Source organism: Pseudoalteromonas shioyasakiensis (assembly GCA_013391845.1).
GTDB classification, from domain to species: Bacteria; Pseudomonadota; Gammaproteobacteria; order Enterobacterales; family Alteromonadaceae; genus Pseudoalteromonas; species Pseudoalteromonas apostichopi.
Map to the genome: position 1 here is coordinate 2,140,586 of CP058414.1, position 57,671 is coordinate 2,198,256.

54 protein-coding genes and 3 tRNA genes (2 of these 57 running past the window's edge) are annotated in these 57,671 nt (G+C 40.6%); 33 read left to right on the top strand and 24 right to left on the bottom strand.

Annotated elements, in window-relative coordinates; translation table 11 throughout:
• Positions 1-57: the 5' end (the start) of an efflux RND transporter periplasmic adaptor subunit gene (locus HYD28_09780; GenBank protein QLE09212.1), read on the bottom strand. It extends 1,149 nt beyond the left edge of the window; only the first 57 of its 1,206 coding nucleotides appear in the window; it begins with the start codon at positions 55-57; its stop codon lies beyond the left edge, outside the window.
• 437 nt (positions 58-494) lie between these two features.
• On the opposite strand from HYD28_09780, the gene HYD28_09785 reads away from it, so the two are divergent.
• The 3 genes from HYD28_09785 to HYD28_09795 are packed head-to-tail and all read left to right on the top strand — an operon-like array spanning position 495 to position 5,154.
• Entirely contained in the window at positions 495-1,055 is a 561-nt protein-coding gene (locus HYD28_09785) for an RNA polymerase sigma factor (protein ID QLE09213.1), read from the top strand.
• Positions 1,052-2,122: a FecR domain-containing protein gene (locus HYD28_09790; protein ID QLE09214.1), complete on the top strand. Its 1,071-nt coding sequence runs from the start codon at positions 1,052-1,054 to the stop codon at positions 2,120-2,122. Before HYD28_09785 ends, HYD28_09790 begins: the two co-directional genes overlap by 4 nt.
• An 8-nt stretch (positions 2,123-2,130) precedes the next feature.
• Positions 2,131-5,154 carry a TonB-dependent receptor gene (locus tag HYD28_09795; GenBank protein ID QLE09215.1) on the top strand — a complete coding sequence of 1,008 codons (3,024 nt, stop codon included), beginning with the start codon at positions 2,131-2,133 and terminating at the stop codon, positions 5,152-5,154.
• A 59-nt stretch (positions 5,155-5,213) separates the two neighbouring features.
• Here the strand turns inward: HYD28_09795 and HYD28_09800 are convergent, their stop codons facing one another.
• A complete protein-coding gene (locus tag HYD28_09800) occupies positions 5,214-5,612 on the bottom strand; it encodes a biopolymer transporter ExbD (GenBank protein ID QLE09216.1) in 399 nt (132 codons plus the stop codon).
• 289 nt (positions 5,613-5,901) lie between these two features.
• Here HYD28_09800 and HYD28_09805 point away from each other — a divergent pair, with 289 nt between their 5' ends.
• Positions 5,902-6,879 (top strand): catalase family peroxidase, encoded by a 978-nt coding sequence (locus HYD28_09805; GenBank protein ID QLE09217.1) that lies wholly within the window; start codon positions 5,902-5,904, stop codon positions 6,877-6,879.
• Positions 6,880-7,033: 154 nt separating this feature from the next.
• Here the strand turns inward: HYD28_09805 and HYD28_09810 are convergent, their stop codons facing one another.
• From HYD28_09810 to HYD28_09830, 5 genes are all read right to left on the bottom strand, one after another.
• Complete coding sequence (locus HYD28_09810; protein ID QLE09218.1) at positions 7,034-7,552, bottom strand: hypothetical protein; 519 nt, start codon at positions 7,550-7,552, stop codon at positions 7,034-7,036.
• Positions 7,553-7,648: 96 nt separating this feature from the next.
• On the bottom strand, positions 7,649-8,491 hold the full coding sequence (locus tag HYD28_09815) for a DUF3626 domain-containing protein (GenBank protein QLE09219.1): 843 nt from the start codon (positions 8,489-8,491) through the stop codon (positions 7,649-7,651).
• A 144-nt stretch (positions 8,492-8,635) separates the two neighbouring features.
• Positions 8,636-9,061, bottom strand: a complete 426-nt coding sequence (locus tag HYD28_09820; protein ID QLE09220.1) for an N-acetyltransferase — start codon at positions 9,059-9,061, stop codon at positions 8,636-8,638.
• Between the two features lie 130 nt (positions 9,062-9,191).
• Positions 9,192-9,539, bottom strand: a complete 348-nt coding sequence (locus HYD28_09825; GenBank protein ID QLE09221.1) for a hypothetical protein — start codon at positions 9,537-9,539, stop codon at positions 9,192-9,194.
• Between the two features lie 259 nt (positions 9,540-9,798).
• Positions 9,799-10,575, bottom strand: coding sequence for a hypothetical protein (locus HYD28_09830; protein ID QLE09222.1), 777 nt, complete (start codon positions 10,573-10,575; stop codon positions 9,799-9,801).
• Positions 10,576-11,466: 891 nt separating this feature from the next.
• Here HYD28_09830 and ltrA point away from each other — a divergent pair.
• A complete protein-coding gene (ltrA, locus tag HYD28_09835; GenBank protein ID QLE09223.1) occupies positions 11,467-12,951 on the top strand; it encodes a group II intron reverse transcriptase/maturase in 1,485 nt (494 codons plus the stop codon).
• Positions 12,952-13,266: 315 nt separating this feature from the next.
• Here the strand turns inward: ltrA and HYD28_09840 are convergent, their stop codons facing one another.
• The 6 genes from HYD28_09840 to HYD28_09865 all read right to left on the bottom strand — a co-directional run bounded on the left by HYD28_09840 (position 13,267) and on the right by HYD28_09865 (position 19,102).
• The gene (locus tag HYD28_09840) at positions 13,267-13,710 is read right to left on the bottom strand and encodes a PA2169 family four-helix-bundle protein (protein QLE09224.1); all 444 of its coding nucleotides are present in this window, start codon (positions 13,708-13,710) and stop codon (positions 13,267-13,269) included.
• 186 nt (positions 13,711-13,896) lie between these two features.
• Positions 13,897-14,835, bottom strand: a complete 939-nt coding sequence (locus HYD28_09845; protein QLE09225.1) for a LysR family transcriptional regulator — start codon at positions 14,833-14,835, stop codon at positions 13,897-13,899.
• Between the two features lie 16 nt (positions 14,836-14,851).
• Positions 14,852-16,576 (bottom strand): bifunctional isocitrate dehydrogenase kinase/phosphatase, encoded by a 1,725-nt coding sequence (gene aceK, locus HYD28_09850; protein QLE09226.1) that lies wholly within the window; start codon positions 16,574-16,576, stop codon positions 14,852-14,854.
• A gap of 259 nt (positions 16,577-16,835) precedes the next feature.
• Positions 16,836-17,315: a DUF4124 domain-containing protein gene (locus HYD28_09855; protein ID QLE09227.1), complete on the bottom strand. Its 480-nt coding sequence runs from the start codon at positions 17,313-17,315 to the stop codon at positions 16,836-16,838.
• Positions 17,316-17,390: 75 nt separating this feature from the next.
• Entirely contained in the window at positions 17,391-18,884 is a 1,494-nt protein-coding gene (locus HYD28_09860) for a DUF3413 domain-containing protein (GenBank protein QLE09228.1), read from the bottom strand.
• 5 nt (positions 18,885-18,889) lie between these two features.
• Positions 18,890-19,102, bottom strand: coding sequence for a DUF1414 domain-containing protein (locus HYD28_09865; protein ID QLE09229.1), 213 nt, complete (start codon positions 19,100-19,102; stop codon positions 18,890-18,892).
• Between the two features lie 63 nt (positions 19,103-19,165).
• Between HYD28_09865 and yejK the strand changes: the two genes are divergently transcribed.
• The 5 genes from yejK (at position 19,166) to HYD28_09890 (ending at position 22,744) form a co-directional block, all read left to right on the top strand.
• On the top strand, positions 19,166-20,182 hold the full coding sequence (yejK, locus tag HYD28_09870) for a nucleoid-associated protein YejK (GenBank protein ID QLE09230.1): 1,017 nt from the start codon (positions 19,166-19,168) through the stop codon (positions 20,180-20,182).
• A gap of 184 nt (positions 20,183-20,366) precedes the next feature.
• A complete protein-coding gene (locus tag HYD28_09875; GenBank protein ID QLE09231.1) occupies positions 20,367-20,816 on the top strand; it encodes a DUF3291 domain-containing protein in 450 nt (149 codons plus the stop codon).
• The gene (locus HYD28_09880; protein QLE09232.1) at positions 20,817-21,338 is read left to right on the top strand and encodes a GNAT family N-acetyltransferase; all 522 of its coding nucleotides are present in this window, start codon (positions 20,817-20,819) and stop codon (positions 21,336-21,338) included.
• A gap of 2 nt (positions 21,339-21,340) precedes the next feature.
• Positions 21,341-21,706: a cupin domain-containing protein gene (locus HYD28_09885; protein ID QLE09233.1), complete on the top strand. Its 366-nt coding sequence runs from the start codon at positions 21,341-21,343 to the stop codon at positions 21,704-21,706.
• A 153-nt stretch (positions 21,707-21,859) separates the two neighbouring features.
• On the top strand, positions 21,860-22,744 hold the full coding sequence (locus HYD28_09890; protein ID QLE09234.1) for a PhzF family phenazine biosynthesis protein: 885 nt from the start codon (positions 21,860-21,862) through the stop codon (positions 22,742-22,744).
• Between the two features lie 205 nt (positions 22,745-22,949).
• Here HYD28_09890 and rne read toward each other — a convergent pair whose 3' ends face one another.
• The gene (rne, locus tag HYD28_09895) at positions 22,950-26,072 is read right to left on the bottom strand and encodes a ribonuclease E (protein ID QLE09235.1); all 3,123 of its coding nucleotides are present in this window, start codon (positions 26,070-26,072) and stop codon (positions 22,950-22,952) included.
• 619 nt (positions 26,073-26,691) lie between these two features.
• Here rne and rluC point away from each other — a divergent pair.
• Both rluC and HYD28_09905 read left to right on the top strand, forming a co-directional pair.
• The gene (gene rluC / locus HYD28_09900) at positions 26,692-27,660 is read left to right on the top strand and encodes a 23S rRNA pseudouridine(955/2504/2580) synthase RluC (protein QLE09236.1); all 969 of its coding nucleotides are present in this window, start codon (positions 26,692-26,694) and stop codon (positions 27,658-27,660) included.
• Complete coding sequence (locus HYD28_09905) at positions 27,647-28,339, top strand: HAD-IA family hydrolase (GenBank protein ID QLE09237.1); 693 nt, start codon at positions 27,647-27,649, stop codon at positions 28,337-28,339. The genes rluC and HYD28_09905 overlap by 14 nt, the downstream gene beginning before the upstream one ends.
• On the opposite strand, the gene maf is transcribed toward HYD28_09905, so the two are convergent.
• On the bottom strand, positions 28,287-28,883 hold the full coding sequence (gene maf, locus HYD28_09910) for a septum formation inhibitor Maf (GenBank protein QLE09238.1): 597 nt from the start codon (positions 28,881-28,883) through the stop codon (positions 28,287-28,289). The two genes, HYD28_09905 and maf, sit on opposite strands and share 53 nt — an antisense overlap.
• Before the next feature lie 141 nt (positions 28,884-29,024).
• Between maf and yceD the strand changes: the two genes are divergently transcribed.
• From yceD to HYD28_09980, 14 genes are all read left to right on the top strand, one after another.
• A complete protein-coding gene (gene yceD, locus HYD28_09915) occupies positions 29,025-29,549 on the top strand; it encodes a 23S rRNA accumulation protein YceD (GenBank protein QLE09239.1) in 525 nt (174 codons plus the stop codon).
• 10 nt (positions 29,550-29,559) lie between these two features.
• The gene (gene rpmF / locus HYD28_09920) at positions 29,560-29,730 is read left to right on the top strand and encodes a 50S ribosomal protein L32 (protein QLE09240.1); all 171 of its coding nucleotides are present in this window, start codon (positions 29,560-29,562) and stop codon (positions 29,728-29,730) included.
• Positions 29,731-29,741: 11 nt separating this feature from the next.
• Positions 29,742-30,770 (top strand): phosphate acyltransferase PlsX, encoded by a 1,029-nt coding sequence (plsX, locus tag HYD28_09925; GenBank protein ID QLE09241.1) that lies wholly within the window; start codon positions 29,742-29,744, stop codon positions 30,768-30,770.
• 70 nt (positions 30,771-30,840) lie between these two features.
• Positions 30,841-31,767 (top strand): ACP S-malonyltransferase, encoded by a 927-nt coding sequence (gene fabD / locus HYD28_09930; protein QLE09242.1) that lies wholly within the window; start codon positions 30,841-30,843, stop codon positions 31,765-31,767.
• Between the two features lie 11 nt (positions 31,768-31,778).
• Complete coding sequence (gene fabG / locus HYD28_09935) at positions 31,779-32,525, top strand: 3-oxoacyl-ACP reductase FabG (GenBank protein QLE09243.1); 747 nt, start codon at positions 31,779-31,781, stop codon at positions 32,523-32,525.
• Positions 32,526-32,763: 238 nt separating this feature from the next.
• Complete coding sequence (acpP, locus tag HYD28_09940) at positions 32,764-33,000, top strand: acyl carrier protein (protein QLE09244.1); 237 nt, start codon at positions 32,764-32,766, stop codon at positions 32,998-33,000.
• A gap of 117 nt (positions 33,001-33,117) precedes the next feature.
• Positions 33,118-34,356: a beta-ketoacyl-ACP synthase II gene (gene fabF / locus HYD28_09945; protein QLE09245.1), complete on the top strand. Its 1,239-nt coding sequence runs from the start codon at positions 33,118-33,120 to the stop codon at positions 34,354-34,356.
• 57 nt (positions 34,357-34,413) lie between these two features.
• Positions 34,414-35,226, top strand: a complete 813-nt coding sequence (pabC, locus tag HYD28_09950; GenBank protein ID QLE09246.1) for an aminodeoxychorismate lyase — start codon at positions 34,414-34,416, stop codon at positions 35,224-35,226.
• Positions 35,223-36,200: an endolytic transglycosylase MltG gene (gene mltG, locus HYD28_09955; GenBank protein ID QLE09247.1), complete on the top strand. Its 978-nt coding sequence runs from the start codon at positions 35,223-35,225 to the stop codon at positions 36,198-36,200. The genes pabC and mltG overlap by 4 nt, the downstream gene beginning before the upstream one ends.
• Before the next feature lie 18 nt (positions 36,201-36,218).
• Positions 36,219-36,845: a dTMP kinase gene (locus HYD28_09960; GenBank protein QLE09248.1), complete on the top strand. Its 627-nt coding sequence runs from the start codon at positions 36,219-36,221 to the stop codon at positions 36,843-36,845.
• 1 nt (position 36,846) lies between these two features.
• Positions 36,847-37,740 (top strand): DNA polymerase III subunit, encoded by an 894-nt coding sequence (locus HYD28_09965; GenBank protein ID QLE09249.1) that lies wholly within the window; start codon positions 36,847-36,849, stop codon positions 37,738-37,740.
• 8 nt (positions 37,741-37,748) lie between these two features.
• A complete protein-coding gene (locus HYD28_09970; protein ID QLE09250.1) occupies positions 37,749-38,075 on the top strand; it encodes a PilZ domain-containing protein in 327 nt (108 codons plus the stop codon).
• 13 nt (positions 38,076-38,088) lie between these two features.
• On the top strand, positions 38,089-38,868 hold the full coding sequence (locus HYD28_09975; protein QLE09251.1) for a YchF/TatD family DNA exonuclease: 780 nt from the start codon (positions 38,089-38,091) through the stop codon (positions 38,866-38,868).
• A 35-nt stretch (positions 38,869-38,903) separates the two neighbouring features.
• Positions 38,904-40,724 (top strand): metallophosphatase, encoded by a 1,821-nt coding sequence (locus HYD28_09980; protein ID QLE10529.1) that lies wholly within the window; start codon positions 38,904-38,906, stop codon positions 40,722-40,724.
• Here HYD28_09980 and HYD28_09985 read toward each other — a convergent pair.
• Positions 40,721-41,536, bottom strand: coding sequence for a polysaccharide deacetylase family protein (locus HYD28_09985; protein QLE09252.1), 816 nt, complete (start codon positions 41,534-41,536; stop codon positions 40,721-40,723). The genes HYD28_09980 and HYD28_09985 overlap by 4 nt on opposite strands.
• Before the next feature lie 310 nt (positions 41,537-41,846).
• The gene (gene rsmF / locus HYD28_09990; GenBank protein ID QLE09253.1) at positions 41,847-43,286 is read right to left on the bottom strand and encodes a 16S rRNA (cytosine(1407)-C(5))-methyltransferase RsmF; all 1,440 of its coding nucleotides are present in this window, start codon (positions 43,284-43,286) and stop codon (positions 41,847-41,849) included.
• A gap of 281 nt (positions 43,287-43,567) precedes the next feature.
• Between rsmF and HYD28_09995 the strand changes: the two genes are divergently transcribed.
• From HYD28_09995 to prpF, 5 genes are all read left to right on the top strand, one after another.
• Positions 43,568-44,272, top strand: a complete 705-nt coding sequence (locus HYD28_09995; GenBank protein QLE09254.1) for a GntR family transcriptional regulator — start codon at positions 43,568-43,570, stop codon at positions 44,270-44,272.
• Positions 44,273-44,356: 84 nt separating this feature from the next.
• Complete coding sequence (gene prpB, locus HYD28_10000; protein QLE09255.1) at positions 44,357-45,232, top strand: methylisocitrate lyase; 876 nt, start codon at positions 44,357-44,359, stop codon at positions 45,230-45,232.
• A gap of 24 nt (positions 45,233-45,256) precedes the next feature.
• Positions 45,257-46,381 carry a 2-methylcitrate synthase gene (prpC, locus tag HYD28_10005; protein QLE09256.1) on the top strand — a complete coding sequence of 375 codons (1,125 nt, stop codon included), beginning with the start codon at positions 45,257-45,259 and terminating at the stop codon, positions 46,379-46,381.
• Positions 46,382-46,498: 117 nt separating this feature from the next.
• Positions 46,499-49,090 (top strand): Fe/S-dependent 2-methylisocitrate dehydratase AcnD, encoded by a 2,592-nt coding sequence (gene acnD, locus HYD28_10010; GenBank protein ID QLE09257.1) that lies wholly within the window; start codon positions 46,499-46,501, stop codon positions 49,088-49,090.
• 3 nt (positions 49,091-49,093) lie between these two features.
• Entirely contained in the window at positions 49,094-50,263 is a 1,170-nt protein-coding gene (gene prpF / locus HYD28_10015; protein QLE09258.1) for a 2-methylaconitate cis-trans isomerase PrpF, read from the top strand.
• Between the two features lie 29 nt (positions 50,264-50,292).
• Here the strand turns inward: prpF and HYD28_10020 are convergent, their stop codons facing one another.
• Positions 50,293-51,201, bottom strand: a complete 909-nt coding sequence (locus HYD28_10020; protein QLE09259.1) for a transporter substrate-binding domain-containing protein — start codon at positions 51,199-51,201, stop codon at positions 50,293-50,295.
• A 195-nt stretch (positions 51,202-51,396) separates the two neighbouring features.
• On the opposite strand from HYD28_10020, the gene HYD28_10025 reads away from it, so the two are divergent.
• The gene (locus tag HYD28_10025) at positions 51,397-53,343 is read left to right on the top strand and encodes a glycoside hydrolase family 97 catalytic domain-containing protein (protein QLE09260.1); all 1,947 of its coding nucleotides are present in this window, start codon (positions 51,397-51,399) and stop codon (positions 53,341-53,343) included.
• Between the two features lie 273 nt (positions 53,344-53,616).
• On the opposite strand, the gene HYD28_10030 is transcribed toward HYD28_10025, so the two are convergent.
• The 5 genes from HYD28_10030 to HYD28_10050 form a co-directional block, all read right to left on the bottom strand.
• Positions 53,617-53,693, bottom strand: a tRNA-Val gene (locus tag HYD28_10030).
• A gap of 305 nt (positions 53,694-53,998) precedes the next feature.
• Positions 53,999-54,075 (bottom strand) — tRNA-Val (locus HYD28_10035).
• Between the two features lie 108 nt (positions 54,076-54,183).
• Positions 54,184-54,260, bottom strand: a tRNA-Val gene (locus tag HYD28_10040).
• A 113-nt stretch (positions 54,261-54,373) separates the two neighbouring features.
• Positions 54,374-55,267 (bottom strand): DUF3080 family protein, encoded by an 894-nt coding sequence (locus HYD28_10045; GenBank protein QLE09261.1) that lies wholly within the window; start codon positions 55,265-55,267, stop codon positions 54,374-54,376.
• A 100-nt stretch (positions 55,268-55,367) separates the two neighbouring features.
• Positions 55,368-56,726 carry an MATE family efflux transporter gene (locus HYD28_10050; protein ID QLE09262.1) on the bottom strand — a complete coding sequence of 453 codons (1,359 nt, stop codon included), beginning with the start codon at positions 56,724-56,726 and terminating at the stop codon, positions 55,368-55,370.
• Positions 56,727-56,820: 94 nt separating this feature from the next.
• Between HYD28_10050 and HYD28_10055 the strand changes: the two genes are divergently transcribed.
• Positions 56,821-57,447 (top strand): riboflavin synthase subunit alpha, encoded by a 627-nt coding sequence (locus HYD28_10055; GenBank protein ID QLE09263.1) that lies wholly within the window; start codon positions 56,821-56,823, stop codon positions 57,445-57,447.
• 24 nt (positions 57,448-57,471) lie between these two features.
• Here the strand turns inward: HYD28_10055 and HYD28_10060 are convergent, their stop codons facing one another.
• A protein-coding gene (locus HYD28_10060) for a CPXCG motif-containing cysteine-rich protein (protein ID QLE09264.1) crosses the window boundary here: on the bottom strand, positions 57,472-57,671 show its 3' portion. 4 nt of this gene lie beyond the right edge of the window; the window shows 200 of its 204 coding nt (coding positions 5-204); its start codon lies beyond the right edge, outside the window; its stop codon occupies positions 57,472-57,474.

Sequence of the window (57,671 nt, forward strand, 5' to 3'; positions counted from 1 at the left end):
AGACACAAGTAACAACGCAGATAATGATAATTTGGCAGGTGCGAAAGGCAGACGCATGTTTACTCCACAGTCCAATTGTTAAGTAGGTATGCATAGAAATAGTCAAACAAACACGAAAGACGAAATTATGCATATTCATTTGTCGTTTAGTTTATACCCAAAAGAGAAAAAGGTACACCCTGTAGTTTACTTTTTATTTAAAACCAAAAGATGACTTAATTTAGCCCGTCACTAAGTCGCTTAATGTATTCAAACTAAAAACCGATTTAGGAGGTGGAAGTTAATAAAAAATATAGCCAAATAGTGAGTCGAGGTGGATGAAGTAGCATGATTTTTGAAGCAGTAGAGCAAGCTTATGACGCTTAAAACAGAAGATTTTAATGAGTTTATAAAATCTTTGTTTACCAAGGGTACAAAAAATTAACAAATGGCTTGTAATTAAAATGAAATCTCGTACCCTAAAGCAATAAAAATATAATAAAGGTGAGTTAAGGATGACAGATCAAACTGGGGTTATCACCGCTTTTACTGAGATATCGAGCAAACTTAGGCGCTTTGTATCACGTATTGTCAGCCCTGATGATGTAGAAGATATTGTGCAAGAGACGTTTATAAAAAGTTATGAAGCTGATCTTAAACAAAATATCGAATATACTCACAGTTACATGCTGAAAACGGCTAAACATTTGGCACTAAATCACATTGCTAAATGGGACAATAAATACAAAGAATCGTTAGATGAACAACAACAGGTTGAGCATCACATGCGTTCAATGGCACTTGAAGATGAAGTGACCTCAAAAGAACGTTTTTTGTTTTTTTGCCGAGTGACTAACGAATTAAGCCCCCAAATTAAAAAATGTTTTATCTTAAAAAAAGTCTATGGCTTAAGCCAAAAGGAAATTGCAGCTAAAATGGAACTCAGCGAAAGTACTGTTGAAAAACATATAGCCAAAGGCTTATTACATGTTCACCGAGCAATGAAATCACACGACGTACAACCCCAGACATTTAACCCAACCACTGAGTTCACTGCAAAAGAGGTGAACAAATGAGTAATGTCCATCCATTTTCATCAAAAGAAATGATTCAAGAGCAGGCGAGTCAATGGATAAGTGCAATTGATCGCGGTTTATCTAAAGACGAAGTGAGACAATTGCACATGTGGGCTCATCAAAGCACAGCTCATCAAGAAGCATTGTTTGAACTTGCGACTTTATGGGATGAAATGAGCGTGCTCAATGAGTTAAGTAGTATGTTCCCTTATAAAGCACCGCAAAAACAACCTGCAGTGTTTGGTATGGCAACTGCTGCGAGCTTTTTAGTAGTGATGCTGCTTGGTTGTATTATGCTTATATATTCAAGCTACTGGCAAAGTGAAGAAAACGACTATGCTAAATTTACCAAAATTTATCGCACTAAAGTCGGCGAGCAAGCTGAATTTGTTCTGCCAGACAGCACTATTGTACAGCTCAATACCAATACTAAACTTGAAGTTGCTTACTCAGGCGATCGTCGTCAGTTGATTCTGAGCCGTGGTGAAGGGCGTTTTAATGTTGCTAAAGATCCTAGTCGTCCGTTTACCGTAATTGCTGGTGATAAATCTTTTACTGCACTTGGCACAGTATTTAATGTTCAGCGAAACTCTGCCTCAGACTTAGAGTTAGTTGTGACTGAGGGCAAAGTGATGATTACTGATCCGAGTACTCAGGTTGATGCCAGTGATTTTAATCGTTTAAAAGATGCTTCAGATAACAGCGCAGATATAAAAGCACTTAAAGCGAATGTGGTTGTATCAGGCGAGAAGGCACTAATAAAACAAAGTAAAACAGCGCCAATTAAGCAATTATCTGTTGATGACGTCCAACGCGACTTGGCATGGCAACAAGAAATGTTAATTTTTAATGGTGAGTCTCTAGACGAAGCTCTGCAAGAGGTGAGTCGTTATACAGCCACGCGTTTTGAGCTAAATGACCCAGAACTTGCCTCTTTGAAAGTAGCTGGGGTGTTTAAAACAGGCGACATTAAAGGTTTGCTTGACTCATTACAGGCCAACTTAGGTGTAGAACATCAACGTTTAGGTGAACATCGTGTTAGCTTAACGATCGCTGCAAAAGGTTAGTTCTGCCTATGAGAATACGCAATTATAATGATGTTAATTATGCGCCACCTTCTCGTCACAAAAAATTAATTAAAAAAAAGTTAAATTTACATAGCGGATTTTTCTTCCTCACTTGTTTGTTTAAATTGCGCAGTAAGCAATTGCGGTTGTTACCTGCCTCTTTTGTTATTTATGGCCTCACTACAGGCCAAGTAGCAATAGCGGCTGAAAAACAAATGCTGCAATTTGACATCAAAGCGCAACGAGCTGATTTGGCGTTAATCGAATTTGCAAAGCAAACAGATCAAACAGTCATTTTTTCTTTCGAACTAGCGAAGCAATATCAAGCGCAATCTGTGTTTGGTTTTTACACCAAACTTGATGCACTCAATGCGATGCTCGAAGGCACTGAGCTCGATGCGGTTGTTGATCATCAAGGCTTGCTGAGTATAAAACTCAAACAAGTAGATAGGATAGATAATAACATGATCAAAGTATCAGGGGTCAGCGCTGCAGTCGTGCCATTACTGCTTGCCGCCAATACGCAAGCGTTAGCAGAAGATCAATCAGCAGAAAAAAACATCGAAAAAATTGCCGTTGTCGGTAGCCGTGTAGCAGGACGCTCGGTTGAAGATTTACCGGTTCCGGTTGATATTTTAAGTGCCGAAGCACTAGAGAATACAGGCCAAACAGAAGTAGGCCGTATGCTTCAGGCTATTGCACCGTCTTTTAACTTTTCAAGCTCGTCTATCAGTGATGGTACTGATGCACTTCGCCCTGCAACATTACGCGGTTTAGGGCCCGATCAAACCTTAGTTCTTATCAATGGCAAGCGCCGCCACCAAGCAAGCCTTATTCACATTAATACCTCTGTGGGTCGTGGTACGGCAGGGACTGACATGAATGCTATCCCTGCGGCTTCTATTAAACGCATTGAAGTATTACGTGATGGTGCTGCTGCGCAATATGGTTCAGATGCCATTGCAGGTGTTATTAATATCGTATTAAAAGACGCTGAAGAGGGCGGTAAAGCGGCCATCAACTACGGTGAGTATTCAGAAGGTGATGGTGAAACAGTAAATGTTGATTTCAATAAAGGTTTTGCACTAGGTGATGATGGGTATTTAAATACCACAATTAACTACCGTGATCGTGCGCCAACAAACCGTGCAGGTCTTCATGGCTCATGTCAATTTTACGGCTGTACTGAACTTGATGACGGGACGCTATTAGCAGGCGACCCGCGTGAGTTAACCGCACCTCGTGATACGTTTAGAATTGGTGATGCAGATTCACAGCAATTTGCTTTAACTATCAACACTGGCTATGAACTTGCTGGTGGTGAGTTATATGGTTTTATCACCTATTCAAATCGTGAAAATGAATCAGCTGCGTTTTTCCGTCACAACGCAAATGCCAATGGTAACCCTGTATTACAAGATGGTGATGCAACCATTCCTATGGGATTCTTACCGAAAATTAATACCGTTATTGATGACGTGTCTTACAATGTTGGCTTTAAAAAGTCGTTCGATAATGATTCAAGCATTGATTTATCGTACACCTATGGCGAAAACAGCATTGATTACACAACAAGTGACACTATCAATGGCTCATACGCTAACTACCTTCGTTATAACCAAGGTTTAAGCGCGGCAGAAATTCGTGCCACTATTCCGCGTTCAGCATATGCATATGGCCTTGAATTATCACTTCAAACACTTAACCTTGATTACACCAAAGACTACGATAATTTCTCATTAGCACTGGGTGCAGAGCTTCGTACTGATGAGTTCCGTATTCTTGAAGGTAGCGAATACGCATACCGTGATTACGACACTGTTTATGGTATGAGCATCTACTCAGGTTTAAATGGTGGGGTAGGTAGTGTTGATGCTGCAAGTGGTACGCAAGGTTTTGGTGGTTCAGATCCGGCATCATCTGTTGATGAGTCACGCGATGTGATCTCATTCTATATGGATGCAGAAACCTATGTTATTGATGATGTGATTATCTCAGGTGCGGTACGTTACGATAACTACAAAGGCTTTGGTGATACCGTAAACTTTAAGTTAGCGGGTAACTGGTCTGTGACTGAAGATGTGTCGTTACGTGGTGCACTAAGCACAGGTTTTAGAGCGCCTTCTATGCAACAGCTTTACTTTAATAACGTAAGTACACAGTTTGTTGTAGGTGATGATGGCAGCTTAGTGGCTGAGCAAGTAGGTACATTCAGAAACGATAGTACCTTAGCGCAATCAATTGGTATTCCTAAGCTAAAAGAAGAGAAGTCACAAAACCGTAGTTTAGGTATTGTGTATAACGTAACTGACAATATCAATTTAACCATTGACTACTACTCGATTGATATCGACGACCGTATCGTTATTTCCAACCGTTTAGGTAAAGGCTTATCAGATACGCTTGATGCTGCACTTGTAAGTTCAGGCGCAGGTGCGGGTCAGTTCTTCTTAAATGGTGCAGACACTGAAACCGAAGGTGTTGATTTAGTTGCCACATGGAACACAGAAGGCCTTGGCGGCACGCTAGATTTCACCTTTGCTGCTAACTTCACTAAAACAGATGTGGTTGATTTATTTACGCCATCAGGCAGTGGTCTTGAGACTATTCCGGTAGAAGATGTATTTTCTGCACAAGAAACGTCAATTATCGAAGAATGGCAACCAGAAGACCGCATTAACTTAAGTGCGCTTTACCGTTTAGAAGATTGGACTGTAAACCTATCTCTAAATCGCTATGGCGAATACACAGTTGAAGATGGTGGTCGTCAAACATACGGTGCTGAAATCTTAACTGATGTAAAAGTTAACTACTTCTTTAACGAAAACCTGTCATTTAACATTGGTGCAAATAACTTATTTGATGTTTACCCAGATAAGAACACTATTGGTAATTCACGTTCGGGTACAATTGTTGATGCAAGTGGCAACACCATTGTTTCAAGTCCGGGTGTCTTCACTTATTCACGTCGTTCTGCACCATTTGGTTTTAACGGTGCGTACTACTACGTAGGTGCAGAGTACAAGTTCTAAACTCCCTTTAGATTCCTTTATTATTTAACTTTGCAAAGGGCCGTTAGGCCCTTTTTTAGTTATAAAGATGTGCTTATCGATATAGGAACATCTTGATATTGTTTTATTTTATCAAGCAAAGTAACCAAGGTTTTGTGGCTACTTTGCTCACTTGCTGTTACTTGTACATTCGTCATTTCAAACTGAGCGGCAAATAACGCAAGGTTAGCTATTATTTGCTCTGGTGTTATAAGTCTATTTGCAAAATAAATACTGTCGTTTTCAGTGATAGTAAATTGCGCTTGTTTTTTGGGATTATCAAGACTTGGTTTTGCTAAAGGGCGATTGACTTCGATAGCGCGCTCTTTAACAAACGAGGTTGTTACGATAAAAAATATTAGCAAGATAAACACAATATCAAGCATAGGGGTCATATCTACATCAGAGTTTTCAGTGGTTTTTTTATGTTGTTTCACCATAATTAGGTCCTTGTTGTTTTTGACCAAGCCACAAAATTTACAATTAAGTGGATTAGCCATAGTCGTGCTAAGAACACGGATTATTTTTAAAATGCTGGGCGCCACAGCAGTTTTTAGGATCCTAAATTTAAAGTTAGCAGCTTTTAAAAATACTGTAGTTAAATAAATATTCTAAGTTTATTAAATGTTTGTAACGTTTATGTAGGTAAAAATCTTTATTAACTTTGATGAAATCATTATGAAGTTAGTCAGGTCATCTGTGTTGGAACTAAGTTTAAAGGATGGATAAATGCTAAAAATTAAGTCTTTAGTTTGTGCTATGTGCCTTGTATTACCAACAGCAAGTTTTGCTGAGCAACCCGTAAACGGGCAAGATTTTATTAATTTATTTGAGAAGCTTTCAGGTAAGCAGCCTGGTATTAGGAAAGGTCACGCCAAAGGTGTGTGCGCTGTCGGCACATTTACACCTAATCAAGCAGCAAAACAGTATTCAATCAGCCCTTTATTTAACGCACCGTCAAAAGCGAATATTCGTTTTTCTATGGGCGGTGGTAACCCTCATGCTGATGAAACATCACGCTCGCCGCGAGGAATGGGGGTGCAGTTTGTACTAGAAAATGGTGATGTGCACAATATTGCAGGGCTAACTACGCCTGTATTTGCAGGTAATAGCCCAGAAGCATTTTTTGGTTTGCTAAGTACCTTATTACCTGACGAGAAAACAGGGAAAATCGATTTTGCGAAAGTGAAAGCATACAGAGAGCAAAACCCGAGTACGTTAGGGCAGTTTAATTGGCTACAAAGCCATAACCCGCCAGCGTCGTATGTGTCTTCGCGGTATTTTGGTGTGCATACCTTTTACATGGTTGATGAAAAGGGCGCTAAGCATGCCTTTAGATGGACTATGGTGCCAGAAGAGCCAGAACAGGTGCTAACAGAAGAGCAAATGAAAACCTTACCAAAATCATTTCTGGCTAAGCGACTTGAAGAGGATTTAGCGAAAGGCAAGGTTCATTATCGTTTTCAAGCTGAACTAGCCGAGCCCGGTGATGCGTTAACGGATCCTTCGGTTCGTTGGCCCGCTGATCGCAAAACAATTAATTTAGGAAAGCTCACCATAGAATCCACAGGTGAATCAGGTTGTGACCTCACTAATTATGACCCAAATCTTTTGTCTAAAGGCTTTATGCCAAGTGATGACAAAGTACTTAAATTACGCTCAACAGCTTATGCGATTTCATTTGCAAAGCGTTTGACGGGTCAATAAGTCTTAAGTGTATGTGTCAGGTTTGATTAAAAGGAATTAATAAACCTGACAGGTGTGTATGAGTCAATAGCAGACTGTCGGGTAAACTCGTTTTTGGACAAAAACACGTTAGAGTATTTATTACGGAGTCCTATTGAGCGCCTTGTTAGCTGATTTATGTAATGTGTTGACGAGCAATCTCCTCGTTTTCCCATGATACAAAGTATGAGTTCCTAGGAATATTCTCGTAGTTCATACTTCCTTGCGATCCGGCTAAAACACCCACTGCTTGAATAGGGTAAGCCATCTGCCATTTGTTACCCAGCTTTACGAACGTAATACCATTGGCATCTTGGTGGATTGCTCGTGTTTTTGATGAGTGTGGCCAAATCCACCAAATATACGGCAGGCTAGTTTTATCCATGGATAACTGAACAAACATCTCATCCACTAACCCACGGAGTGTCACGGACTTTTTATGACTGACAATCTCTTTGGCAAGTTTCATATTGTGCGGATTCAGCCAACTATCAAACACTTCTACGTTAGACATCATTTGAGTTGGCATAGCTGGTCCTGCCACCCCATTAACCCATGGTTCCGCTTTTTTAAATCTTGAACCTTTGCGAAGAACCGCACCTTTATTTGGCAAGTTGTCCTTGGCAAATATTTTCCATGCTTTTTCAGTATCCACTGCAATAGATTTCCATGTTGATTCAGCTAACGCCGCTTGCCTATACTTGAGCGAAGCGAAAACGGCAAGCGTTGCGAATCACTCTTAAATGCTTTGTTATGCTCGTGCTGACTGGTAGCCAAACCGAGCTAAGTAATGCCATACTTTTTTCACTTCTTGCTCATCATAGCCCTGCCTTGCAACCGCTAAACCCAGTATCTTTGCATTTATTCTTCCATTTCGAGCTAACTCTTTAGCTAGTTCAATATACTTCTGGCCTCGATAGTCAGGATAACGACTCATTTCTTCAAGACTAAGCTCGTAACCATTATGCCATTTGACCGGGACACCCAAGTTCGCAGCTTGTTCCTCAATTGGACCAGCACGAAAAATTGGATCAAGAACAAGACATTCGATGTCGTCTTTTACTGATATTTCACCGTGTATATGGGCTTCAATATAGTTGTCTAGCAAGTCTGAGTTTGAAGCTAGTGCTTTATCTACTAAGAGGCCAACTCGATTGAAAACAGCAAAGTCTTCAGGTTCAAAATAGCTGTCGGGATAACAAAACGTGGTTCGATAAGATACATTTGGTTTGAGTTGGAAGTATGATGACCCAAAGCGAGGAGATGCTCCTGTTTCGTAGTTTCTGTAATTTAGAGCACCATATTTTGGTCGAAGACTATTTGATGCATCATCGTATGCCCCATCAAAGACACTTTGCTCCCATAGCCAACGTTCACCGCCAATATAGGCAGTCAAGCCACCATTGCTAGTACCTGTTTCAAATTGAGATTTAAGATAGCCGTCTTCTGCGATTGCTTGGAGTATTGGCTTATTCTCAGCAGTAAAGCGATCAGGATGGAAGTTAATTGTAACAGGACTAGCTATCGAAGAATCAATACCTTGAGACTTGAGTCTGATGTTTTCGATTGCTTGCTCTACTACATTTTTAGCCATGAAATCTCCTATTTTCAACAAAGAGCATAACGCCCGCTTAAGTGGTGAGCAACACTACCACTACACCCAATTATTACACCGTAAACACAAAAGCCAAATCAAACCAAAACCGCCGAGCGTTGTGAATCCGTCTTAAAGCGTTTGTTATGTGCCCGAACGCATTGTGTACTCTAGGTGTCCCGTATGCTCATCCAATTGTTCACTGACAACTCTAAAACCTTGAGACAAATAGAACTGATAACTAGCCTTATTTTCTTTGTATACGGTAAGACTCAATATTGCCCTTTGCGCTTTAGCGTGGCTTAACAATTGCTTACCGATACCTTTACCCTGAAATGCAGGAAGCACGAATATAGCGGCCAAGTTATTTTCATACAGCGCATAAAAACCAACTATGTTCGACTCGATTTCGTAAACGAAAACTTCTGAAGCAGGAATATAAATATTACGCATGCTCTCAACTTGAGATTCCCAGAAGTCAGCCGAGACGAAATTATGAGCTTTAACGGAGGCTTCAAGCCAAATTTCAATAACCAAATCTAAGTCATTTGAATTGTACTTTCTTATCATTTTCGAACTCTAGATTGTCAATTTTATCGGGGCAACATAACGCCGCATTAAGGTGTGAGCGACGCTTGGATATACTTGAGCGAAGCGAAACTGCCAAGCGTTGCGAATAACTCTTAAATGCTTTGTTAGCTTAATTTTCCCACTCTCTATTAAGCTTACCGCCGTCTTCTAAGTATAGATCAATGGCTTTCTCACGCATTCTTAGCAAACGCTTGTCTGTATGCCTTTCTGGAAAGTCGTAAGAATCTAGATAAATCGCATGATACTTAAGTTGATCAACTATTGTATCTTCCCAAGCTTGATTCCAATCAGCTAACTCCAGTATCTGTTCGACAGCAAAGATGAGATTTGATACATAAAACTCATACTGAATGTATTCATCTCGATTGTCACAAAACTCGTAGTATCGAGGTGATGCCTCTGGGTAGCTAGCCAACGAGTACTTAGGGTTATCGAAAGCCAACTTTAAGTACTCCATATATTGACTCTGGGCATGTATCTCGTGAGCCTGAACTTTCGAGTTAGAATATTGCCGATATGCGACAATCAAAGCCCCACATGCTACAACCAACGTTGCAACTCCCGTAAAATCTGAAACAGATAATGACTGTAGCAAATTAAAAACTCCTATGATTTCCAATATTAAGCTAACGCCCTGTTAATGGGCAAAATTTAGTTGGCTAAAATGTTGAGGAACGAAAACAGCCAACTGTATTTTGTCCTTTTTAAACAGCTTGTTATGAGCCATTTTTATACACACCATAATAAGTAACACCTGCTTGCACAAGCCCTACAATAATTAATGCAAAAGTTACCCACTTTGTAGCGCTTGATTGTGCCAAATTATCTCTGTGCTTTTTTTGATCCTCTTCATATTCAGATATAGTTACCAGAGCTTTAGGTGACAATTTGAAGCCGTATTGAACAGAAGTTAACTCCCCACTCTCAGCAAGTGACTTTAGAAGTAAATCGTTGTACGCAAGTTGACGAGATTTGTCAGGGTGAAACACCCACTTTTGTGTATATAAAAGACCTGACAGAGAAACTGAACTTACGGTAAAGTCCCTATTCTCAATTGTTTCTTCAAGAATTAATTTAAGCGTCTCTATCCTTTCAGATCGCACCAACTCTTTACGATTAAATAAAAACTGTTGAACTTTGCCAAGAACAATTTTTAATTTATCCCAAGGTAATATACCTTCAAAAAAATACTGTAAAACTGAAGAGTAACGCAAGTCATATGTACCGTAAAAGTGCGTTATATCTAACTCATAATCAATTAACCAAGTCCAAGGAATCGAAAGTTCGCCATAATCTTTTTTATTAAGCCAATATTTACCAGTAACTCCTTTCGAGTTAATTTCATTACATAAAATAGTCCAAGATTCGTCTTTAGCTCTTATATAGACAACATTGCAATCAACACTGCCAGCCTTATCTCCAGATCTAGGAATTCTATCAGGGGCTGGCTTCTTGAGAAGTGACTTTATTATCCATCTTTTGAAGAAATTCACGAGGCTATCCAAATGGCTCATAACAATTTAATAGTGCGCAAATCGCGCATATTTCTACCACACAACTGCTCACTTTTCTGATTACTACGTTTTTATCAAATTAGCTAACCTTTTGCTAGTTAACAAAATAATTTAAATTGGTAAATTGGTAAATTGGTAAATTGGTAAATTGGTCTTATGACAAGAATGCGCAAATTGCTCATTTTCTTGAATATAGGGGAAAGTTGTAAATTTTGAATATAAAGACTGTATCAAAAGAAAATTTTCAATCTTCTTTTGATACAGAGCTCTAGAGAAGTTACGCTAACTCATTTTGGGGCGTGCGACGTGAAGTCGTATGAAGCGCTGTTCACCGCTTAATGAGTGAACCATCTGTATCACCAGATGATCCTAGGAGCCTGAATAAAGTAGCGGCTCTGACAATGTAACGAAGGTTGGTATGCGCCAATCGGGATCTTAATCGTGAGAGGACGATCCTCCTGATAACCACAAATCGGGTGAGTGCTAGGCAGTCAGTATGATGAACATAAGTGAATCCGCGTAAGGTGCGTTATACGATGAAACAGCGGAAGTGGTTAATACGCTGTAGCCAAAAGGCACGAGAGTCGGAAAGAGATTGCCCCATGCTCTTTCGTGATCACTGAACTCTCCGCACTATAGCGGGCATCTAACCTGACATTGCGCAACATACGGAACACGGTAAGCCTGTATCACTCCCTTTGGGAAAGCTTATATAGCCGATAGTGATGCAGGTAGAGGATGTTGGAGAAAGCAAAGGCTGGATTGTAATGATGCAGATACAGACGTCTGTCTGGCACGAAAGTGAGCTGACTTCCGACTGGTCTTCCGTTGCAAGAGAATTTGAAGAACTTTATTCAAGGAGAAACGCAAATGATGATTTCAAAAGAGATTAGTGCCTCCCCTGACAGTGCTCAATGGCAATCCATAAATTGGAAAACTGTTGAGTCGCACGTTTTAAAGCTTCAGATGCGTATTGCAAAAGCAACAAGAGAAGGTAAACACAGCAAAGCGAAAGCGTTGCAGTGGATACTGACTCACTCGCATTCGGCAAAACTTCTTGCTGTTAAGCGAGTATCACAAAACAAAGGCAGTAAAACGCCCGGAATAGACGGCGTCATCTGGAATACGGATACGCGCCGCATGAAAGCAGTCAATCAATTGAGCAGAAAGGCTTATCAAGCCAAACCGCTCAAGCGTATCTACATCCCTAAGAAAAACGGCAAGCTCAGACCTTTGGGTATCCCGTGCATGGTCGATAGAGCGCTACAAGCGCTTCACCTTCTTGCACTAGAGCCTGTGTCAGAAACACTTGCTGACCCAAATAGCTACGGATTTCGGCGCAATAGAAGCACTGCTGATGCTATTGCTCAGTGTTTTCTCTGTTTGAGTAAAAAGCAATCCGCGCAATGGGTTCTTGAGGGAGATATCAAAGCCTGTTTCGACAAGATTGGGCATCAATGGCTTATGAATAATATAGCTGTAGATAAACGAATGTTGGAACAATGGTTAAAGTCTGGTTTTATGGACAAAGGGCTGTTCTATCGCACTGACGAGGGAACACCACAAGGCGGGATCATATCTCCAACCTTGATGCTGATGACTCTTGCAGGTCTTGAGCAACGCATTAAGTCCACCGCACTTAAAAATGGGGCGAGAGCCAACTTTATAGGATACGCCGATGATTTCGTAGTCACATGCACTTCAAAGGACGTGCTGGAGAACGATATCAAACCGTTGATTGCTGACTTCTTAGCACATAGAGGCTTAACGCTCTCCGAAGAGAAAACGCACATTACCCACATTAGCCGTGGTTTTGACTTCCTAGGCTTTAACCATAGGAAGTACAAAGGAAAACTGCTCATTAAACCGAGCAAATCTAACACGTTAATATTTCTGAGTAACTTGCGCGAACTCATTAAAAAGCACGCAACTACCCCCGTTAACGATCTAATCAAGTTGATAAATCCGAAACTCAGGGGTTGGTCGAATTACTATCGCCATTGCGTTGCCAAACAAGTATTCGGATATGTGAGCCACAAACTATTTCTAGCGTTATGGCATTGGGCTAAAAGGCGTCATCCAACAAAATCAAAAACTTGGATCGCCATGAAGTACTTTATCAACCGTCGAGGCCAATGGCAATTTCACGGTTGGCAGAAGAGCATGAACATGAACATGAACATGGATTGTCAGTTTAATCTATTTCAAATAGCTAAGGTGCCAATAGAGAGACATGTGAAAATCAGGAGTGAAGCTACGCCTTTTGATCCTTTATACCAAGAATACTTGGCAAAGAGAAAAGCAAAGAGGCAATGCCGCAACTCTTGGAATGAGCCTAATCTCGCTGCTTTATAAGTTGCTGGGTACCAATTAGGTGCCTTCGTGAAGGCTTGAGCCGTATGCAGTGAAAGTTGCACGTACGGTTCTTAGGAGGGCGACACTTGGTAACAGGTGTCGTCTATCCGACATTAACGAGTCAAGCTTGATGGTCAGAAATTGGAACTTAGCGGAACTTAGGAAAAGCTCGCACTTCGGATGGTGAATTAAGCTGTTGCTGTCTCTCAATAGATGTTTAAACCTATCAGCTAAACTCTCAGGTGAGATACACACCGCTTATCTATATCTAAACAGATAAAAGCCCAGCTTAACTGGGCTTTGCACTCTCACAATTTAATGCTTTTTCATTTTACTCATTTCAGCATGACAACTTTGAATTGTCAGCAGGGTTTTTGATAATGCGGCTTCACAGTCATGTGGTTGTGGTTTTTTAAGCGCGTGTTTGATTTCAGCTAGTGTTTTATCTTCAACTTCTTCAAGCTCGCTAACGTACGTGGCGTTTTTGTCTGCACCAAGTTTAGTTATTAAAGATGTATAGGCTTTACGTGCTTCTACAGCAAAGTCAGAGCCATTTTCACGCTCGCCATTTTCGTTAATGGCATAAGGTTGTAAGCGCTCAACACTTACTTTACGCGCATCTATCATGCGTTGAAATAAGGCAATAATGCTTGGGTCGGTTACTTTTTCCTGTGCTTTTTCATAAAAATCGATACCGCTATTCATAACTTGAATGATATCTGCAATATGATGAACGTCTTGTCCTTGATGAGTATTCATAATGACCTCTTTTTGAATATTAAAAACAATGTAATTAGATACTTGCAAAGCATATTCCAGTTCATCACTTAAATATAAAGTTATTGTATTTCAGGTGGTTGTAGGTTTTTTACAGGAGGGGGATTGCTGATAAGTTAAGCTAACACGTTGCTTATCAGCAATAATTACAAATTCAGTGGTAAAATCTTACTTAAGCTCGTCGGCTACTTCTGCAACTTTTTGGCGTAACCAAATATGGCTTGCATCGCGGTGTAGCAGCGGGCTCCAAATCATATCTAGCTCAAATGGTGGAATAGGGAATGGCGGCTCTAGAATTGTAAGGCCCGGATCGTCTAAATAAATATTTGCCGCTTTAGATGGTAAAGTTGCTACTAAGTTTTGTTCTTTCGCTAAGTGAATGGCAACGTGGTAGTTACGAGTAAAGGTGGCAATATTTCGATGCTTACCAAAGTGAGCGAGCGCTTCATCTACCCAACCTAGCTTTTGCACATCTTTAGGGTCCATCCCAACACCTACACCAAAGCCTGTTTTACTTACCCAGATATGACGGGCTTTTAAATAGCTGTCGAGGCTGAAGTCTTTGATAATTGGGTTATCTGCTTTTACTAAGCAACAAAAGCTGTCTTTCCAAATTTGTTTATAGTGAAACGATTGCGGTAAGTTTTCGAAACGGTTGATAGCCATATCTACTTTACCGTTTTCAACATCGTGGAAGGTTACATCACTTGGAGTCAAAATATCGAGTGTGGTATCGGGCGCTTCTTCGTGTAATTTACTCAATAAGCGTGGTGCTAGGGTACTTGCTGCATAGTCACTGGCCATGATACGAAAAACACGCTTACTTTGTGATGCTTCAAATTCGCGGTTTGGTGCAAGTGTTTCTTCAAGAGTCATTAAAATGCCGCGGATCACCGGCTGTAATTCTTTTGCACGCTCAGTTGGTACCATACCTTCACTGGTACGCACTAAAATAGGGTCGTTAAATAAATTACGGAGTCTTTTTAGGCCATTACTCATGGCAGGTTGGGTAATGCTCAGCTGATTAGCAGCTTTAGTTACATTACACTCTCTTAGTAAGGTATCTAGGTAAACAAGTAAGTTTAAATCTATTTTACTTATATTCATTGTGTGTCCTTGGTGTTTACCAATAATGGATAAATCGTTGTGCAGCAGGGTATGGATAAATGTGGCTAACTACACCTTGCTTATAATTGTATTGTGCTTGTCGCCAATAGGCTGGATCTTCAAGCTCAGGGTGTGTACTTAATAAATATTGCTTATACACCGGGTTTGCCGTAACAAAGGTACATAATTGCTCTGGAAACACATCTTGTGGTGCCACAGAGTAGCTTTGCTCATTGGTTAAGTAATCATCGTACGACTTTGCTTTTGGTAAGGCGCGAAAGTTCATGTCTGTTAGGTACTGAACTTCATCATAGTCGTAAAAAATAATGCGATTATGTTTACTCACCCCAAAGTTTTTCAACAGCATGTCGCCTGGGAAAATATTTACGGCGATCATTTCTTTTAAAGCTTGACCATATTCTTCTATTGCTTCAAACGCTTGTTGTTCACTGGCATTTTCAAGATACAGGTTTAACGGTGTCATCCGTCTTTCAATATACAAATGCTTGATGATTAACCATTCGCCTTCAATTATCATCGAAGAACCAATGGTTTTATGTAACTCTTCAAGTAATTTACTATCAAATCGAGCCAGTGGAAATACGACGTTCGAATACTCTATGGTGTCGGCCATGCGGCCAACACGGTCATGGCTTTTTACTAATTGGTAGCGTTTTAGTACGGTATCGCGGCCAAAGGGCTTGCTTTCACCAAAGGTGTCTTTAATGACTTTAAATACATAACCAAACGAAGGCAGGGTAAATACCATCATCACCATTCCGGGTGTACCAGGGGCAATAACGAGCTGATCGTTTGAATGCTCTAAATGACTTAAAAACTCTCGGTAAAACTCAGTCTTACCTTGTTTATGAAAACCTATTGCATTGTAAAGCTCTGCCAGAGTTTTGTTCGGCATAAGCTGATTTAAAAAGCGTACTAACGCAGATGGCGCATGGGTTTCAACCATAAAATAAGCACGCGCAAAACCAAAAATAACCCTCATTTGCGATGATTTGGTAAGTAGGGCATCGAGGTATAGACCTTTGTCTTCATGATGCAACACCGCAATAATAAATGGCTGTACGCCACTTTCTGATACCACACGGCCAACAATATAAGCAGCTTTGTTTCGGTAAAACGGGGCTTGCAGTATATCAAAGCGCATTTGCCATGCTTGGTGATGTGTGTCGGGTGCTTGCTTATAAAAGGCCTTTACCAGCAAGCGGATATCGCGTTCTAAATCGACAAAGGGCGCTTTAAAATCAAACTGATTAATAATTTTGCGTATCGTGGGTCTTAGGCCATCAACAACAGGGTGGTAACTTCGGTACTCTACTTCCATCGGTAATGCTGGAGCATCCGCTAAAGTTGCTTTAACAAAGATAAAGTCATTATTAAAATAACGGCGATGAAATAAGCGGCAAAACACCGAGTTGTAAAAGGTTTCGGCGAGTTCTGCTTGAGGGTGGAAGCGCAAAAATTGTTGATAGAGTTGTTTAGTTTCAAGCCAGCAGGTTTGGTTTAAGGTAATAATTTGCTGTTCATTAAGCGATTTGAGCTTAGCAATGGTTTCGTTAACCCGATCATCGTAATGGCTAATTCTGAGTTTGCTTATCTCATTTATTTTTTGCCAATCGCGGTTTGCAAACGCGAGTGGCGCTTTGGCAGTGATCGCTTGAAAGAGTTTATAGTGATTGCGAAACCCAGATAAAATTAACTCTGCAATGTGTTGTGGCTGCATATAAACTCCTTCTAACAATCATACTAACCCGCAATAATACTTAATCATTTTGAAGGATTAAAGTTGTCGCTAACTGCGTTAAAAATCTCTAATTTAGAACAACTAAATAACGACATTTTTGCCTTGTTATCAACAAGGTTTTATTGCATCAAAATAGTTCACTTAATTAAGCGTGTTGGTCTTATACCAACATAGAGCAATAACTCTATAGGTGTTAAGAATATGTTATTTATTCTTTAAACCCAATAGTAAAGTGTATTTAATTATAGCGAGCTAGTTTTTTCTCAAGTTTTGCGAGTTTTTTATTAACACTTTTCACGTCACGCCCATATTGCTTGTTAATTGCTTTCAGTTGCTTTTTGATGTCTTTACTAATCTGCTTAGCTTCTTTATCAGACAAAATACGATTTAGGCGTTGTTCTTGTTGATACTGAGCTCTATCTCGGTTGCGGCTTAAAATATCTAAACGGTACTTATAACTGCGAATTTCAGCCTCAATATTCCTGATAATTTGCAGGCGTTCGAGCTCATTAAGCTCTTTAACAAAGTTTTTCGGAGCTTGTAAGTCTGGGTCGGTTACTTGGATCTTATGTTTTATTGCGCGGCTACCGCAGGGAAATTCACTAAATATTGTGCCTCTGTCTGTAACACATTTATAGTATTCAGTGGTGGCAGCCATTGAGTTGTATGAAAAACACAGTAGGGCTATTGATATAAGGTAAATGATTATGGCTTTCATGACATCCGTGTCTCCTAATCAAATAAGGTGTCTAATATCTAAAGCTAGTTCATATTATTGATTTATCAATAAGTTCTAAGGCGTATATCGCTTCAGTTTTTTAATACTTTGCACTAAGAATGGAATATCTAATCCTTGTTCAATTGCAAAGCCTTGTGCTGCTGAAATATTTTTAAAATTACCATCAGAATCAATCAGGGTGATTCGGTCTTTTTTAAATGCGATAAATACATTTTGCGAGTAGTTTACGCCAGTGTCATCATGACGTTTATATAGGTTACTACCTAACATGGTTTGTTTAGCTAATGTTTTGCAGCCAAGGTAGTGACCAACGCTGGTGGCGATAATATCGCTTGGTTGAATAAGCCCATCGGTTTGTACAACTTTTTTATCTGAGCTGTATAGACGTGAGGCTGTGACAATGCCATTGCTTTCTTTAGCAAGGCTAAAAGCAAATACGGCATTGGCAGATTCGCGAGTTTGTGTTGCAGCATCTGCACGTACTAAACGTACCGCAGGGTTTTGATCGTCGTTATTAATAAATTCGAATTGTTCAAAACCATTAATTTGAATTGAGCGATTATCAGTAAGCCACACAGGTAGTTGCTGCTTGTCTAGAATAGGTGCTTTGTAAAATGCTGGTAGGCCATACACTAAACTAAATAAAGTATCTTCGGCTTCAACAGGCTGTAAGAACAAATCGGTTTTACGCAGTGCCGGCTCAGTGGCAACATATTTCTCAAGTTCAGTATTGTTTTCAAATACTAAAATATCGATAGTAGCACTCGAATCAGCCTTACACTCGGCAAGTGGGGCCGGTGCTAAGTAATTAATATTATGTGGGTCTAGCCTAACATCGTGAGCTTCTTTATAGCTTTCGATATCAAGTAAATCATTTTTTGCTAATAAGCTTTTTGCTGTTGTTGGGTATGACAATGGCAATACATTATCTTGCTTAGTAATATCAAATTTTAAGTTAGCGTCAGCCCAAATATGAATACTGTGGCTTAATGCAAAGCACACTAAGATAGTGCTGGTTGCATAGCGCGGGAATTTATATTGCTTTAAACGCGCCAAATGGTGCCAAGTATAGTTACTGACTAATAATTGAAACGCTAAAATTAGCAGAACAATACCGCCTGCAAGAATCGTTGTTAATGCGGGTGAGCTTGTTAAACGGTGCCACAATAAAGAAACTATCTCTGGTAGGGCAGAAGTATTGAGGTGATAACCCAAGTTGAAATACACATAGGCATCAAGCGTTAAGAATGATGCCCCAAGTGTTGCGATAATTGCTGCCATCCCTCTAATATGCCGAGGGTATGGAAACACTAAGCTTAATGGAAATATCGTTAAAACAAAGGCAATAAAAGTAATAAAGCTCGTGTGACTTAACCAAGTCACGAGCATGTAAACATAGCCTATAAAAGTGGTTGGTGCACTGTCTGCGACTAAGTAGCTTAAGCTAATAAATAGCACTAAACCTATGTTAGCAAAAGTGAACCAATGGCCCCAACTTAAAAGCTGACTTACTTTTGAAGAAAACTGACTTTGTTGCGATAAATTCATAAATCTTATTTAACCGACTGTGCTAATGCTTTGGCAAAGTTGTCGGCAACAGCTTGTCTTTTCTCTGATGGTACATGCTCTTTTAAAATATGCGTGATAGAATTTCCTAAACACATAAGGCTTAAATCAACAGGCGCTTTGTGCTCTGTTAGTACATCAATCAGCTGATCAACGATTTGTTCTACTTGCTCATTAGAATATTTTGATATGATAGGCATCAGTTGGTTCGATAAAAAGAGTTATATTCCCGTATTTTAACACCAGAGGCGTGAAAAACAAAGATGACAATAGATGTTAAAAAATTAGTCGTTCATTATGTAGACAAAAAAGATGACGATACAGATATTCATTTACGCAATGATGAGATGGTTGTTAACGATAAAGTAGCCGTTTTTATTGAGCAGCTACACCATGCATATAATGGTAAGCCAGGTAAAGGCTACTGTGCATTCAGCGGCGAGAAAAACAGCATTGTTGCTTCAGCAATGCAAAGTTACCGTAACAATGAACTAGGCTTTTGGCACATGACAGAGCAAGCAACGAATGTGCTTAAAGAAGAGTTAAATAAGTATGCTTTTAACGAAACGGGTTATTTAGTTTTTTGCCATTATCAATATGTGGCAAGTGACTTCTTGTTAATTGCGATGATCAATATTAAAGAGCATTATTCAATTACTTCTGAGCTTGATCTAGCATCATCACGCCACTTAGACATTTCGCGTATGCAACTAGCTGCACGTGTAGATTTAACTGCGTGGGATACACAACCAGAGGATAACCGCTATGTGTCGTTTATTAAAGGGCGTGCGGGTCGTAAAGTTGCTGACTTCTTTTTAGACTTTTTAGGCTGCGAAGAAGGCATTGATCCTAAACAGCAAAGCCAAGTCATGTTAAATGCTGTAGAAGATTACTTATCTGAGCAACAATACGAAAAGTCAGAGAAAGACGAGCTACGCAAGCAAGTATTTGATTACTGTAATGATTGCGTGACAACAGGTGAAGATGCCAACGTTAAAGAACTTTCTGCAACCTTATCGAAAAATGAAGACAGTCCATTTGATAGCTTTTGCCAAGAGCAAAGTTACGACTTAGAAGAGTCTTTCCCTGTTGATAAGAAAACAGTCACTAGTATGGTGAAGTTCTCAGGCATGGGCGGTGGTGTCAGCGTGAGCTTTGAACGTAAACACTTAGGTGAGCGTGTAATGTACAACGAGGCTACGGATACACTTGTGATCAAAGGTATTCCACCTAACCTTAAAGACCAGCTACAGCGTTTTATGGAGCAGGAAGAGAGTTAATTTGACTCAACTTTAATATGAAGATAGATAACACTTTTTAGCCCAGCACTAGCTGGGCTTTTTATTTATGAACAAAAACATTAGATAAGTTAGGTTTGATTTTCAATAACTTTGTTATTGATATATAGCTTAATTTTAATACACTAAAGGTACAAACTTCCCTATGGCTATGGAGAGTCATAAGATGAAACTTGCTCAGCTAAATATAGCTCTTGCCAAATACCCATTGGATGCGCCAGAAATAAAAGATTTTGTAGACAATCTCGATTTAATAAATGGCGTTGCTGAAAACAGTGCTGGATTTGTATGGCGATTAAAAGACGAATCAGGTGATGCTACCAATATTAAGTTATTTGATGATCCGAATATGATTATCAATATGTCTGTGTGGGAAAGCGTTGAAGATCTTAAAAATTTTATGTTTCGCACTCATCACAGAGATTTCATGCGTAGAAAAGCTGAATGGTTTCATCGCTCAGCTGAAGATAGTTATGTTTTATGGTGGATTGAAGATAAGCATATTCCAACCCCTCAAGAAGCATTAGAAAAGTTGCAATATCTTCGTACAAACGGTGACACACCTTATGCTTTTACATTTAAAAGTAATTTTACAGCTGAAGATTTAAGAGATTAAATGAATCTTTCATTTAATACACAGAGACTAAACGTTATTGAATTAAACTCGAATGACACTAAGTCAGAGCGAACTACTTTAGTTAACGCTTTACCTGCGATATTAACACCTGCTGTAGTTGCAAACTTACCTAGTTATTTTCAGGGGGTAGATTCTATAGCTGCAGCAGAAAAGTGGCTGGTTAACATGCTTAACGAGTGCTGTCTATTAATGCTGCAATCTCAACATCAAGAAGTTATTGGGCTTTTATTTGTATATACCGAAAAGCATGATGCTCATATCGGTTATTTGTTAGCTGAGCAGTATTGGGGGCAGGGTCTTGCACTTGAGTTATTGCAGGGCTTTATAAACCTCGCTTGTACTCATTCATACTGGCGTAAGCTTATTGCTGGTGTTGATGAGTTAAATACACCATCGATTAAGCTTTTAAAAAAATTGGCTTTTGAAGAACAAGCTTCAAAGGAAAATGGAATGTTATTTTATGAATTTGACTTACACAAAGATCGTTTCGGAGATGAATAAATATGACTTACAAACCAGTTAACTTTAAAGACAAGTTTTCTAAATTCACAGAGCATTGGTCGCCAAGGGTCATTGCTGAAATGAATGACTATCAATTTAAACTCGCTAAAGTTGAAGGTGAATTTGTTTGGCATGATCACCCTGATACTGATGAAGTATTCATTGTTATTGAAGGCATGCTTGAAATTGAGTTTAGGGATGGCGTTGTGACTTTAGAAGCTGGTGAATTATTTGTAATTCCTAAGGGCGTTGAACATAAACCAAAGGCAGACACAGAATGTAAAATAATGCTTGTTGAACCTAAAGGGGTTGTAAATACAGGTAATGCAGGTGGGCAGTTGACCGCGGTTAATGATGTATGGGTGTAACGTCAGCTTAGGTGTTAGATTTAGAATCGTAAGAATTATATTCCTTGTATAAAACAGCCAATTTAGATCTCAACTTTTATAGCACTACAAACATATCGATATATTATGGCGCAAGTGCAATACCTAGTTTTTAACTTAAGTATGGAAAAAATAATGACAATAACTGCATTTTTAGTTAACTCATTTACAGCAGAGGGAGCAGGTGGTAACCCTGCAGGCGTGGTATTAAATGCTGACAATCTTTCAGATACAGAAAAATTGAAGATTGCAAAAGAAGTTGGCTTTTCAGAAACGGCTTTTGTAGAGCAAGATCATGAAGTTGACTTTGCTGTATCATTTTTTACTACAACCGAAGAAGTTGATTTTTGTGGACACGCAACAGTTGCGGTGTTTGCTATCTTATATGACCAAGGTATTTTAAACGCAGGTAATTACACTCAGCGAACAAAAGCGGGTTTGTTAGGTGTAACAATTGCCAAAGACGGGCAAATTACCATGGAGCAAGCCTTGCCAAATTATCTTGGCAACTTAGCTTATGGTGACTTTGTAAACTTACTAGGGCTTTGTGAAACAACATTCGCAGAAACAGGCTTGCCAATAGATGTAATAACTACAGGTTTACCGGATATTATTATCGCTGTGCCCAATGGCTACTTAGATAAAATCAATATCGATGAAGTTGCGCTTAGCGAGTTCTGCCAACAGCATAATGTAATTGGTGTTCATGCCTTTGAATTATGTGAAGAGCAAAGTGAGCTGACCGCAAGTTGCCGTAACTTTGCTCCTTTGGTTGGTATACCCGAAGAGTCAGCAACCGGTAGCGCCAGTGGTGCGCTTGCATGCTACTTATCAAAGCATGTATTTGTACAGCAAGAAAATCATTTTAAGTTTGAACAAGGCCGAGCAATGGGGTGCAGTTCACACATTTCAGCCAGTGTTTATTCGAACGAGCAGGGTGTTTATAAGGTTCTTGTGGGCGGCTATGCAACTCACCTAGGTACACAAGATATTGTTATACCAGTCAGCAATAATACTTAATCATTTTGAGGGATTAAACCTGTCGCTACCTGCGTTAAAAATTTCTGATTTAGAACAACTAAATAACGAAATTTTTGCCTTGCTATCAACGAGGTTTCCTTGCCTCAAAATAGATCACTTAACTAAGCGAATTGGTATTATTTAAAAACATTACACACAAAAAAGCCGCGTTAAAAAACGCGGCTTTTTTAGTTAAGCGACTAAATTAATCAGCCGCTAAGGTTTTTGCCATATCAGCACTGGCTCTGCCAGCAGGTTTAATTGAACCTGCACGAAGGCCGCTATCTGGAATAGCTACACGTTTGTCATGCGCCATAGCCGCTGGCGTTGGCTCTGGCTCACTGTCAGTTACAGGCGCAGGTTTTGCCATTGCAGCGCTTGCTGAACCTTTTACTAAAACTGTTTTCTCATTTTTAGCAGGTGCTTCAGCTTTTACTGGTTCTTCAGCTTGTACTGGCTCTTCAGCTTGTACTGGCTCTTCAGCTTGTACTGGCTCTTCAGTTTGTACTGGCTCTTGAGCTTGTACTGGCTCTTGAGCTTTTACTGGCTCTTCAGCTTGTACTGGCTCTTCAGCTTGTACTGGCTCTTCAGCTTGTACTGGCTCTTCAGCTTGTACTGGCTCTTCAGCTTGTACTGGCTCTTCAGCTTTTACTGGCTCTTCAGCTTGTATTGGTTCTTCAGCTTGTACTGGTTCTTCAGCTTTTACTGGTTCTTCAGCTTTTACTGGTTCTTCAGCTTTTGCTGGTTCTTCAGCTTTTACTGGTTCTTCAGCTTTTACTGGTTCTTCAGCTTTTACTGGTTCTTCAGCTTTTACTGGCTCTCCAGCTTGAGCTTGTTTAGCTTTTAGCTCAGCTTCATATTCAGCAGCAGCTTGATCAGCAACCGGAATGAATGCAGGAGCATCAGTTTTGTCATCACTCGACTTCTCGTCTTGCTCAGGGCGACGACGACGTTGACCAGCAGCACGTAAGTGACGTGGTGAACGACGAGAACGAGTGCGAGGTTGCGCTTGCTCTTCGTCTGTTGATGCTTCAACAGATTCAATTTGCTCTGTTTGTTTAGGTTCAGCTTCTGTTTTAACTGGTTTAGCTTGAACTTTCTTTTCAGAAACTGATTGTTCTGCTTGTTCAGTCTCAACAGCTACTGTTTCTTTTGCAGGCTTAGCTGGCTTTTCAGCTTTTGCAGTTTGCTCAACTGTTTCAGTTGTTTTTACTGTATTCGCATCATCTGCATTTTCATCTTGTACGCGAACTTTCTTGCGTAAGTTACGACGTTGACGACGAACCTTAGGTTTAGTTTCCTTTGGTTGCTCAGCTTGCGTTTCTTGTGCAGTATCTTTTGTCGTTTGCTCTACATCATCATTACGTTTTTCATTACGTTTTCTGTTGTTAGAATTACGACGACGTTTGTTGCGATTCTCGTTACCTTCTTTTTGCTCAGGCTTATTAGAAGTGTTTGTGTTTTCTTCTTTAGCTTGTGCATCATCAGGACGCTTATTGCGCGAATTACGACGACGTTGATTGTTGCTACGGCGACGGTTGTCGTTGTTGCGACGATTATTGCTACGTCTTTGTGCTGCCTTTTTCTCTTCTTGCTCTTTTTCAGCTTCCTCTTCGGCATTACTGAATAATGATTTGAAGAATTTACCAATTGCAGCAAATAAACCACCTTCAGACTTTTTAGCCGCAGGAGTGGCTTGTTCAACTTTAGGCGCAGCTTGAGGAGCAGGTGTTGTAGGCATTACTACACCTTTTAGAACCGGCTCTTCACGAACTGGTGCTGAAGGCGCTTTAGCCATTTCAAATGCTTCTGGCTCAGGAGCAACAACTTGCTCGTAGCTTACTGTTTCGATTGTTTCGTCTTTACGTAAGCGAACTACTTCGTAATGAGGTGTTTCCATGTGTTGATTAGGAATGATCACAACATCAACGTTATGACGCTTTTCGATGCGCTGAACACTACGACGTTTTTCGTTTAATAGGTAAGCGGCAACAGCAACAGGCACTTGTGCATTTACTTGAGATGTGTTGTCTTTGATTGCTTCTTCTTCGATTAAACGAAGGATAGACAATGCAATTGACTCGTTAGAACGAATCGTACCTTGACCATTACAACGAGGACATGGGCCTTGGCTTGCTTCACCTAATGAAGGGCGCAGACGTTGACGCGACATTTCAAGCAGGCCAAAGCGTGAGATCTTCCCAATCTGTACACGGGCACGGTCAGGGCGAGCAGCGTCTTTTAAACGGTTTTCAACTTCACGTTGATGGCGTGGTGGTGTCATATCGATAAAGTCGATAACAATAAGGCCACCTAAGTCACGTAAACGTAATTGACGGGCAATTTCGTCTGCAGCTTCTAAGTTGGTATTAAGTGCTGTTTCTTCAATATCACCGCCTTTAGTGGCTTTTGATGAGTTGATATCGATAGACGTTAGCGCTTCAGTTGGGTCGATTACAATTGAACCACCTGATGGTAAGCGAACTTCACGTTGGAAAGCAGACTCAATTTGGCTTTCAATTTGGTAGTGAGTGAATAGTGGTACATCGCCCTGATAAAGCTTAACACGGCTCATGAAATCTGGACGGAAACGCTCAATATGCGCTTTCGCTTCTTCAAATACACGTGCTTTATCAATTAAAATTTCACCAATATCACGACGTAAATAGTCACGGATTGCGCGGAAAATTACGTTACTTTCTTGGTGAATTAGGAACGGAGCAGGGCCGCTATCAGCTGCTTGCTGAATTGCTTGCCAATGCACTAATAGTGCTTTTAAGTCGTAATCCAGTTCTTCAAATGATTTACCAACACCTGCAGTACGAACAATTAAGCCCATGCCTTTAGGTAATTCTAAACGGCTTAGTGCTTCTTTAAGTTCAGTACGCTCGTCACCTTCAATACGGCGGGAAATACCACCCGCACGAGGGTTGTTAGGCATAAGTACTAAATAGCTACCTGCAACACTGATAAAAGTAGTTAACGCTGCGCCTTTTTGGCCACGTTCTTCTTTATCAACTTGCACGATTACTTCTTGGCCTTCTTTGATCACGTCACGGATATTTGGACGACCTTGGAATGTATAGCCTTGTGGGAAGTAGGTGCGAGCTATTTCTTTAAGAGGAAGGAAACCGTGTCTTTCAGCACCATAATCAACAAAGGCTGCTTCTAGTGACGGTTCGATACGGGTAATTTTACCCTTGTAAATATTTGCTTTTTTTTGTTCGTGACCTGGGCTCTCTATGTCTAAATCATACAGGCGCTGGCCATCAACCAGTGCAACGCGCATTTCTTCTTGCTGCGTCGCATTGATTAGCATACGTTTCATATTGTTACTCTACTAATTCTGTCGCTGACATGACGATATAAACTCGTCTGTTCAGTGGTTTCTGACGGTTGTTTTTGTGCAGTCTCACGACTGGTTAAAGTCAAAACCTGAGGTTGCTTGCTTACATTGAGCATCACTAAGTGTGGCTGACAATAACATGTTGTCACGTTATTAAATTCTTTTTGGTGTCAAAACTGCCGCCAATTCTGCGGTTTTAATTTACGAGTTCTGTCCCGAAGTCGACCATGTTCAAATTTTTATTCAATGTCTTGCTACAACAGCTGTATCTGAATGACGTTGCTACGTCGTCACTATCAGTCAATTTATCTTGTTCAATTGCTTTTTATGTTCATTAATCAACATTCGTGCTCAAATTATTCAGGCAATATATTACGCGCATCGCCGATAATTGAACGCTCGTGTTGGCTGGGTAATTATAAAAGCTTTGGAAAACTTAGCGCGGATCTGTATGATCGGCAACCCAGAATATGCTTCACGAATGTATTAATGTGATAAAAGCACCGTTGTTACTTGCAAACTTTATGTTCGCGACGGTGATTATCCCACTATTACCGTCGCGTTAGCAACTAAATTATTTACTTAAATCAGTGATTAGGCAATGTCAGAAAAAACCGGCTTACAAGTTTCGTTTGTTACCATAGGTGAAGACCATCTCGGTCAACGTATTGATAACTTTCTTATTACTCACCTAAAAGGTGTGCCTAAAAGTGCAGTTTATAAAATCCTTCGTAAGGGCGAAGTGCGAGTAAATAAAAAACGCATAAAACCTGTCTACAAACTACAACTAAATGATGTAGTTCGTATTCCACCTATTAAAGTGGCTGAAAAAGAAGAGTTTGTGCCAAAGAAACTCGATAAGGTAAAACAGCTTGAAGACGCCATTTTGTTTGAAGACAAGTATTTAATGGTGATCAACAAGCCTTCGGGCATGGCTGTGCATGGCGGCAGTGGCTTAAGTTATGGATTAATTGAAGCACTTCGTGTACTTCGTCCTGAGGAGCGTAGCTTAGAGCTTGTTCACCGTTTAGACCGTGACACATCAGGTTGCTTGCTAATATCAAAGCGTCGTTCTGTGTTGACTGATTTGCATAAGCAGTTACGTGAAAAAACCATGGAAAAGAACTATTGGGCGTTAGTCGATGGCCAATGGGACTCTAAAACAAAAAATGTTACCGAAGGACTTCGTAAAAACACGTTGAAGTCAGGTGAGCGTGTTGTACGCGTTGATAATAATGAAGGTAAACCATCACATACACGTTTTCGTGTGCTTGAGCGATATGCTGAGTGCTCACTAGTGCAAGCGTCGCCGGTAACAGGGCGTACTCACCAAATTCGTGTGCATACACAATGTAAAGGTCACCCGATTGCTTGTGATGATAAATACGGCGTTGCAGAGTTTGATCAATACGTGAACAAGCTAACTGGTTTAAATCGTTTGTTTTTACATGCTCATGATTTACGTTTTATGCATCCTAAAAACGAAACAACCATGCATGTTGAGGCACCACTAGATAATGCACTTAAAAACTGCATTAAAAAGCTACGTGCAGATAATGAACAAGTTTAAGCTGGTTATTTTCGATTGGGACGGCACAGTGATGGACTCTGTGCCAAAAATCGTTACTTGTTTGCAAAATACAGCAAGACAGCTCGGTATTGCTGTACCAACAGTTCAGCAAGCAAAAGATGTGATTGGTTTATCGCTAGCAAAGGCTACTGAGGCGCTTTTTCCTGCCCATTTACATTTAAACGATGAACTGGTTGCAGCCTACAAAGCGCAGTATCGTGAGTTAGATGTCACACCCACGCCTTTATTTGCTGATGTAGAAACTGTACTAAAGCAGCTAAGCGACGCAGGTATGCAATTGGCAGTGGCTACCGGTAAAGGTCGTGAAGGCATCGATAGACTACTTAACGAGTCAGGCCTTGGTAAGTACTTTGCCACTGTAAAATGCTCAGATGATGCTAAGTCTAAGCCATCACCGGATATGCTTGAGCAAATTTTACAAGAGCAGGGCATAGCTAAACGTGATGCTGTGATGGTTGGCGATAGCCAACTCGATATGGCAATGGCTAATGCCGCAGGTATTGCTTGTATTGGTGTGAGTTTTGGTGCTCATAGCCCGGCGCAGTTACTACAACACACGCCGTTATGTGTTGTTGATTCATATCAACAGCTATTGCAAGTTTTAACTACTTCCCTTGAAGCATCAATATATCAACACCAAACTCAGCCAGCACTTTAGTTAATGTGATCAGTGGCAGACCTATCAATGTATTAGGGTCATCGCCACTGAGCTTTTCAAATAAACAGATGCCTAACCCTTCACTTTTAAAGCTGCCTGCGCAGTTGTATGGCTGCTCTGCATCGCAATAAGCATTGATCTGCTCAAGTGTGAGTGTTTTAAATGTCACATCAAATGGCACCACAGTGGTAATTGCTTTATCGCTTTGTATGTCATATACACTTAAACCCGTTAAAAAGGTCACTGTGTGGCCACTGAACGATGATAGCTGCTTAACGGCATTCTCTTTAGTATGAGGTTTACCTAAAATTGTATCGTTGAATACCGCAACTTGATCAGAGCCGATCACCAAACCTTCACTAAAATGTTGTTTGGCAACTCGGGCTTTTTGCTCGCTTAAACGTGCAACTAATTGTTCTGGCGTTTCAGCTGCAATAGGGGATTCATCTATATCTGGTGAAAAACTTTGAAAAGGTAAGTTAAACTTAGTTAATAATTGCTGTCTAAAAGGTGAGCTGGACGCTAATATAAGTGTTGGTTTCATAATAAATTCTGGATAAAAATTGTATTTTGCCAAGGATAAGCCACAATGAATCCGAAAACAAAGCAGAAGATCGTTAAAAACCTATCAAAATTGGTTTTTTACTTTGACTAACTTACTAACTATCTATATGATGCAGCCCCTATGCAAAAGGTGAAAATTCCCATCACTCTTCATCCCAGCAAAGCAGCTCAACATCGTTTAACGTATGACGGTATTGTCCCGCTTGAAAAACTTTCTCGTTTAGAGCAAGTTGTGCAGGAAGAAGTAGGTGAAATAGCGGTAAAGATTCATTGCAAAATTGATGAGCAAGGTTTAGTGGTAATAAGTGGAAACTTATCAACACATGTAACTGTAACTTGTCAACGCTGTAATGGTGAATTAGGGTTGGATTTGGATCAAGACTTTGTGTATTCGCCAGTTGGTTTGGATGCAGAGTCAGATCATCTTCCTGAAGGCTACGATGAAGTAGAACTGGACGAAAACGGTGAAATCAACGTATTTGAGTTAATCGAAGACGAATTGATTTTAGCGATTCCAATAGTGCCTACACACAACGAAGCTTCGTGCAGTTATTCATCAGAGCCTACTAGCTTTGGTAAATTAGCAGCAAAAGATGACAAACCAAATCCATTTGATATTTTGAAACAACTTAAGAAAGATTCTTAGGAGAAGACTAATGGCTGTACAAAAAAGCAAAAAGTCTCGTGCAAGACGCGGCATGCGCCGTTCACACGATGCGATCAGTGGTCCAACTTTAACTGTAGATCAAGTTTCTGGTGAGACTCACCGTCGTCACCACGTAACTGCTGACGGTTACTACAAAGGCGTTAAAGTAATTTCTAACTAAGAGATTGCTATATGCTGACCAATCTAACCATAGCGTTAGATATGATGGGGGGCGATTACGGCCCCCGTTCATCTATCCCCGCTGCCGTGCAAGCGGTAAATGCTAATACCAACTTAAGACTCATCTTATGTGGTAATCAGCAAGTTATTCTAAAAGAACTCGAAGCACTCGATTCTGTTTCGCACCCTCGTTTAATTATTCGTCATTGTAGCGAAGTCGTGACAAATGCGTGTGAACCTGCTTCAGCGGTTCGTTCTAAAAAAGATTCATCAATGCGAGTTGCCCTCGATTTAGTCAAGTCGGGTGAAGCGCAAGCGTGTGTAAGTTCTGGAAATACAGGCGCGTTATTTTTTATGGCGCATTACGTATTAAAGATGCTTCCAGGCGTAAAACGTCCTGCATTAATCTCTGCCGTTCCAACCGAACGTAAAAACCCAGTCTATTTACTTGATTTAGGTGCTAATGTGCATTGTGATGCACAAACTCTTTATCAATTTGGCATTATGGGTTCTGTGGTAGCAGGGCAGGCTCTTGGCTGTGATAACCCAAGAGTTAGTTTATTGAATATTGGCTCTGAAGACATCAAAGGGCATGAAGGAATAAAACAAGCTGCACAGTTAATGCAGCAGTGTGAATATCTCAACTACACTGGTTACAGTGAAGGTAGTGATATTTTCAGCGGAAAAGCCGATGTTATTGTGTGCGAAGGATTTGTAGGTAATGTGGCATTAAAAACCTGTGAAGGTATTGCCAAGCTGATCATGCACAAACTCACCAAAGCCTTACACAAACATTTCTTATACAAAAGTTTAGCGTTTTTATTACGTCCGGTGATAAAAAAACTCTACAAGCGGGTGAACCCCGACCAGTATAACGGCGCAAGTCTGGTAGGATTGCGCGGTATTGTTGTTAAAAGCCATGGCAATGCCTCACCGAAGGCGTTTCATGCAGCTATTGATGAAGCCGCGCGGGAAGTCGAACGCCAACTCCCTGAAAAAATCGCTGCGATTTTTGAGCAAACACATCCAACAACAAAGTAGTGCAGCATATCTAAAACTTGTTATGCTGCCTGCTACAGAATATTTTTTTGTTTAATTATAAGAGCAAAGTATGGCACATAAAATTGCACTCGTATTTCCAGGTCAAGGCTCACAAACTGTGGGCATGTTATCTGAACTATTAGCTGATTCACAGATTGCTAAAGCAACATTCGCTGAAGCATCTGAAGCTCTTGGCTATGATCTAGCTGCACTTGTACTAAATGGTCCAGAAGAAGAATTAAATCAAACCCATCGTACACAACCAGCACTTTTAACTGCTAGTGTAGCTATTTACCGTCAATGGTTAGACGCAAACCCTGAAGCCGATGTTGTGATGGCCGGTCACAGTTTAGGTGAGTATTCAGCATTAGTTTGTGCTGGCGTTGTAAGCTTAAGCGAAGCCGTTAAACTAGTTGAAAATCGTGGTTTATACATGCAAGAAGCAGTACCTGCGGGTGTTGGTTCTATGGCTGCAATCATCGGCTTAGGTGACGACGAAATTAAAGCAGCGTGTGAAGCATCAGCAAATGGCGAAGTTGTTTCACCAGTAAACTACAACTCACCAGGCCAGGTTGTTATTGCCGGCCATAAAGCGGCAGTTGAGCGTGCATCAGAAGCATGTAAAGAAGCAGGTGCTAAACGTGCTTTACCACTTGCAGTAAGCGTACCTTCTCACTGTGAACTAATGAAACCAGCTGCTGAGAAATTAGCTGCTGATTTAGCTGCTTTAACATTTAATACACCTAAGTGTGATGTAATCAACAACGTTGATGTAAAAGCAGAGCAATCAAGTGAAGCAATTAAAGATGCATTAGTACGTCAACTATACAGCCCAGTTCGCTGGACTGAAACAGTACAAGCATTAGTTGCGCAAGGTATCACACAAAGCTATGAGTTTGGCCCTGGTAAAGTACTAACGGGTCTTGCAAAACGAATTGATAAAGCAATGGTATGTGCTGCGGTTAATACGCAAGCTGCTATTGATGAAGCGAAATAAGTAGGAATAGAATGACAAATTTATTTTCTCTTGAGGGCAAGGTTGTCCTAATCACTGGTGCAAGCCGTGGTATTGGTAAAGCGATTGCAAACACGCTAGTTGCACAAGGTGCAAAAGTAGCGGGTACAGCAACAAGTGAATCAGGTGCTGCTAAAATCAGTGAATACCTAGGTGACAACGGTAAAGGTTATGCTCTTAACGTTACAGATCCTGAATCGATTGAGGCGACACTTGCTGCGATCAAGGCTGATTTAGGTGATATCGATGTATTAGTTAACAATGCAGGTATCACTCGCGATAACTTATTAATGCGTATGAAAGACGGTGAGTGGGATGACATCATCGACACTAACCTAAGCTCAATTTTCCGTTTATCTAAGGCTGTTTTACGCCCTATGATGAAAAAGAAAAATGGCCGTATCATTAATATCGGTTCTGTAGTGGGCACTATGGGTAATGCGGGGCAAGCTAACTATGCTGCAGCGAAAGCGGGTGTAATTGGTTTTACTAAGTCATTAGCACGCGAAGTTGCATCACGTGGCATCACTGTAAACGTTGTTGCACCTGGTTTTATCCAAACAGATATGACAGATGAGCTGACTGAAGACCAAAAAGCGGCTACGCTTGCAAATGTACCAGCAGGACGTTTAGGTCAACCTGATGAAATTGCTGCTGCGGTATGTTATTTAGCATCTGACGCTGCTGCGTATGTTTCAGGCGAAACATTGCACGTAAATGGCGCGATGTACATGGTCTAATGAAAGTTGGCAGAAATTTGCTAACGAAAGATTATCGAAAATTGTTGAATTTTTTGTGATCTTGCTTTAAACATACTTGAATTCGCTATGAAAATAAGCGATAAATGAACAAATACTATTCGAGAGGTTTGACCAGATAAGTAATTATCAGCAAATCCTTGAATCACAGAATTATGCGGCGTAAACTACGCCGCAATCTGAAAATAACGCATTGGCGTTTTTAATAAAGGAAAGAAGAATGAGCGACATCCAAGAACGCGTAAAGAAAATTATCATTGAGCAACTAGGTGTTAAAGAAGAAGAAGTAAAACATGAAGCTTCTTTCGTTGATGACCTAGGTGCTGATTCACTTGACACAGTAGAACTAGTAATGGCTCTTGAAGAAGAATTCGACACTGAGATCCCAGACGAAGAAGCTGAAAAGATCACTACAGTTCAAGCTGCAATCGATTACGTTACAGCTCACGCTGAGTAATTTTACGCATTTTGATTTTAAGGGCAGCATTAAGCTGCCCTTAGTCTATCTGAAGAATGATACTAATAAATTTGGTATACACCCCACCTAAAATAATTTCCTTATTGGAGGCAACCCGTGGCTAAACGTCGAGTCGTCGTAACTGGCTTAGGAATGTTGACACCGCTAGGTAATGATGTTGAATCTACTTGGCAAGGTTTGTTAAACGGTAAAAGTGGTATTCAAACTATCACGCATTTCGATACCTCAAGTTTCGGCACCAAATTCGCAGGTTTGCTGAATGACTTTGATGCATCAGCATACATGTCACCGAAAGATGCAAAGAAAATGGATTTGTTTATCCAATATGGCATTGCAGCGGGTGTACAAGCACTACAAGATTCTGGTCTAGAGATCACTGAAGAAAACGCCACCCGTGTTGGTGTAGCAGTGGGTTCTGGCATCGGTGGTTTAACTTTAATTGAAGAAAACCACATTAAACTATTAAATAGCGGTCCGCGTAAGCTTTCTCCGTTCTATGTGCCTTCGACCATTATCAATATGATCTCTGGTCATTTATCGATTATGCACGGCTTACGTGGTCCAAATATTTCAATCGTTACAGCCTGTACTACAGGTCTACATAACATTGGTCATGCTGCGCGTATGATTGCATACGGCGATGCAGATGCAATGGTAGCCGGTGGTGCTGAAAAAGCATCGACACCAATTGGTATGGGTGGCTTTAATGCAGCACGTGCATTATCAACCCGTAACGATGATCCACAAGCAGCATCACGCCCTTGGGATAAAGACCGTGACGGTTTTGTTCTTGCTGATGGTGCAGGTGTTATCGTACTGGAAGAATATGAGCATGCTAAAGCACGTGGCGCGAAAATCTACGCTGAGCTCGTTGGTTTTGGTATGAGTGGTGATGCATATCACATGACATCTCCACCTGAAGACGGTGCAGGCGCAGCACTGGCGATGGAAAATGCCCTAAACGATGCACAAGTTAATGCAGACCAAGTTGGCTACATTAATGCTCACGGAACATCGACTAATGCAGGCGATAAGGCAGAAACATCGGCCGTTAAAACTATTTTTGGTGATGCGGCGAAAGATGTGATGGTAAGTTCATCGAAATCAATGATGGGTCACTTGTTAGGTGCTGCAGGCTCTGTAGAGTCGATCATTACTATCTTGTCACTTGTTGATCAGAAAGTAAGCCCTACAATCAACCTTGATAACCCAGATGAAGGCTGTGATTTAGACTATGTACCGCACACTGCACGTGACGCTAAATTGGATTACGCTCTATGTAATTCATTTGGTTTTGGTGGTACTAATGGCTCGTTGCTGTTTAAAAAGGTATAATTCTTTTTAACAACGGACTAAAAAGAAGAGCCCAGTTGTTTAACTGGGCTTTTTTGTATGAATAAATTAAAACAAACAATAAAAATAACCACACCAGATACCAGTATAAGCACGCAAGATCGTGGCTTAAATTATGGTGACGGCTTTTTTACCACAGCCTCTGTGGTGAATTCTGTCGTTGAGCACTGGGACTTACACAAAGCACGATTAGAAGAATGCGCGCAAAGGCTATTTTTCCCCGAGTTAGATTTACCTGCAATCGAGCGTAGGGTTAACCACGTAATCAGTGAAACGCAAGCGGGTATTTTAAAAGTAGTTATCACCCGAGGTGCAGGTGGGCGTGGTTATGGCTTACCAGATACACCAAGTATCCAAGTGCTGATCAGTGTAATGCCTGCAGTTTCACACTATAAAAGTTGGCAGCAGCAGGGCGTAAGCCTAGCAGTTAGCAACGTTAAACTTGCACATCAACCTTTACTTGCAGGCTTAAAAACATTGAACCGTTTAGAGCAAGTACTTATCAAAAGACAAATGAACCCCCTTGAGTGTGATGACGTTGTTGTACTTGATTATGATAACAATGTGATTGAGTGCTCGGCTGCAAATATTTTTGCCATTAAAGACGGTCAAGTTATGTCACCTAAGTTAAACCGCTGCGGTATCACTGGGGTTTATCTCAGCGCTTTATGTGATAAGTTAGCCATTGAATTTAAAGCAATCCAACTAGATGAGCTTTTAGCTATGGATGCCGTATTTATGTGTAATAGTTTAATGGGCGTGGTTCCCGTTGCACGGATTACTGATACAGAATTTGATATTGAACGCAGTAAAGCGCTATTAACGGCGCAGTTTGCCAAGGAGAATGTGTGATAAAAGTCATTGTTAGCGTGCTGTTATTAGCATTGCTATGCTGTGGTATTGGCTATCAACAGCTTCAATCAGCAATGAAAATGCCGTTAAAGGTTGAAAACAGTACTTTATTTAAAGTAGAACGTGGTACTGGGTTCAATCAACTTTGCCAAGCATGGCAAGCAAAACAGTGGGTTGATAGCTGCTTTAAATTTCAGGTGCTCGCTAAATTAGATCCTACGCTTACTGATCTAAAAGCGGGTCTTTATGAACTTGATACAAGCGCTGTGATTGATAATATCCGCCGCATTAATCAAGGTGCACAAGTAAGCTTTAGCTTCACAATTATTGAAGGACAGCCTCTTCGTGACGTCATTGCCAATATCCAAAAGCAAGTGCATTTAACACATGACTTAGATACAAAAAATTTAGCGACGCAGATAAGTAACACGCAAAAAAATTTAGAAGGCTGGTTGTTCCCTGATACCTATCACTACCACAGTGGAGATAGTGCCAGCGGCTTATTAAAACGTGCTTATAGTAAAATGCAGCAGGAACTAGAATCTGCGTGGCAAAATAGAGCATCAGATTTAGTGTTAAGCTCACCTTATGAAGCTCTAATACTTGCTTCTATAATTGAAAAAGAAACCGGTTTAGCCAGTGAACGGCCATTAATTTCTGCAGTTTTTACCAATCGTTTAAAAACAAATATGCGCTTACAAACAGATCCCACTGTTATCTATGGCATTGGTGCTGATTTTGATGGCGATATCAAACGCAAAGATTTAACGACGTATACACCGTATAACACTTATAAAATAAAAGGCTTGCCGCCAACACCGATTGCTATGCCTTCGAAAGCGGCGTTGCTTGCAGCGGTTAATCCACCACAGTCTGAATTTATATATTTTGTTGCGAAAGGGGATGGCAGCCATCAATTTTCGAAAACATTGCAAGAACATAATCGTGCGGTAAAGCAGTACCAATTAAACTAACAACCAGAATTGAGTCATATGACAGCAAAATTTATTGTGATTGAAGGCCTTGAAGGGGCCGGAAAATCAACGGCCATTGCCGTATGCCAAGCTTATTTAGAAAACAAGCAAGTCGATTTTATTAATGTGCGTGAGCCTGGCGGTACAGCTATGGCTGAAGAGCTGCGTAATATCGTAAAACAGGCTCACCAAGAAACGGTTACAGGCGAAACAGAGCTGTTAATCATGTATGCAGCACGCTCGCAATTAGTTGCTAATGTTATTAATCCGGCACTTGAAAAGGGCACTTGGGTGTTAGGTGATCGCCATGATCTTTCATCACAAGCATATCAAGGGGGTGGTCGTGGTATTGAACAAACTAAACTCTCTTTTTTAGCTGATATGGTGCTAAATGGTTTAAAGCCTGATTTAACCATTTATTTAGACATTGACCCTGCAGTTGGGCTTGCTCGTGCAAAAGGCCGTGGTGAACTTGATCGTATCGAACAAGAAGCATTAGGCTTTTTTGAGCGCACTCGCGCACGCTACCTTGAAATAGCTAAAACTGATAGCAGTATCAAAACAGTGGATGCAAACCAAACAATGCCTGAAGTGCATGCGGCAATTACAAAGGTGCTTGATAACTTTTTTGCAGGTTTAAGCTAATATGCATTTGCCATGGCTTGAAGGCCTTTATAAGCAGCTAGCGCAAAGCTTTGCACAGCAACGCTTTCATCATGCACAATTATTTAATGGTGATAAAGGTGTAGGCAAACAACGTTTAGTCGATTCGCTTGCCGATGGCTTACTATGTGCGTCACCTGTAAACTTAAAAGCCTGTGGTAATTGCAAAAGTTGTCAACTGAATCAAGCGGGTACCCATCCAGATAAACGTGTTGTTAAAGTAGAAGGGCAGACGATAGGGGTTGATGAAATTCGTTTAATAAGTGACTTTATCAATCATTCAGCCGCTCAAAACGGTAATAAAGTTGTGGTACTTGAACAATGTCACAAAATGACCACTGCAGCGGCTAACGCCTTATTAAAAACTCTTGAAGAGCCTAGTCTACGCCGCTATTTATTATTAACGTGTGAGCAAACGGCATTATTACCAGCAACTATTTTAAGTCGCTGTGCAGTTCATGAAATAAAAGTTAACCCAGAATATACAACACAATGGTTAGCTCTTTTAAATATCCCTAATTATTCATGGTTAGAATTATTCGCTAGGCAACCACTGCTTGTTGAGCAGTGGCAAAATGATAATCAACTTGAGGCAATCGATTCACTTTTTAAATTTGCAACTGAGATAAAAGACAGCCATAATTTCAGTGCGTTAGTCGACATCCTTAATAAAGACCATAGCTTGGTTAATGTATTTGCGTTGTTTTTAACAGAGCATCTCAAGACGCAATTGGTGTTAGGAATGGACTTTTTCAATTATCAGAAAGCACAATCTGCAATCTCAGAGTTTCTTTATAATAGCTCACATGTGCTTGGCTTGAATATGGAACTAGCCATTTCGCAACTAGCGTTTACTTTACGGGAAAGCCAAAATTAGGAAGTATCGTGCAAGAATTATTAGTAGATATTGAAGACTTAGAAGAATTATATCGCTGTTACATGCCTTATTTAAAAAATGGTGGTTTATTTGTTCGCACTAATATGCGTTTTGAAATGGGCCATTCATTAGCTCTAAAAGTCACCTTACCAGATGCACTAGAAGATGATGTAGTAACGGGGAAAGTTGCTTGGATAACACCACAAGGTGCACAAAGCTCAAACCCACCAGGTATCGGTGTTAACTTTATCGATGATAAAACCAATTTGAATGCTAAAATCGAAAAACTACTCGGTACTATGTTAAACTCAGGCAATCCGACCTATACCATGTAATAAAAGTAGTACCATGATTGTAGATTCTCATTGCCATTTAGATCGCCTAGATTTCGATAAACTCGACCTAAACTTAGACCAAGTACTTGATAACGCCCGCGCAAAGAAAGTTGAACACTTCTTGTGTGTCAGTGTGACCTTAGATCAATTCCCAAGTATGCTGGATAAAATACAAAACTATCCAGATGTTTCTGCATCATGTGGTGTTCATCCACTTGATCAAAAAGACGCACTGGATAAACAAAAGCTCATCGACCTAGCTAGTCACGACAAAGTAGTAGCAATTGGTGAAACTGGGCTTGATTACTATTACTCAAAAGACACACATATTGTTCAGCAAGAAAGTTTTGTTGGTCATATTGACGTTGCTAATGAGCTTAATAAGCCACTAATTATCCATACTCGTGATGCCAGAGAAGACACCATCAATTTAATGCGCGCTCACAATGCGGAAAACTGTGGTGGTGTATTGCATTGCTTTACAGAAAACTGGGAAATGGCCAAAAAAGCCATTGATATGGGCTTTTATATTTCGATTTCGGGCATTGTTACATTTAAAAATGCCGTAGAGTTAAAAGACGTTGTAAAGCAAATTCCGCTAGATCGCTTACTAATCGAAACAGACTCACCGTATTTAGCACCTGTGCCATATCGTGGTAAAACAAATCAACCAGCCTATGTTGAAGATGTCGCTTACTACATTGCCGAGTTAAAAGGGCTTACTTTTAACGAATTAGCTGAAGCAACAACCAACAACTTTTACTCGTTGTTCAATCAAGCTAAAAGGGCGTAATAGTGTACGGCGTATCGAATTTACCTCAGTTAGTAATGGGGCCAATGGTACGCCGAGCAGATGCAGGGCGAGTGTGCTTTCAATTTGTTACATCTAGGCCTTGCCAATACCGAATAGAGTTTAGCGGTGTTGAGACATTCTCGAATTTAGAGTCAATCCAATTAGGGCTCCATCTTCACTTAAATTTTATCAATGTAATGCCCGCCAGCGGCCAGTTTGCAGTTGATTCACTGATCTACTATTCGTTACATGATGAAGATAAAAGCCTTGATTTGTCGTCTTACTGCTATGAACGAGCAGAGTCTCCTGCATTTGTGATCCCAAATAGACTCGATAGAATTCTGCATGGCTCGTGTCGTAACCCTCATCACCCTGCAAAAGACAGCCTTGTTGCTGCAGATAATTGGCAAAATGATCAGCGCCAGTCACTTAATGCAGGTGCTGACCTATTATTGTTATCTGGCGACCAAATATATGCGGATGATGTAGCCGGGCCAATGCTGCTCGCGATCGAAAAAGTAATTAGCCTATTTGGTGTGTTTCAAGAGCCAGCGCTTGATTTAGATTTACCAGCAGGATTTGAGCAGCAACTTTACCAGCGCCATTTACACTTACCCAAAGTACCTTGGCAGAAACGGAGTAAATTTGGTGTTGGTTATTGGCTTAAAAAAGATGAGCCACACTTCTCAAGCTTAAAAGCTGAAAACCACTTAATTCATTTTCAAGAATTTATAGCGCTTTATTTATTAAACTTCAGCGCTGTTACTTGGCAGCTAATTGATTTTGAATCAATTGAATGCCCAGCATTAGCCCCTAAATACGCAAATCTTTTTAAACTCGAAAAGGACGCACTGGTTGGCTTTGCAAAGGGTCTTCAAAGCGTTGAAAGGTTATTCGCCAATGTGTCGACATTAATGATGTTTGACGATCATGATGTCACCGATGATTGGAACTTAACCGCGGGTTGGGAGCAAGCTATTTATCAGCACCCATCTAGCCGTCGCATTGTAAATAATGGCCTAATTAGTTATTGGTTAATGCAGGGGATTGGTAATGACGCAGGTGATAACTCGCTGTCATTATTACCCAGTTTTAAACAAAGCCTGCAGCAACAGAGCTGGAATTTTAAAGACTTTGATAAGCTAATACTCAATTTTAACCATTGGCATTACGAGCTTAATACCATTCCTAAAGTTGTAGTACTCGATACCCGAACGCACCGATGGCGTAATGAACAAAATTTCAATGAGCCATCAGGTTTACTTGATTGGGAAAGGCTCACTGAATTAGAAGAAAGCTTATTGTCTCACGATAAAGTGATTATCGTATCTCCAGCTCCGGTATTCGGTGTTAAATCGATTGAAGCAATCCAAGCGATTTTTAATTTTTGCGGACAGCCATTGTTGGTTGATGTTGAAAACTGGATGGCTCACGAAGGATCGGCAAAAAAATTGCTCGATACATTTCGCCGTGAAGATACACCAAAGGAAACCCTGATCCTCTCTGGTGATGTACATTACTCATTTTGCTTTTCAGTGCAAAAACGCTTTGGTAAACATAAAAACCGTATTTGGCAGTTGACTGCCAGTGGCATTAAAAATGAATTTCCTCGTAAGCTTATTAATATCCTCGATAAGCTAGACTCAATTTTGTATGCCCCGAAAAGCCCACTTAACTTTTTTACTAAACGTTGGCAGATGGAAGTTGATAAACATCAAACCATAGGAGAAGGGCAAAAGTATTTGGTCAGTAATGCGGCTATCAGCTTAATTGAGCTCAACGATGGTTTACTCGCTAAATATGAACTGATCCACGCTGACAACCAAATTACTGAATTCGATTTAAACGATAATTAATCGAATGCTTTGCGGTTCGCCTCAACATAGTCGGCAACATTACTTACCGTATCTAACCAAAAACCATTTTTAGGGTCTTGTAGATAAACAATAAGCTGCTCTAGTACTTTACTGTCGGTGGTGTACTGATCTCGCTTACCTATATTGTGGCCTGCAAGAATGATCCAGCTATTGTTGCTTCGGTGTTGCTCTATGGTTTTTTTGATCTCAGCGAATGTTTGCCCATCAATGGGTAAACTAGTTAACTGCGAAAAGTCAGTAAAGTTTGGATTATTCGCTGTTTCATCAAGCCAAGTTCTACCGGTTTTAAAATGCTTGGCTATTAATGGGACATAGCTTCTTGTATTGGCACCACGCCCAACAAAAGTATTTCCACAAGGGTACGCAAAAGCGGTTGGTGTCACGTTAAGTGTGGCTTTTATGTAATCCTGTCCTTTAAGGATATCTTGCTCCATTTCTTTTAATGTAACTTGTTCAAGTGATACGCCGAGTTCACGAAGCCATTCAAAGTTACCCGTACACAAATGGCTTGCCGTATGATTAGCAATTTCGTGACCTGTTTTAACTGCCATTTGCCACTTTTCAACACGTTCTTTTACGTTAAAAGGAGATACATAAAATGTCGCTTTTACTTGGTACTTGTTTAAAAGCGCTAAACCGGTATCGACTTGGCTATGTCTTGCATCATCAAAAGTGATACTGACGGCATTTTTAGCCTTATTAGGGTAGTCAAAGCCTAGGTAGTCATTGCTTTTTGCCAGAGTTTGGCTGCTTATTAAAAGTGGTAGTACGACGCACAGGGGTTTAAGCATAATCAATCCTTTATCATTGTTTTTACAATGAAATCAAAAAGGGTGATGCTTTACTATGCGACTTTTGAATAAAAAACGCCCAGAACGAATCCGCATTGTTCTGGGCTTAGGGGGTGGCTCGTGCGAGCCTGCGCTAACTATAAAAAAACACCTTCTAAATTCAGTAGGGAGAAGTAGAAAGTACTTTTAAGTGTAGTTAATCAGCAGGAAATTGCACGGTAAATGTACAAATTTTATACTAGTTTAAAATCAGTCTGTTACGGCTTTTTACCTAAATTAGTACCTTATTTATACAGTCATTATGCGCAACTTATACCCAAGTTATCAACTGAGCATTTTGGACTAAATCACGAGGTAGTGAGTTTTTAATTTTATTCTTTTGCCACTTGCCAAGGCCTACAGGGCATCCACATAACATTAAGATCACTTCACCATTATCTTGGGTTGGTTTTTCGAGTCGAATATCTTTACCGTTAAAGTAATCGTTTGCTTGTGCTTGTGTCATCTCAAAGGTGTTTTTATCGCATTTTTGTCCAAATACAGTGGCAAATTCATGAGCTAAGCGAACTCCGCCTTTGTGAATAACACCAAGCTGGATCCCTAATCGGGAGTATTTAATTTTATCTTGCAGTTCATTAAAGCGATCAGGGAATAACCAAAGCTCTTTATCACGTTGCATTAAATTCCCTGGTAGTGATTTTAGACCGAACTGTTTTTTAATTGTTTGCATAAACGCTTGGCTTTGCTTTTTATCAAACTCAGCAAACGGAAATGCGCCTTTTTTAACTTTTTGATTTGGGTTATCGCTTGACGCTATTTTCTTAAATTTAGCGATGAAGAAACCTTCACTGTCGTAAGTTTGCGGCCAAACATGCAAATAACCTTCGCTGGTTGTTGCTTTCTCTGCACCATCAAAAAGGCAATCAAGCGATTGTACTTCGATGCAATCAGGAAATTCTGCTAATAGATACTCGCACACTTGTTGGTTTTCAAGTGGTGTTAAAGTGCAGGTCGAATAAACTAATGTGCCGCCAGGTTTTAAGGCATAAAAGGCACTTTTGATAAGGGCTTTTTGTACTGCAGCGATATCAATATTAGACTCGATTGACCAATTCTTTAGGGCGTCTGCATCTTTACGAACCGTGCCTTCACCTGAACACGGGGCGTCTAGCAAAATACTGTCGAAGCACTCATACATGTAATCCCCGAATATCACACCGTCAAAATGTGATAAAGCACAATTACCTACGCCCATACGTTTGAGTGTTGCTGCCAATACCTTTAAGCGTGACGATGACAACTCATTGGCCACTAACACGCCATTATTATTCATCATGGCGGCGATTTGTGATGTTTTCGAGCCCGGAGCTGAAGCCATATCAAGTACAGCATCGCTTTGTTTAACTTCGGCTCTCAGTGCAACCGGCGGCAGCATTGAGCTGGCTTCTTGCACATACATAGCGCCACTTAAGTGTAAATCGGTATTACCGATTGCAAGGGCCGCTTCTTCGTCACTTGGACGTGTTAGCCAGAAGCCTTCTTCGCACCATGGGATCGCTGTTAACTCCCATCCTTTATTGGCACATTGATGCTGAAATTCTGCGACTGACATTTTTAATGTATTTACGCGAACAGATCGTCTAAGTGGGCGTCGACAGGCTGCAATAAAGTCGTCTAATGATAAATGTTCAGGAAGGTAGCTTTTAACATCATCAATAAATGAGTCAGGGATATAAGTATTAGCGTCCACTAAATGGCTCTCACGTCACGTAATAATTGGTAGATCATACCATTTATAGCGCTTTCATGGGATATTTTTAGCTTGTTCAGGTTAATATTGAAGTGTCGACAAATTGGCAATATAAATGTTGTTTATAGCCATTATTTTTGACAAATATCATTTTATGTCGACATTTTGGTGTTTTTTTAGTCTATTTTGCTGATCTCGAGGTTGACACTTTTCATGTTAGAGCGCATAGTGAACTTACAAATTGTCGACAATCCTAATTTAGTACTTTGATAGACTTATTTATGACAGAGCAAAAAGCCAACGATAACTACAACGATATCACGATCACAACTGCATCAGACCAAGTGTTTGTCGACATGCGTCGTGAAATTGTACAAGGCACCATTGAGCAGGGTAGCAAAATTTCTGAGCCAGAATTAGCGAAACGCTATGGTGTAAGTCGTGCCACCTTAAGAGAGGCATTAAATCGTTTAGAAAGCTGTTATTTGGTAGAGCGTAAAGCGAATGTCGGTTGTCGTGTTGTAGCACTGACTGCTGAGCGTTTAATCGAAGTATATCAGGTACGTAGTGCCCTAGAAGGGTTGGCTTGTCGGTTAGCTGCCGACAACATGGAACCTGAAGAAGTGCAGGGGTTAAAGCAGTTATTGAACCAGCATTTACAAACACAGCGTGTAAAAGAAGGTGAATCATACTACCAAGAAGCGGGCGACCTTGATTTTCATTATCGCATTATTAAAGGCTCTAAAAACGCGCACCTAATTCATCTTTTATGTAATGAGTTGTACCAGTTAATTCGTATGTACCGTGTACAAATGGGTATGGTTGGGCCACGTGTATCAAAAGCATTTGATGAACACTTGGCAATTATCAATGCTATTGAAAACCATGACGGGGAATTAGCAGAAATGCTTATGAAGCGCCACATAAGTGCGTCTCAGGCAAATATTCAGACTAAGTTTGACTTACTAGCAGCAAAAAAAACGTAGTGCAGTCGTTAAACAGTCATAATTTAGATTTAAAAATTAGATTCAGCCAAAGAGCTGAAACCGTTCAAAGATAGGAGTTATCCAATGTCAGCAGGATTAAAGTTCAAACAGGCAATCGCAAACAATAAGCCACTACAAGTGGTTGGCACTGTCAATGCGTACTGCGCAATGATGGCAGAAAAAACAGGTCACCAAGCACTTTACCTCTCAGGTGCAGGTGTTGCTAACGCATCATACGGCATGCCAGATTTAGGTATGACTAGCTTAGATAATGTACTTGAAGATATTCGTCGAATTACCAGCGCTACCGACTTACCACTTCTAGTTGATGCTGATACAGGCTGGGGTGGTGCATTTAATATTGCACGCACAGTGAAAGAAATGACTAAGGCAGGTGCTGCAGGTTTCCATATTGAAGACCAAGTTGCACAAAAACGTTGTGGTCATCGCCCTAATAAAGAAATCGTGTCAAAAGATGAAATGGTTGACCGTATTAAAGCTGCGGTAGATGCGAAAACAGATAGCGATTTTTACATCATGGCACGTACTGATGCATTCCAAAAAGAAGGTTTAAATGCAGCCATTGACCGCGCTGCCGCATGTGTTGAAGCAGGTGCCGACGCAATCTTTGCAGAAGCTGTGCATGATTTAGCCGACTACCAAGCATTTGCAAAAGCGTTAAATGTTCCAATTCTTGCGAACATCACTGAGTTTGGTCAGACACCGCTATATACAGCTGAGCAATTAAGCGAAGTGGGTGTTGAAATTGTACTTTATCCACTAAGTGCATTTAGAGCTATGAACAAAGCTGCACTTAATGTGTATTCGTCTATTCTTAGCGAGGGCTCTCAACAAAGCCAATTAGACAACATGCAAACACGTGCTGAATTATATGAGTTTTTAGACTATCACTCATATGAAAACACACTAGATAACCTTTTCTCAGCTAAAAAATCATAACGACAACATATAAGGAGAACACTCATGGTAGATAAAGCATTAGGCGGCGCAGGTTTACGTGGTCAAGTAGCAGGTGAAACAGCACTGTGTACAGTAGGTAAATCAGGTTCAGGTTTAACATATTGTGGTTATGATATTAGCGAATTAGCAGAGAAAGCACAGTTTGAAGAAGTATCTTTTTTACTGTCGCGCGGTGAATTACCAACAGAGTCTGAGCTTACAGAATATAAAGCAAAGCTAAAATCACTACGTGGTTTACCAGATGCACTAAAAACAGTGCTTGAGAACATTCCTAAAGACGCGCATCCAATGGATGTAATGCGCACCGGTTGTTCTATGCTGGGTAATTTAGAAATGGAGCATGATTTCTCTGAGGCGAATGATGCTATTGACCGCCTAGTTGCCGTATTCCCAAGTATTATTTGTTATTGGTATCGCTTTAGCCATGACGGCGTTCGGATTGAAACTGAGACTGATGATGATTCGGTAGGCGCACATTTCTTAAATTTATTGCACGATAAAGCGCCATCGGCATTATTTGAGCAAGTAATGAATGTCTCATTAATTCTATACGCAGAGCATGAGTTCAATGCATCGACATTTACTGCGCGTGTATGTGCATCAACATTGTCAGATATTCACTCTTGTGTAACGGGGGCTATTGGTAGCTTACGTGGTCCATTACATGGTGGTGCTAACGAAGCGGCTATGGATATGATTGAAGGCTTTACAAGTGCAGATCAAGCTGAAGAGGCGCTAATGGGTATGCTTGAACGTAAAGACAAGATTATGGGCTTTGGTCACGCTATTTACCGTGAATCAGATCCACGTAACGTGATCATCAAAAAATGGTCTGAAAAACTGGCTGCCGAAGTGGGTGATGATGTTCTCTATCCTGTCTCTGTTCGCTGTGAAGAAGTTATGTGGCGTGAAAAGAAATTATTCTGTAATGCTGATTTCTTCCATGCATCTGCGTATCACTTCATGGGTATTCCAACTAAGTTATTTACGCCAATTTTCGTGATGAGTCGTGTAACTGGTTGGACTGCACACGTGAAAGAGCAACGTGCTAATAACCGTATTATTCGCCCAAGTGCTGATTATACGGGACCAGAAGCGCGAAGCTATACGCCAATTTCAGAGCGCTAATCGTTAATTAAATCAGTGATAGGGGTAGCTTAGCTGCCCCTTTATGAAGGGGCGTAAGAATAATAAAAATAATCAGCCCACCTTTATTCACCGTCACCAAGTACAAGTAGAATCATCATGAATACAAATTTTAGAAAACCATTAGCAGGCACTGGGGTCGATTATTTTGATACTCGAGCTGCTGTTGATGCAATTAAACCGGGCAGCTATGCCACACTTCCTTATACATCACGTGTCCTTGCCGAAAACTTAGTGCGTCGTTGTGAACCTGAAATGCTTAATGATGCACTTTCGCAATTGATTGAAAGAAAACGTGATTTAGACTTTCCATGGTTTCCTGCACGCGTAGTATGTCACGATATCTTAGGTCAAACTGCGTTAGTTGATTTAGCCGGCCTTCGTGATGCGATTGCTGCAAAAGGGGGAGATCCTGCAAAAGTAAATCCTGTGGTACCAACTCAGTTAATTGTTGATCATTCATTAGCTGTTGAACACGCAGGTTTTGAGCCAGATGCCTTCGAAAAAAATCGTGCTATTGAAGACCGTCGGAACGATGACCGATTCCACTTTATTAATTGGACGAAAACAGCATTTAAAAATATTGATGTGATACCGCCGGGTAACGGCATTATGCATCAAATTAATTTAGAGAAAATGTCGCCTGTGATCCAAAAACGTGACGGTGTGGCTTTCCCAGATACACTGGTTGGTACAGATAGCCATACACCAATGGTGGATGCACTAGGTGTTATTGCAGTCGGTGTAGGTGGTCTTGAAGCTGAAAGCGTGATGCTTGGCCGCGCATCTTACATGCGTTTACCTGATATTGTGGGGGTTGAGCTGACAGGTAAACCAAAACCGGGTATTACTGCAACCGATATTGTATTAGCGATCACCGAATTTTTACGCAATGAAAAAGTCGTTTCGACCTATCTTGAATTTTATGGTGAAGGTGCCGAGGCACTGACACTGGGTGATAGAGCAACTATCTCAAATATGACACCAGAGTTTGGTGCAACTGCTGCGATGTTCTACATCGATGACAATACGCTTGATTACCTACGTTTGACTGGCCGTGAAGAAGAGCAAGTTAAGCTAGTCGAAATCTATGCAAAAGAAACTGGTCTTTGGAGTGATAGTCTAAAAACGGCAGAATATGAGCGTGTATTAACCTTTGATTTGTCATCTGTAGGTCGAAATATTGCGGGTCCATCTAATCCACATCGCCGTGTTGCAACCAGCGAACTTGATAAAGCGGGTATTACTGGTGTTGTTGAAAATGAAGAAGGCTTAATGCCTGATGGCGCGTGTATTATCGCAGCAATTACAAGCTGTACAAATACAAGTAACCCACGCAACGTTATCGCTGCAGGTTTACTTGCACGTAATGCCAACGCCAAAGGTTTAACCCGTAAGCCATGGGTTAAAACATCACTGGCACCGGGCTCTAAAGCGGTGAAATCTTACCTAGAAGAAGCTAATTTGTTACCTGAGCTTGAGCAACTTGGCTTTGGTATTGTTGCCTTTGCATGTACGACGTGTAACGGCATGAGCGGTGCGCTAGATCCAAAAATTCAGCAAGAAGTAATTGACCGTGACTTATACGCAACAGCTGTACTTTCGGGTAACCGTAATTTTGATGGTCGTATTCATCCATATGCAAAACAAGCATTCTTAGCTTCACCGCCACTGGTTGTTGCTTATGCCATTGCTGGTACTATTCGTTTTGATATCGAAAAAGATGTATTAGGGCATGATCAGGAAGGTAACGAAATTCGCCTAATGGATTTATGGCCAAGCGATGAAGAAATTGATGCAGTGATCAAACAAAGTGTTAAACCTGAGCAGTTTAAAAAGGTTTATGAGCCAATGTTCGACTTAAGTGTTGATTATGGCGAAGACAACGATCCGCTTTATCAATGGCGTCCACAAAGTACTTATATTCGTCGACCACCATATTGGGAGGGGGCGTTAGCAGGTGAGCGTTCTCTTACTGATATGCGTGCATTAGCCGTACTAGGCGACAACATCACCACTGACCACTTATCGCCTTCAAATGCGATTTTAGCGTCAAGTGCTGCTGGTGAGTACCTAGCTAAAATGGGCCTTCCTGAAGAAGATTTTAACTCGTATGCTACTCACCGAGGCGACCATTTAACAGCGCAACGCGCTACATTCGCCAACCCTAAGTTACTGAATGAAATGGTTAAAGAGAATGGTGAAGTAAAGCAAGGTTCATACGCTCGCATTGAACCAGAAGGTAAAGTGACTCGTATGTGGGAAGCAATCGAAACCTACATGCAGCGTAAACAACCGCTTATCATTGTGGCAGGTGCCGATTATGGCCAAGGCTCATCACGTGACTGGGCAGCTAAAGGTGTACGCCTTGCGGGTGTTCAAGTTATTGCAGCCGAAGGTTTTGAACGTATTCACCGCACTAACCTGATTGGTATGGGCGTATTACCGCTAGAATTTAAAGCCGGCACGACACGAACTACATTAGGTATTGATGGTAGTGAGACCTTTAGCGTGAAAGGTGAGCCAACACCTGGAGCTACGCTTACACTTGTTATTACACGTTCTAACGGTGAAACTGAAGAAGTACCTATGACTTGTCGTTTAGATACCGCTGAAGAAGTATCAATCTATTCAGCAGGGGGCGTGCTGCAACGTTTCGCGCAGGATTTCTTAGAATCTGAGGAGCACTAAACTATGACGTTTAAACCACAAATAAAGGTGCCAGCAACCTATATGCGTGGCGGTACCAGTAAAGGGGTGTTCTTTAACTTAACTGATTTACCTGAGCCTGCCCAAGTGGCAGGTGAAGCACGCGACAACTTGTTATTACGTGTGATTGGTAGCCCTGATCCTTACCAAAAACAAACTGACGGTATGGGTGGTGCAACCTCAAGTACGAGCAAAACTGTAATTTTATCGAAAAGTGATAAACCTAACCACGATGTTGATTATTTATTTGGTCAAGTTGCTATCGATAGAGCGTTCGTTGATTGGAGTGGTAACTGCGGTAATTTAACCTCAGCAGTAGGGGCTTTTGCAGTATCTAATGGTCTTGTAGATGCCAGTAAAATTCCTGAAAATGGCATTGTTGAAGTTAAAGTATGGCAAGTCAATATAAGTAAAACCATAATAGTACATGTGCCAATTACCAATGGCGAAGTGCAAGAAACCGGTGATTTTGAGCTTGATGGCGTGACATTTCCTGCTGCAGAAGTAAAACTTGAATTTATGGACCCAGCAGACGGTGAAGGCGCATTATTTCCAACAGGTAATTTAGTTGATGAACTTGAAGTTCCGGGTATTGGTATGTTGTCTGCGACGATGATCAATGCGGGTATCCCAACTGTATTCATCAACGCCAGTGAAGTTGGCTATGATGGTACAGAGCTGCAAGAAGCAATAAACGCTGATGCATCGGCACTTGAAAAGTTAGAAACGATTCGCGCCTACGGGGCGTTGAAAATGGGGCTAATTTCTCATCTTGATGAAGCTAAAGCTCGCCAACATACACCAAAAGTAGCATGGGTTGCACCGGCAAAAACCTATCATGCATCAAGTGGTAAAGTTGTCAGTGATACTGATATTGATTTAGTGGTACGCGCTATGTCGATGGGTAAATTGCACCATGCCATGATGGGCACGGCTGCTGTTGCTATAGGTACCGCTGCTGCCATTCCTGGTACCTTGGTGAACCTTGCTGCAGGTGGTGGTGAGCGTCAGGAGGTAAACTTTGGTCACCCTTCTGGCACATTAAAAGTGGGTTCTGCTGCAACACTTGTTGATGGTAATTGGCAAGTCACAAAAGCAAGTATGAGTCGAAGTGCTCGAGTGCTTATGGAAGGGTGGGTTAGAGTGCCGCAATAGAGCACAATACTTTCAAAATAAAGCGGCGTTTACGCCGCTTTATCGTTTGCGTAGCATTGTTGTTTCATACCTTGTATAAACTCGTCAAACTTGCCGCTGGCTTGCATCAACTCAATTTCATCATTTAAGTCTTTTAAAACCTTTTGCCAGTGTGGTGTTGATTTACTGACAGAATAATACAGTGGTTTGTATTCAAGTTTAGGTTCTAGCGCTACGAGTGATTCTAGCATTTGCTGTTTACCATTCATTGATAATTCAGACTTATATATGCTTGCTTTTAGTACCTCAAGGTCTGCCACAATCAAGCTGACTCGATTACTTAGTAAGAGGTGGATTAACTGGTATTCATTATTTGCGACGATTGTATCGATCTCTTTATTATCAATCATGGCATCTAATTCTTTGGTGTTTTTATATGATCGGACCACACCAATAGGTAGGTCTTTTACTGAGTTTAAATCACCATTAAATGGAATTTGATTTCCTTTTAATGCAACGAATGATAAATCACCTCCAGGAATAGCATGACTCAAAGCGAGTAAATCGTTGCGGGTTTTGTTGAGAAAATTATCAGATACCACATTGTCTTCGATGAAGTATTCCGGAAAGAGAATGTCAGCTCGGCCTAATTCAGCCTCTCTAACAGCACGTGCCCAAGGGTAAAAACTAATATGTACGCCATAGCCTTTCTCTAATAGGGAGCCCACTGTGAATTGGAATAACCACCCTTTGTTACATAGGTTTTCATCAATATAGGGAGGCCAATCTAAGGTTACTAGTTTTAAAACATGATTTGCATCTAGGTTATAACCATAACCACCGTTAAAACGAACAGCTTCTTCAGTCGCTATTTCGCCATTTTTTTGAAAGCTGACAGCCGTTAGGCCTGCAAAGGCTTGAAATGAAGCAAATAATAAAAACACGGTCAGTAGTTTCATAAATTGTCTAAGTTTTTGTTATTTAAATAAAGCTTAGTCTTTTGTAGTAAATATACAACCAATTAACTGTAACATTATTTACTAGGCTAGTGCGTTTTTCGATCACTGCACACATAAATGGGCTAGAATAACAAAACAATCAATTTGTATTATGATATTATTTGACGGGTTTTTTGCAGCTTAAGGACAACAATAATGATAAAATCAAGTATCTATATTTCACTGCTAGTAAGCTCTTTGCTTGCTCACGCACAACTACCGCTTAGTCTTACAAGTCCTGATGGACAATTAACAGTCAAGCTTGAAGAACAGCAAAACCAAATTGTTTATAGTGTAACTTATGGCAAGCAAGTATTTTTGGAACCATCTCAGCTTGGTTTAAATACTAACCTTGGCGACCTTTCACAAAGTTTAAAATATAAGAGCCATACAACGGCTTCTATACAAGAGAGTTATAAGCTGCATAATGCAAAGGCGAGTGAAATAAACTACACCGCGAACACCTTAAAAGTACAGTTTGAAAACAAAGATGGTAGAGTGCTTGGTGTGCAGTTTAATGTTTCTGATCACGATGTTGCATTTCGTTACCAAGTCACGGGTGTTGAAACAGATACCCGAATCAAGGTGCTATCTGAATATAGTGCTTTTAATTTACCCGACGATGCAACTACATTTATTAGCCCGCAAGCCTTACCTGAAACAGGCTGGATGCAAACAAAACCAAGTTACGAAGAGCCTTACACCTTTAATGAAGCTCTTGGCACACCGTCAGCGAATGGCGTGGGGTATACCTTTCCTGCTTTATTTAAAAATAGCGATAAAGGTTGGCTTTTAATTTCTGAAACTGGTGTAGATAGCCATTATGTAGGCTCAAAATTGAGCGAAGGCACGAAAGACGGTATTTATCGGGTTTCATTTCCTCAAGCCGGTGAGAATAATGGTATTGGAGCAACCTACGCAGCTATGTCTATGCCTGTAATGACTCCTTGGCGTACTATTACTTTAGGGACCAGTTTAAAACCTATTGTTGAGTCAACAGTCGCATTTGATCTGGTTAAACCGCTTTATCAAGCAAATCAAGAATATACTATGGGGCGCTCAACATGGAGCTGGATCGTATGGCAAGATCCAAGTATTAATTATGACGACCAAGTAAAATTTATAGATCTCGCTGCATCTCTAAATTTTGAATATGTATTAATCGATAGTGGTTGGGATCAAAACATTGGTCGTGACAGAATGGCTAAATTAGTCGAATACGCCAATAGTAAAGGCGTTGATGTTATATTGTGGTACAACTCAAATGGCTGGTGGAATGATGCACCACAAACACCAAAGAATAGAATGAATACCGCGCCTATACGAAGAAATGAAATGGCTTGGCTGCAAGGCATTGGCGTTAAAGGCCTTAAAGTTGATTTTTTTGGTGGTGATAAACAAGAAACCATTAAACTCTATGAAGATATTCTAACTGATGCAAATCAATATGGTTTGGTGATCACTTTTCACGGCAGTACCATTCCGCGTGGTTGGGAAAGAATGTATCCAAATTATGTTACGTCTGAAGCTGTACTTGCTTCGGAAAACCTTGTTTTTCATCAAAATTCGTTAGATTTACATGCCTATAACGCGACAATTTTACCGTTCACCCGTAATGCTATTGGCGCTATGGATTTTGCCCCAGTGTTTTTAAACAAACGCTTATCTCAAGATCAAACAGTCGGCACTATTCGTAAAACCACAGATACATTTGAACTGGCAACAGGTGTGCTTTATCAATCACCTGTGCAACATTTTGGCCTGACGCCAAATAACCTTGCAGAACAACCTCAATTTGTTATTGATACTTTAAAGGCGATGCCAACGGTATGGGATGAAACACGTTATATCGCTGGCCAGCCAGGTCAAGATGCAACTATCGCAAGGCGTCATCAGCAAACATGGTGGGTAGCAACTGTGAATGGTGAAAATAAAGCCAAAACATTAGATATCGATTTGCCTATGTTAGCGGGCAAAAAAATCACCCTGTTGTTTGATAAAAAAGATGGCAGTGCTGGTATCAAGAAAGTAAAAGTGAGTAACAGTGGTAAGTTGAGCTTAAACTTATTAGCCCAAGGTGGCGCACTGATAATTGGTCGCTAAATGTAAGTTTATAGGTGATGAAAAAAGCCAAGTATAGAAAAGCGAGCAGGTTGCTCGCTTTTTTATACCTCTATTTGCCTTGTTAAATTATACGTGGGTCACAGAGAGCAGGGATGCGCTAATAAACTGAGCTACAGGATATTTTAAATAAGAAAAAATAGAATTGGTACGACTGAGTAGATTTGAACTACTGACCTTTGGACCGGGTCATAGAGAGTGGTAGTGCTCTAATCAACTGAGCTACGGGATATTTTAAATAAGGAAAAATAGAATTGGTACGACCGAGTGGATTCGAACCACCGACCTCTACCATGTCAAGGTAGCGCTCTAACCAACTGAGCTACGGTCGTACTGAAATAAAAATCAAGATTGGTACAACCGAGTGGATTCGAACCACCGACCTTTGGACCGGGCCATTAAGAGTGGTAGTGCTCTTTCCTTTAGTTATACCTAAATCATGGTACAACCGAGTGGATTCGAACCACCGACCTTTGGACCGGGCCATTAAGTGTGGTAGTGCTCTTTCCTTTAGTTATACCTAAATCATGCTACAACCGAGTAGATTTGAACTATTGACCTTTGGACCGGGCCATAGAGAGCGGTAGTGCGCTAACCAACTGAGTTACGGAATATTTTAAATAAGGAAAAATAGAATTGGTACGACCGAGTGGATTCGAACCACCGACCTCTACCATGTCAAGGTAGCGCTCTAACCAACTGAGCTACGGTCGTACTGAAATAAAAATCAAGATTGGTACAACCGAGTGTATTCGAACCACCGACCTTTGGACGGGGCCATTAAGAGTGGTAGTGCTCTTTCCTTTAGTTATACCTAAATCATGGTACAACCGAGTGGATTCGAACCACCGACCCCTACCATGTCAAGGTAGTGCTCTAACCAACTGAGCTACGGTTGTATTTTTATTTGAATAGTTGTTAGCGTGGCTAAACAACGGAGGCTAATATATAGCGACTAGTTGTGTGAATCAAGCAGCTTTAGCTATTTTTGTGCTAAGTGCTGGTTTTTTATTCATAACGGACTAATTTCGCACGCTCGATAGAAATCTTGCCACCAAGCAACATGGCTTTTAGCAGATTGTTTAAGGCGGTGTAAAATTGCGTCATTACTTTCGCTATCCACAAAATGGTCCATTTCAGTGTCACGCCATATTTGATGATAAAGCGGTTGTAGGGTTTCTAATCTACCCACCAAGAATGATTGATAAGGTTGTAATTGCTCTAAATAGAATTTTTTAAATACATTACTTAGCGTTTGTGCCTTTTGTTTATTCTTATTGGCAGGGCAGAGATCATCTTTTGAGTACTGCATAAGTTGTTGTGTTAATTGCTGATTGTAATGTGTTTGCGCGCGTGCCGCCGATATTAACAACTTGTTATATTTAAAACGGTTTAACACTTCTAATTGGCTAATGATTTGCTCTGGGTCTATATCGTTTATTCTACCGGTATTAATTTTATTGTTTAATTTAGCAATCTGCTCCATCGCGCTCACGGTTTCACTAAAACCTGCTGAGTTTTCATCGATGTATGTCGAACTTAGCTGCCAGCTTTGTTTAAATTCGCTTTCGTTTAGCAGCATAGCTTTAAAGTAGTTAGGAAGGTTTGCTTGTTTTTGTGCGGCAGTAAGTTTTATTTTTTCAAACAATTCATCTTGTTTTTCAAAGCTTTCTAAACACTCATTTGCGCTTTGTAAAAATTTAATCTGATAACTTAGAATATTAGCGGGTGTTGCCGTTTTACCAAGCTGGTTGTTATGCTCAGCGATGAGTGTAGATAGCTTACACTGTCGTAACTGTGTAAGCTCGAGCATGCCAATAGTTGCTTTTTCATCGTTATCATAAGCGAAATGCTTAACGTTCAGTGTACTCGGTTTAGATAGCTTAAAACTATCAGTTTTGAGCACGTTTTCTAATCTTTGTGCGTAGGTGTGATTTACATCGCCCGAAGAGGGCGTGCAGGCAATAAGTGCCGTGCACGCTATTGCGATAATAGAATTTACAAGGCTATTGGTTTTGCAAAAAAGGTGCATGTTTAAATCGCCTATGAACAGTGAACATCAACATAATTGCAGCGGCACTTAAACCCACAATAATACCTATCCAAAAGCCATGAGGGCCCATCGCTGGAACAATTAAATCTGTACGAGCAAGTACGAAGCCAAGCGCAAAGCCGATCAACCAATACGATACAAAGGTGATATAACCAATTGGTGCCGTGTATTTTAACCCTCGTAAAATACCATTGGCAGAAACTTGCAATGCATCAGGTAATTGATAGATGCAAGCTAACACCATTATTGAAGAAGCAAGAGCCAATACTTCAGGGTTGTCAGAATACAATTGGCTAATAATATCTCGCGCAAAGAAGGTCACACTTGCCAGCATAAAAGCGATTATCGCCGCTAAAATATAACTGGTATTAACAGCATTTCTTAACTGTTGATAATGTTGTTGGCCAAATAGGTTACCTATTCGTATGCTAATTGCAATTGAGAGGCTCAACGGCATCATAAACAGTAATGTAGTAACACTTGCTGCAATTTGATGACCCGCAACGGCAACTGCTCCCAGATGCGCTATAAACAGCGGAATACAAGCGAATAAGGTTACTTCAAAAAACGTGGCCAAAGAAATTGGGATACCTACTTTGGTTATGGTCCATAAAGTCGCAGGTTTAGGTCCGGTAAAATTTGCTAACAATGCTTTGGCATCAACCTTTTTACTAAAGTGACAATAAACAACCTGAGTTAGCGCCATTGCTGTAAATACTAGTGCGGTGGCAATACCACAGCCAGCGCCACCATAGGCTTGAAAACCTAACTTACCATGTATAAACACGTAATTTGCTGGAATATTTACCGCTAAACCAATTAAGCTAATGTAAAAAGCAGGTTTGGTCATACCCATACCTTCAGTAATATTGCGATATACACTGAAAAGTAAAAAACCGAAAATCCCCCATTTAACAAAATGAATATATTGCTCGGCTAAATGGGTAATAGACTGTGAGGTATCAAGTTGAACAAGCACGGTATCAGCAAGGCTTGCTAGCCCTAAACCAATAATAGCGAGTATTAGGGCAAGATATAATCCTTGTTGAAAGTAGTGGCTAATACCTTGTTTATCATTTGAGCCAGCAAACTGCGCAATAATGCCAGTTAAAGCCAATAAAATGCCCTGCAGTGCGAGCATTAACGGATTCCAAATACCCGTTGCAATAGAGAGCGCCGCCAAGTCCGTTGCACTTACTTGGCCAGCCATCACGGTATCAACAACCGTCATTAAAATAAGCGTTACTTGTGCCAAAAATACTGGAATGGCTAACGAAATTAACCTTTTGGCTTCCCAACTACAAAAAGACATAATTTACACGACTAAATAAACAGGCAGCCATTGTAATCTATTCATAGATCAATAAAAATCGCAGTTATCTATTTAATGAAGAAAAGAGAAAGCGATGTTCACTGGAATTGTGCAAACGCAAGCTGTTGTGGTTAAGGCTAATAATCAAGGTGGTGTGCTAAGGCTATCATTAAAAGTAGGGCAGCAATTTGCTGAAAATCTGAATATTGGTGCAAGCATTGCCGTTAATGGCTGCTGTTTAACCGTCGTTAAGTTTGACTCTGACTCCCTTGGTAGCTGTGTTATTGATTTTGATGTGATTGATGAAACATTAAAGTTGACCAACCTAGGTATGTTAACTTTAAATGATACGGTGAATTTTGAGCGCTCAGTGACCTTTGGTACTGAACTGGGAGGCCATATCGTGTCGGGCCACATTCATTGTATGGCCGAAATACTGTCAATTAACCACCTTCAAGATAACTGTAAAATGCAATTATCATTAGCAAAAGAGTGGCAAAAATACGTGTTGTATAAGGGATTTGTGAGTGTTAACGGTGCAAGCCTCACCGTAGGTGAAGTAGATGAGCTGGGCTTTTGGCTGCACTTGATCCCAGAAACACTGGCTATTACCAATCTAGATAACTATCGCGAAGGCGATAAGTTAAATATTGAAGTCGATCAGCAAACTTATACCATTATTAATACGGTCGAAAATTATCTAGAGCAACAAGCAAAATAAGTATAGATATATAAAACGAGCAAATTAAAAAATTTGCTCGTCATCGCTATCGACATGTAACTCAAGTTTATTGTGTGCGTAATCTATATGCATATTCAAATGGATAGGGTTGCAGCATGCACTGCAATCTTCATAATAGTCTTGGTCACCGTCGCTAGCATCAAGTGCCACATGAATGTGGTGACCACAATGAGGGCATGAAATCCGTTGTGTGTAATGGTCTT

Coding starts and splice junctions, on each gene's coding strand:
- HYD28_09785 (QLE09213.1), top strand. CDS start 495: ATGACAGATCAAACTGGGGTTATCACCGCTTTTACTGAGATATCGAGC.
- HYD28_09790 (QLE09214.1), top strand. CDS start 1,052: ATGAGTAATGTCCATCCATTTTCATCAAAAGAAATGATTCAAGAGCAG.
- HYD28_09795 (QLE09215.1), top strand. CDS start 2,131: ATGAGAATACGCAATTATAATGATGTTAATTATGCGCCACCTTCTCGT.
- HYD28_09800 (QLE09216.1), bottom strand. CDS start 5,612: ATGGTGAAACAACATAAAAAAACCACTGAAAACTCTGATGTAGATATG.
- HYD28_09805 (QLE09217.1), top strand. CDS start 5,902: ATGCTAAAAATTAAGTCTTTAGTTTGTGCTATGTGCCTTGTATTACCA.
- HYD28_09815 (QLE09219.1), bottom strand. CDS start 8,491: ATGGCTAAAAATGTAGTAGAGCAAGCAATCGAAAACATCAGACTCAAG.
- HYD28_09820 (QLE09220.1), bottom strand. CDS start 9,061: ATGATAAGAAAGTACAATTCAAATGACTTAGATTTGGTTATTGAAATT.
- HYD28_09825 (QLE09221.1), bottom strand. CDS start 9,539: ATGGAGTACTTAAAGTTGGCTTTCGATAACCCTAAGTACTCGTTGGCT.
- ltrA (QLE09223.1), top strand. CDS start 11,467: ATGATGATTTCAAAAGAGATTAGTGCCTCCCCTGACAGTGCTCAATGG.
- HYD28_09840 (QLE09224.1), bottom strand. CDS start 13,710: ATGAATACTCATCAAGGACAAGACGTTCATCATATTGCAGATATCATT.
- HYD28_09845 (QLE09225.1), bottom strand. CDS start 14,835: ATGAATATAAGTAAAATAGATTTAAACTTACTTGTTTACCTAGATACC.
- aceK (QLE09226.1), bottom strand. CDS start 16,576: ATGCAGCCACAACACATTGCAGAGTTAATTTTATCTGGGTTTCGCAAT.
- HYD28_09855 (QLE09227.1), bottom strand. CDS start 17,315: ATGAAAGCCATAATCATTTACCTTATATCAATAGCCCTACTGTGTTTT.
- HYD28_09860 (QLE09228.1), bottom strand. CDS start 18,884: ATGAATTTATCGCAACAAAGTCAGTTTTCTTCAAAAGTAAGTCAGCTT.
- HYD28_09865 (QLE09229.1), bottom strand. CDS start 19,102: ATGCCTATCATATCAAAATATTCTAATGAGCAAGTAGAACAAATCGTT.
- yejK (QLE09230.1), top strand. CDS start 19,166: ATGACAATAGATGTTAAAAAATTAGTCGTTCATTATGTAGACAAAAAA.
- HYD28_09875 (QLE09231.1), top strand. CDS start 20,367: ATGAAACTTGCTCAGCTAAATATAGCTCTTGCCAAATACCCATTGGAT.
- HYD28_09880 (QLE09232.1), top strand. CDS start 20,817: ATGAATCTTTCATTTAATACACAGAGACTAAACGTTATTGAATTAAAC.
- HYD28_09885 (QLE09233.1), top strand. CDS start 21,341: ATGACTTACAAACCAGTTAACTTTAAAGACAAGTTTTCTAAATTCACA.
- HYD28_09890 (QLE09234.1), top strand. CDS start 21,860: ATGACAATAACTGCATTTTTAGTTAACTCATTTACAGCAGAGGGAGCA.
- rne (QLE09235.1), bottom strand. CDS start 26,072: ATGAAACGTATGCTAATCAATGCGACGCAGCAAGAAGAAATGCGCGTT.
- rluC (QLE09236.1), top strand. CDS start 26,692: ATGTCAGAAAAAACCGGCTTACAAGTTTCGTTTGTTACCATAGGTGAA.
- HYD28_09905 (QLE09237.1), top strand. CDS start 27,647: ATGAACAAGTTTAAGCTGGTTATTTTCGATTGGGACGGCACAGTGATG.
- maf (QLE09238.1), bottom strand. CDS start 28,883: ATGAAACCAACACTTATATTAGCGTCCAGCTCACCTTTTAGACAGCAA.
- yceD (QLE09239.1), top strand. CDS start 29,025: ATGCAAAAGGTGAAAATTCCCATCACTCTTCATCCCAGCAAAGCAGCT.
- rpmF (QLE09240.1), top strand. CDS start 29,560: ATGGCTGTACAAAAAAGCAAAAAGTCTCGTGCAAGACGCGGCATGCGC.
- plsX (QLE09241.1), top strand. CDS start 29,742: ATGCTGACCAATCTAACCATAGCGTTAGATATGATGGGGGGCGATTAC.
- fabD (QLE09242.1), top strand. CDS start 30,841: ATGGCACATAAAATTGCACTCGTATTTCCAGGTCAAGGCTCACAAACT.
- fabG (QLE09243.1), top strand. CDS start 31,779: ATGACAAATTTATTTTCTCTTGAGGGCAAGGTTGTCCTAATCACTGGT.
- acpP (QLE09244.1), top strand. CDS start 32,764: ATGAGCGACATCCAAGAACGCGTAAAGAAAATTATCATTGAGCAACTA.
- pabC (QLE09246.1), top strand. CDS start 34,414: ATGAATAAATTAAAACAAACAATAAAAATAACCACACCAGATACCAGT.
- HYD28_09960 (QLE09248.1), top strand. CDS start 36,219: ATGACAGCAAAATTTATTGTGATTGAAGGCCTTGAAGGGGCCGGAAAA.
- HYD28_09965 (QLE09249.1), top strand. CDS start 36,847: ATGCATTTGCCATGGCTTGAAGGCCTTTATAAGCAGCTAGCGCAAAGC.
- HYD28_09975 (QLE09251.1), top strand. CDS start 38,089: ATGATTGTAGATTCTCATTGCCATTTAGATCGCCTAGATTTCGATAAA.
- HYD28_09980 (QLE10529.1), top strand. CDS start 38,904: ATGGGGCCAATGGTACGCCGAGCAGATGCAGGGCGAGTGTGCTTTCAA.
- HYD28_09985 (QLE09252.1), bottom strand. CDS start 41,536: ATGCTTAAACCCCTGTGCGTCGTACTACCACTTTTAATAAGCAGCCAA.
- HYD28_09995 (QLE09254.1), top strand. CDS start 43,568: ATGACAGAGCAAAAAGCCAACGATAACTACAACGATATCACGATCACA.
- prpB (QLE09255.1), top strand. CDS start 44,357: ATGTCAGCAGGATTAAAGTTCAAACAGGCAATCGCAAACAATAAGCCA.
- prpC (QLE09256.1), top strand. CDS start 45,257: ATGGTAGATAAAGCATTAGGCGGCGCAGGTTTACGTGGTCAAGTAGCA.
- acnD (QLE09257.1), top strand. CDS start 46,499: ATGAATACAAATTTTAGAAAACCATTAGCAGGCACTGGGGTCGATTAT.
- prpF (QLE09258.1), top strand. CDS start 49,094: ATGACGTTTAAACCACAAATAAAGGTGCCAGCAACCTATATGCGTGGC.
- HYD28_10020 (QLE09259.1), bottom strand. CDS start 51,201: ATGAAACTACTGACCGTGTTTTTATTATTTGCTTCATTTCAAGCCTTT.
- HYD28_10025 (QLE09260.1), top strand. CDS start 51,397: ATGATAAAATCAAGTATCTATATTTCACTGCTAGTAAGCTCTTTGCTT.
- HYD28_10050 (QLE09262.1), bottom strand. CDS start 56,726: ATGTCTTTTTGTAGTTGGGAAGCCAAAAGGTTAATTTCGTTAGCCATT.
- HYD28_10055 (QLE09263.1), top strand. CDS start 56,821: ATGTTCACTGGAATTGTGCAAACGCAAGCTGTTGTGGTTAAGGCTAAT.